Below are 57,671 nucleotides of genomic sequence, written 5' to 3' on the forward strand. Positions count from 1 at the left end.
GTTTTCTCTATGGCTTGTCTGGAATCAACCAGCAAGTATCACCACGATTGCCTTGCCTTTTGGTTTAGCCATTCCTTTGGGGTTACTGTTCTGGCCTTTAGCAGTATTTGTGCTAGTGGCGGAAAGTAATGCGACGAACCTCACGGATGGAGTCGATGGACTAGCAGCGGGAACGGGCGCGATCGCTCTTTTGGGACTCGGTGCCATTGTTGCTCCCGTGTCGCCAAGTTTAATGATTTTTTGCGCCTGCATGAGTGGCAGCTACCTAGGCTTTTTGGTTCACAACCGCAACAAAGCCTGCGTCTTTATGGGCGATACGGGTTCGATGGCGCTGGGAGGCGCACTGACAGCAGTCGGACTTCTGACGAACAATCTCTGGGCGCTATTTATCCTCAGCGGTATTTTCTTCGTGGAATCCCTCTCCGTGATGGCGCAGGTGGGCTACTATAAAGCCACCAAAGGCCCGGATGGGATCGGCAAGCGTTTATTTAAGATGGCACCGATTCACCACCATTTAGAACTGAGTGGCTGGAGTGAAACCCAAGTGGTTGCCGCCTTTTATCTGATTAACGGCATTTTAGCTTTGTTGTGTTTTGTCCTCCGTTAATTAAATAGACTTAACTCAGCTACAAGTGAGCAAGGGTTAATTTTTAATCAATCAAGGTCTGCGATCGCTTGTTTTACCGAACAGACTGAGTCGGTAGCGATCGCACCTACTCCATGCGCCGACTTTAAGGCAAACAAACCCCCATTTCTAAGGCATCTGAAATTCAGGGGTTCAAAAATCTGGCAGAAAGACGATCCTTTTTCCTCTCCCTAATTGGGTAGGCAAGGGGAAGCACTTCTGTTAAACAGAAGACAATTTGAGGGCGTTTAATTTTATTATTGATGGTTGCATTTGGATAGTCCAGAAGTCCGAACAAATAGAGGTTTAAAAAGTTCGCTACATTAATTAAAAAACCAGCAGCAAGGGAACACATCTGTTAAGAAAATACTGTTAAAAAACGTAGCGGCAAGGAAAGATAAATGACAGGAAAATTGTTACTGGTAGACGACGAACCCGGACTGCGCGAAGCAGTCAAAGAATATCTGCAAGACAGTGGTTTTACCGTTCAGGTTGCCAGTAATGCTGGTGACGCATGGCAGATGTTGCAGAAGAACCAGCCGGATTTAGTGATTTCAGATGTGATGATGCCCAAGGTGGATGGGTATCAATTTCTCAAGCAGCTGCGGGAAGATCCTCGCTTCAAAAATTTACCTGTAGTATTTTTAACGGCTAGAGGCATGACAAGCGATCGCATCCAAGGCTATCAAGCGGGTTGCGATGCGTATCTCCCGAAGCCCTTCGATCCAGAGGAATTGGAGGCAATTGTCAAAAACTTACTGGAACGTCGCACTACCCCAACGAACACCACTGGCGGTAACGATATTGAGGACATCAAGCAACAGATTGCTGCCATCCGGGGGATGTTAGAAGATACAAATCGAATCCCCCAGTCTCCTTCCCATATCCGCATAGACTTAACGCCGCGAGAGCAGAGTGTCTTAGACTTGGTAGCGGAAGGATTGATGAATAAAGAAATTGCCCGACGCTTGGAAACCAGTGTCCGCAACGTTGAGAAGTATGTCAGCCGCTTGTTTAGCAAGACAGGGACGAATAGCCGCACCGAGTTAGTGCGCTATGCCCTTGAACACGGTTTGACTCGATAACTGTCCTCGCTCTCAAAACGTTTAGGGGAACGGGCTTAGCCCGTTTCCTTACGTGTTTTTTTATCTATATCTGTGCTTGTCTTTAAGAGCGATCGCACTGGCGATTCTTAAGAACTGTTGCGTTTATTAAAGAAACTTGTGCTTTTCTCATTGATCCCTTAAGGTTGCTGGTATTCTTCATTTAATACAATTCAGAAATTAAAAGAAAACCACATGAAAGTTTCACAAGCGCCACATCTGGGTCAATCAGTTTCTCTAGCAATTCTTTTAGTATTGATGAGCGTCAGTGTTACCGTCCTGATGGTTATTCAAAGTGGAATCTAACTTTAAAAATAGCTAATTTTTGCTAATTTTACCTAAACAAAAGCCGCTCCGCAATGAGCGGCTTTTGTTTGGCTAAAAGTGACATGATATTCCTTTAGATAGAAGCGGAAAGTGATTAGATACGTAAGTACTTGTTAAATCAAAAGTTGTAGCTGCGGGTGCCACCCATTCGTTTGTAAAAATCAGCCGAATGGATTTTAAAAGGTGAAAGGGTTCACCATCGGTCGTAGCGTAGCAAAATAAATCATTGCTTCACTCACTTATGGTATGCAAGTTCTATTTGTTTGTACTGGCAACACCTGTCGCAGCCCGATGGCACAAGCGCTATTTCAGAAAAAGATTCGGGAACTGAGGCAAAGGCAGGAAATCTTAGCCCAAACTGAGGTGCGTTCAGCTGGACTTTATAAATTTAAGGGGATACCCGTTTCGCCCCATACTCTAACAGTATTGGGAGAGTACGGAATTCAATATGACTGCGAACCGCAAGGGTTAAAGCCAGAACTCATCGAATGGGCAGATTTAGTGCTGACGATGACAAAGTTTCATAAATATATTGCGATCGCGATGTATCCTGAGGCGCTCAACAAGACTTTCACGCTCAAAGAATTTGTCGGGGAACACAATTCCTTAGATATTAGCGATCCCGTTGGCAAATCTTTATCCAGATATCGCCACTGCGCCCAAGAAATCAACTTGGCACTCAATCTTTTACAGCAGAAGTTAGTCCACATCTTATCGGAAAGCAGCTTTGGTTCTTTTGCATTCCCCACGCCTCAACCCTTACCCCGCACCCTACCCCTGTTCAGGTGGCTGATGGGACTGACTCGGTTGACTCAGAAAACGCGCACTTGAGACATGACTTCATTTTTGAATATCCTTATGAAGGATTCACTGCGTTCTGGTGGCTGTTAATCTAAATAGATATAGATGTGCTGCGCCGCATTGAATTCGGGCTTCCCATGCAAAAACGATTTAGATAACAATGTTCAACTATTCCACCTTTACCGCAGCATTGGTGCGAGAGACGAAAGCCCGTGAAGATGCGCTACCGCTGATGGATGAAACCCGCGGCTCTCGGTTTTTTCTTTACTCTAATCCTACGGACAAAGTGTGTCTGTTCTTTCATGGGTTTACTGCCACTCCAGAACAGTTTGTGCCGATAGGAGAAGCTTTCTTTAAGGCAGGCTACAACGTCTTGATTCCTTTGCTCCCTGGGCATGGGATTGCAGGCAATTGGGATGGAGATAACCCTCCTCCGCTTCCCGAAGAACAAGAAGTTTATCAACAGTTTGGGATTTACTGGCTACAACAAGCTCAAGCTTTGGGAAGAAAAGTGGTGGTGGGAGGGCTTTCTGGTGGTAGCACTTTAGCAGCTTGGCTATCCCTAGAACGCGCCGTACAAATTTATCGGGCTTTGTTGTTTGCCCCTTATTTGAGTGGCAGCAATAAAGTAGTCGATTTGTTGGTGCGGGTATTTAATATCTACTTTGAGTGGAAGACTGACCCGGGAGTCGCACATTTTGGCTATGACGGCTTTCTGATGCCATCCTTGCGTCTGTTTTTAGACATGGGAAAAGATATCTTCGAGCGGGCGGAAACGAGTTACGCCGCACCCATGTTGATTGTGTCGAGTGAAAGCGATCGCGCAGTTGGCGACGAAGAACATAAAGCTCTGTTTAAAACCTTACTCCCCCAACAACCCAAGTGCTGGTATCACCGTTTTGACCAAACTCTGAATATTCAGCACAATATGATGACCAAAACAGAGGGCAATGAATACTCAGACTTAGTAATCGCAGTAGCTAAAGCCTATGTCGAGAGCGATTTAACCTGGGGTGAAGTGGAGGAGATGCGCGATCGCTTGCAGCAGGGCGGCTCCTTCCAGAGAGTCGTGAATGAACTAAATCTGAGTCAGCGGGTTTCTCCCGATCTGTCTACCGTCATGTCCTTGCTAGCCCTGGATTAAAAAAAGCCAGATCAAATCCGCCGGAGTGCGCTTTGCAAGTGGCTCCAGTTCCCTTCTAGAGCTTGTCTAGAGGGATTGGGAGCGAGGTGTTCTAATTACAGGCGTTGGAGCAAATTTAAGCCGTGGGTATCGGTGCCGCAGGTGCTAAACAAACGATAGGTGGCAGCGAGCTGTTCCACCTCTTTCGTTTCCCTCGGACTGGATTGCCAAGGGCTAGGGTTGTTGTAGGCGTAGTAGGTTTCAACGCCGTCAATGCCTGCCTCAGCGGCAGCAGGGATAAGTTTTGCAGCAGGAAGGCGGTAGCGGGCTGGATGAGCCAAGACGGCAAAACCACCCGACTGATGGACGGCGGCAATCACATTGGCAGCGTCAGCATCGCTTCCCTTGGGTGCAGAGCCTTTCAGATATTGCTTCATCGCAGAGTGTTCTGGAGCAAAAGCATAGCAAAGGATGTGGACTTCTGTGTTCAGCAGGCTAGAGGTGATTTCGGTGCCGATCCACAAGTGGGGTAAGTGGGCGGAATCAGGATTCGTGTAGGTGTTTTGCAGCCAGTATTGAGCCTCTTTGAAACCGCCAATCGTATGGTGATCGGTGATCGCCAGCCCTTTAAGACCTATCGCGATCGCCTGTTCCATCAACGCACTCGGTGACAAACGACCATCCGAGTAGACGGTGTGCATATGAAAGTTATAAGAGTGCGGACAACTATCAGCCTGAATCGTCTCAAAGACTTGCCTGAGTGCTGTTGTATTCTGGGCTGGTGGCTGGGGTGAAGCAGAAGATTGAGCAAGATTGATCGCCATAACCGCCGAGTAGCTGTGCGCGTTCGTTGACAATTGTTAACATATACCCTAACAAAACTAAAGAGGAATTGCGTTGGGACATTCGATGTGTATTCCATGCTGAAAGTCGCCTTTGGCAAAAATTTTCTGCCTAAGTCGGCGACCATTGGCGGGCAGTTTCATTTAAATATTCAGTTTGAAGTTTCTAGCGGCTTAACCGTTCTATTTGGACCGTCTGGCTGTGGCAAGAGTTCGACATTACAAGCGATCGCAGGGTTGTTGCGTCCGGACTGGGGCCGGATTGAAGTGGCGGGAACAATCTTCCTGGATACTAAAGAGCGTTTGAACTTGCCAGCGCACCGGCGAAATGTCGGTTATGTCTTCCAAAACTGCGCCTTATTTGGGCATTTGAACGTAGCGGAAAATATTGGCTTTGCTCTCAACCGCTGGCAACGGCACCGGCGGCAGCAGCGCGTTCGCGAATTGGTAAATTTGTTAGAACTTGAGGATCTGGTACATCAACCCGTGCAGAAGATTTCTGGTGGGCAAGCTCAACGAGTAGCGATTGCGCGGGCTTTAGCTCCCTACCCCAAAATTCTGCTTCTTGATGAACCTTTCAGCGCCCTCGATGATGATTTGAGAGCAACCCTCCGAACCGAGTTGAAAACCATTCAACGTCAATTTAACTTGCCGGTTGTCCTGGTGACTCATTCACGAGCCGATGCCCTGGAACTCGCCGATCGTTTAGTAATCTTGGCAGCAGGACAAGTTGTTGCAGTCGGTCAGGCGGAGCATTTGCTCGATTCCCGTTCCTATTCTATTCCGGGGAAATTCCAGTGGGGTTAGAGGAAAGTGATGAGTGATGAGTGTTGAATTAAGAGAATTATCTTAACTCAACACTCGAAACTCATTAGTCATAAATCTCCTTGGTTGCGGATTTTCCAAGCCATTTCCAGCACTTGAGTCCAGCGCTTTTGTAACTGTTTGGGCGTGCATCCGAGTGTTTGAGCAATCTCCCGCTCGTTGACTTGAGCTTGTTTTAACTGCAATAGCTGCTGCTGTTCCAGAGAAAGTTGATTCCAAAACGCTTCCCACTGCTGAGAAGAGAGTCCCAGCTTTTGGTCGAGATCGGCTCCCAACCATTGATGTACCAGCTTCCAGTTATTTTGACGAGAGAATTTTTCCACATGGTACTTAAAGCGCTGTTGCAAGTAGTCGCGCTGACGTGCGGTTAAACCCAGGATTTCGTCAATCTCTGGTGCGGAGAGGTCTTGCAGCTTTAAAACCAGGTAATTGACACAGTCCTCTTGACCTTGGGCTTGCAGGTATTCCATCAGTTCGGCAACGACGCGATCGCGCAACACTGCTTCCGCCGGATCAATCGTATCGGCAACCAATTGCGATCGCAGCTGGTGCATCGCCGCTGACCGACTTTGCGTGTCCGCATCTTCACCTCTGGGAAACTCAATCGCCTTCTCAATATCCATGCTCGTCTCAGCAGGCTGGCGGCGAGCAAACCCCTGTGCCCTCAACACAATTAGCTGCTGGCTGGTGCCATTCGGTAAATTGATGCGACGCTTGGCATACTGTTCGCTGAATGCCATATACTCCGCCAGTTCCAGTTGAGTGCGGGGAGTGTAGTCTATTGTCAGCTCATTTTCCCGCCGGAAAGCTTTGATTGACTCGGCGTAAAACTCTTGCAAGAAGTCCTCAATCAGGTTGTAGCGGGCTTGAAAACCTAACTGAGAGTTGGGCGACACTACATAGCGATAAACCATCGCGCTGAGGTTGCTGTGCAGTTCAACCCGACCCCGCTTAGAACCCAGCCGGTAGTATGACAGACACTTTTGCAACCGATGCCGTCCCAGATTTAACTGCCAAGAGCGAACCTCGCCAGAAGTCTGGATGCGCGGACTCTTGCTGCAAATCCGCTGTACCTCTAGAGCGATCCGGTTAGCGATCGCCTGAACGTGCAATGACGTCGTTTTGATTTCAGTCCGCAATTCCTCTAACAACAGGCCGGTCATCGTTTCCACGTCGATTCCCAACAGTTGCTCGGTCGAGTGGCATAGATTTTCAGAAGATTGGCTGAGAGAATTAATAGTTGTCATGGTGAAAGCCCCTGGTAGCGACAGTATTCAAAGTCAACAAGAGCCACTGAGAACGGTTCAAAAGTTTTGTCTCCCTTCAGGCAGCGCCTGCGATTGACCGTCTCAACTCTCTATATATAGACTGTAGGGGCTGATTGTTAGACACCGGACAGCGGGTGTGTTACTACTCTCAGCTCACTATGGGTCATCTCTACGCTCTCTCCCCATTCCATCTGACCTAAAAGAAGCACTAACCCTTGCTGTATCTGGGCTTGCGCCCCTCAAACTATCGACGCACAAGTGTTGTCGCAAAGCGGTAGGAGCTGGTGTTGAGTGGACAATCCAGGAAGTGGATTGCTGGTAGGGTTATCGTCCGAATTCCCTAGTGCCGAGGCTGTAGTTAATTGTCTTTAGTTCGCAAAGGGATTTTAGATTAGCGATTGGGGATTTTGGATGTAAAAGCTTTAACTCAATCTTTAATCTTTAATCTTTCATCTAAAATCAACTGACCGATGTCGCCCAAGCCGTTGCAGCCTCCCATCCCAGACCGCGCCGGACGATGACAGGTTCCTCATCTGTCAAATCTAAAATTGTGGAAACCCCATCTCCTGGTTCCGAGCCAATGTCCACAATCAGATCGACTAGCTTGTCTAGCTGGTCAAACAATTTTGCCTTCTCCAACCCTAGGGTTGGGGCGTTGCCATTCTCATCCACGAGGTGAGCTGAGGTGGAAATAATCGGATTGCCTAATGCCTGCAACAGCGACTGGCACACTGTATGCTCCGGAACCCGAATACCCGTCGTTTTGCGCTTAGGACTCATCACCAGTTTCGGCACTAATTTGGTGGCGGGTAGCAGAAACGTGTAAGTCCCAGGAATTAAATTCCTCATAATCCGATAAGCGACATCACTGACGATGGCATATTGGGCAATGTTGGACAGAGACGGACACAGGAACGTCAGGGGCTTATCATTAGATAGCTGCTTAAGGAGCCTCACACGCTCCACCGCTGACTTGACATTTAGGTCACAGCCAATCGCGTAGACAGTATCAGTGGGATATAGCATCACAGCGCCTGCTCTTAGGGCACCTACTATTTGTTCTATTCCACGAGTTTGCGGTGTATCAGGATGGATATTGTAGATTGTCGCCATAATGCAGAATCCAGAACTGAGACTACAGAATTCAGAATCCAGAATTTTTCCTGACTCCTGATTACTCCTTATGAACAAGCTAGCGTATCTAGAATGTCCAACAGGAATTGCCGGTGATATGTGCCTGGGGGCACTTGTAGATGCGGGAGTTCCCCTAGATTATTTGATAGAAAAGCTCAAGAGGCTGGGAATTTCCCAAGAATACCAGTTACGAGCCGAACACGTTCACCGGAACGGTCAGCAAGCTACTAAATTTCACGTAGATTTGAGCGATCGCGATCGCAGCGATTCAAATCACCACCCCGAACATCACCGGCAAAATGGTGGGCATCAGCATCAGCATCAGCATCCCGATGGCGATGGCGATCTCGATGGGGTTCATTCTCATTCCCCGACGCGGCATTTACCAGAAATTGTCCAGTTGATTGCAGAAGCGGAGTTTCCGTTACGAGTACAAGCGTCCAGTTTGGCAGTGTTTCAACGGCTGGCAGACGCAGAAGGAGCGGTTCACGGCATTCCCCCAGAGGAAGTTCATTTTCATGAAGTCGGGGCGACTGATGCCATTGTAGATATTGTCGGCACTTGTCTGGGCTTGGATTGGTTGGGGATTGACGAACTATACTGTTCGGCACTCCCCACTGGTGGCGGGATGGTTAGAGCAGCTCACGGTCAGCTAGCGGTGCCGGTACCGGCTGTATTAAAGCTGTGGGAATCTCGCCAGGTGCCAGTTTATAGTAATGGCATCGATCGGGAACTGGTGACACCGACTGGAGCAGCGATCGCTTGTACGCTTGCCACCGGCTTTGGATCTCCACCCCCCATGACGATCCAGCGGGTTGGAAATGGTGCCGGTTCCCGTCAGTTACCGATTCCCAATATTCTGCGCCTCTGGATTGGTGAGGGTGTGGAGACGCGATTTGCTTCTCAACAAGAGTCGGGATTCCTTCAGCCTTCCGAAAGCCCCTCTTTAGAAATAATTTCGGTGCTGGAAACCCAAATCGATGACTTGAGTCCCCAAGCCATCGGCTATGTGTTTGAGGCACTGTTTAACGCCGGTGCGGTGGATGTCTTCACGCAACCGATTGGGATGAAAAAGTCTCGTCCTGGCATTTTGCTGACGGTTATTTGCCATCCCGAACAGATATCCGCTTGCGAAGCGATCTTATTCCGAGAAACGACGACACTCGGCATCCGGCGTCAGACACAGCAACGCTCAATTTTGCAGCGAGAAATTCAACAGGTTCTGACAGAATATGGCTTCGTTCGCGTCAAGGTTGCCTGGACGGGGCATCCTGACCTGAAAGCAATCGCGAATGTGCAGCCAGAATACGAAGATTGTGCCGAATTAGCGAAGGCAAATAACCTTCCCTGGCGCGAGGTGCATCAACTGGCTCTCAATACCTGGTATCTCCAGAACAGTCGCAATACTTGAATTTGCTGCCAGCAAGATCCAGATACCTAACTAGATTTCTGGAATTGCCAAACCCATTCCTGTATTACGACTGGTTTGAAAATCACATAAGGAAAATCCTGATGTATCGAATTAAGCAAGTGCCCTTGGCGATCGCGATCGCCATTGCTAGCCTCGTGACGCTATTGACCATTAGCGGTTTCCTCGGCACTGCTGCGAACTCTCAGCCAGCTCAACCAACTTCGGAAATCACTACAACTCAAGGGATAGACCTAGGGCGTTCTTTCCGAGAACTGGGCATTGAAGGGTCAATTGTGGTTTATGACCAAAATAAAAATCAATTCTACGAACATAACGCGCCTCGAAATTCAACGGCATTCTTCCCCGCTTCAACCTTCAAGATTTTCAACGCGCTTGTGGCATTGGAAACAGGGGTGATTCGAGATGAGGTGACTGTTTTAACCTGGGACGGCATTCAACGGAACATCGCAGCTTGGAACCGAGACACTAACCTGCGCCAAGGTTTCAAAGACTCAACGGTTTGGTTCTACCAAATTTTGGCTCGGAAAATTGGGCACGAACGGATGCAGAAGTTTATCAATCAAGTCGGCTATGGAAACCGTCAAATTGGGACATCTGAGCAAATCGATCGATTTTGGTTAGATGGCCCTTTAAAAATTACGCCCAAACAAGAGATTGAGTTCCTGCAACGTCTCTATCGCAACGACTTACCCTTTTCCCAACGCAGCTTAGATTTGGTCAAAGATATTATGGTGCGCGAACAAACTCCAGACTATGTGCTGCGCGGAAAGACGGGCTGGACGGACAGTACGACTCCTGGGAATGGCTGGTTTGTGGGATATCTGGAACAGAACAAAAATGTTTATTTCTTTGCCACAAATATGGATATGCGAAATGATAATGATGGCGTCAATCGCATTGAAATTACCCGGCGCAGTCTTAAAGCCTTAGGACTACTTTAAAAACACTAGCAAGTCCTTAAGTTTCTGCTTTCAGATTTTCTTCAAAAATAGTCTCTTAGATGATTTATCGCAATTCTATTTGAGCTGTGAGGCAGCCCTTCAGATCCCGAACTTCTTTAAGAAGTCCGGGATCTCGCCTTCACGAATTATTTAAGACTGCTATATCAGTAGCGTTACTTGCACTCAGCTAACCTTTAGACTCTAAAATAGTCCTCGCTTGATCGAGCCTAGAACCAATCATGACCCTAACCTCCTCAATTAACAACACAACTCGGCTGCAACTCGCCCCTCTAGAAATCCCGACTCGTTTGCTGCTGGGTCCAGGTCCATCCAATGCCCATCCCGCTGTCCTTCAGGCGATGAATACCCCTCCCGTGGGGCACCTCGATCCAGCATTTCTGGGACTGATGGACGAAATCCAGATGTTGCTGCGCTATGTTTGGCAGACAGAAAACCCCCTCACCATTGCAGTCAGCGGTACGGGAACGGCAGCAATGGAAGCAACCCTTGCCAACGCCACCGAACCCGATGATGTGGTTCTGGTGGGCGTTAACGGGTACTTTGGCAACCGCCTCGTGGATATGGCAGGACGATATGGTGCGGATGTGCGAACGATTACTAAACCTTGGGGGCAAGTGTTTCCCATAGAGGAACTCCGAACCGCCTTAGAAACTCATCGCCCCGCTATTCTGGCTTTAGTCCATGCTGAGACATCCACAGGGGCACGCCAACCGTTAGAAGGAGTCGGCGACCTCTGTCGTGAATTTGACTGTCTGCTATTGGTAGATAGTGTTACCAGTCTGGGGGGCGTGCCCTTGTTTCTGGATGAGTGGAAGGTTGACTTAGCTTATAGTTGTAGCCAGAAAGGGTTAGGTTGTCCTCCCGGTGCTTCGCCGTTTACGATGGGTTCCCGTGCAGTAGAGAAGTTGCAACAACGGGGTACTAAGGTAGCTAACTGGTATTTAGATATGACGTTGTTGAGTAAGTATTGGGGCAAGGAACGCACCTATCACCACACTGCCCCGATTAACTTGTACTATGCTCTGCGGGAAGCGTTGCGTTTGATTGCAGAAGAAGGAATCGAAAATAGCTGGACGCGCCATCAAAAGAACGTCGAGTATCTCTGGGAAGGGTTAGAAAACTTAGGACTCGATCTGCACGTTAAACGAGAGTTTCGCCTGCCAACGCTTACAACTGTTTGTATTCCAGAGGGTGTGGATGGCAAAGCGATCGCGCGTCAGCTGCTCAACGAACACAATATCGAAATTGGGGGCGGACTAGGCGAACTCGCAGGTAAAGTCTGGCGTGTGGGTCTTATGGGATTCAACAGTCGTCCAGAGACTGTGGATCGCCTCCTGGACGCATTGAAACAGGTTTTACCTCATTAGATTGCGAATTTAGGGTGCTAAGAGAAACGCACCCTCCAAAAAGGCGATCGCGCGATCGCCTTTTGTCCCAGTTCTGTCTGTCGTGATTATGCACTTAGAGGATGTTTTAAAAGTCTCCTTGACCGACTTTGACTAGCTCAACTACTGAGGGTTTACTACGGTAGATTGAGCATTTGAGGCTACTTATTCTCCTACTAAGGTAGCTTTCAGAACTTAAGTTGACCCTTTTAAAACATCCTCTTAGGAAGCAATCTTTCAAAATCATCAAATTGACAAGGAAGCTTTGGGAACTCTGGAAGCATTGCAGGCTAGAAAGAAATAGGAGTCACCCAAATGAAAAAAACACGCAAACGTCGTCGAACAAACGCTAGAGTAGCAAGTTTAGCTGGCAGACAGCTTCGCAATCCATTTGAGACGAATAATTTTGTTGGCTCACTAATTGTTAGCAAATAATCAAAAACTGAATGACGACAATTAGCATTTCGTGGCTAGTTGCTACCAATTGACCGTATTCGCATTCGCCTACCGCCCAATTGTCAATCTCTTGAGCCAAACCATCGCGAGAACGGCTCAAGAAAATAGCAGAGTTGGTTTGACCAAATGGCGGGATGTTTCTTCACGGCACTCATGTCGCCAGCGTCATTTTTGATCAGCCGGGTAGTCCAGTCATGGGGATTGCTCCTAAATGCAAAGGGTTAAGTATGCCCATGTTTCACGACGCTCGCCTCAATCTGCCCCAACTCGATTTAGCTTATACGATGGCGCAAGCCGTCAATGCTGTGGCGTACATCATCAATTAATCTTACTTTTGGATGCTGTTGTAACATCGCAACTACACTGATATTCAGCTATTACCAATAAGTATTCATTGATACGAAGAAACGTTACAATTTCTTGATTAACCTAAATTTATCTATTTCTATAACTTATGACCAGGCAAAAATCTAGGAAACCGTATTCCCCCAACCGCACTTTCTAGCTGGCTTACTTTTCGGGTTGTAGCGCTTGCAAAATCCTCGATACTTGCGGGCGAAGTCGTCCAAGTTGTTGCCCACGCCTCAATTCACCCAAAGGAACCAAACTATGAAACTCCCCAAACAATCTCCTCCCGTCAAAGGTCCCGATTGAATTCAGACGCACGAAGCCGTTGATGTAGTTCACGGCTTCGTAGAGGAGTTGGTAAACGTGCGGATGAAATTGCAGCATGGCGCAAACTACAACGATCCAGCAGCGTTTGAGTATCGCACCTATAACCAACTTAAAACGTCTGGCTGTGGATGCTTTCACGCCTTTGGCGGGGGTGCATTTGTGTAGTTCAATTGCTTCAGTTTTCCGCTTCTATTCACCATAAAAAACTCAATTAAAACGGTTACAGCTATGGCTAAGTCATCCAAACAAAACCAGGAAGCACCCCTTAAGCCTGTTATTGAATATGTACTGACCTTTGATGGTCAAGATGATTGGGTGGAATTGCCTCCAGCAAGTATTCCCTGGGGCAAGGAAATCACTTGTAGTTTTTGGGCTTATGGCGGAGAAGCACTACCGCAAGGGAATTCAGTAATCGAGGTATGGTGTGCGAACAATCAACGAATACTGAATGTCCATTTACCCTGGAGTAACAGTGCGGTTTACTTTGATTGTGGCAATAACGATCCCCATGTTAACAATTTTGATCGGTTGGCGAAGCATATTGACGCGGCTGATTGCAAGGGCAAATGGACACATTGGGCGTTTACCAAAAACGCGACTACCGGGGCGATGAAAATTTATCTCAATGGAAAATTGTGGCATCAGGCAACAAATAGAACGATGCCTATCCCCCCAGCAGCTAAGGCGGGACTGGGTCGCTCCTTGGGTGGTTCGCAATTATTCTATCCAGGTAGACTGGCAGAGGTGCAGTTATGGAGCCGCGAGCGCACCCAGGCAGAGATTCAAGAGAGTATGCCACATCGTCTGAGGGGAGATGAAGCAGGGTTGGTGAGCTATTGGCCGTTGAACGAAGGAGAGGGTGCGATCGCCCATGACAAAACTAGCAATGCTAATCATGGCACCATTCACGGAAATCCTATTTGGGACTCCACTCTGTCGTTGGTTGATGCTACACCCAGCCCATCTGAAGACGAAGAAGCATCCACTTCACCCACCAAAGATCAGAAAATCCTGCTTGAGCCTGTTATTGAATATGTGCTGACCTTTGATGGTCAAGATGATTTCATCACCTGTCCTGAAGGGATTGTCAATAGCTCTTATACCAAGGAAGCCTGGGTGAAGCTCTCTGAACCACTGGCGCAGTACAACAACATCCTTTCTGGGCATGACCATGCCTTATTTATGCCCAATGGCGGATGTCTGGCATCTGGACATAACAAGAAGTGGTGGCTTGTGAAAGATTCTAGCGCCAGCCCAGCTAATACTTGGATTCATGCGGCTGTTACCTATGATAACCAAACACAAATCATGTGTTTGTATCGAGATGGTCATCTCATCAGCCAAGCCAGTAATGTACCACCGTTTACTCCCTCAGACCGCACCCTCACAATTGGGTCTCATTTTTCTGGCTCCTTCTTTAAAGGTCAAATCACGGCAGCCCGTGTTTGGAACAAAGTGCTATCCCAGGCAGAGATTCAAGAGAGTATGCCACGTCGTCTGAGGGGAGATGAAGCAGGGTTGGTGAGCTATTGGCCGTTGAACGAAGGAGAGGGTGCGATCGCCCATGACAAAACTAGCAATGCTAATCATGGCACCATTCACGGAAATCCTATTTGGGACTCCACTCTGTCGCTGGTTGATGCTACACCCAGTCAACCTGAAGAAGCCTCTTCACTTGAAACACCAATCCAAAAAATAGTTAATTCGTTGATTTGGATTGGGATTGTGCTGGGATTGTTTGCACTCTTTTTATCAATATTTTTCCAGAGGGCAGCGCGATGAATTTCAAATTAATAATGCTGTCGGCTTGAGATAGGCTACCGGGCGATTGTTTTCGACCCAAACTCAAACGCAACACAATGGCAGAGAGTAGAACTGCATTGGGGACAAGTTTTCATCTGAAGCGTCAAAGATAAAATTACTCAGTTGATGCCCAAAGAGGTTTTGCTCTCACGCCTATTTGTATAGTTTGTCCACATCGTTAATGTAGTAGTTACTGGTTACTGCCACTGAGAGGATGTTTTAAAAGGGTCAACTTAAGTTCTGAAAGCTACCTTAGTAGGAGATTAAGTAGCCTCAAATGCTCAATCTACCGTAGTAAACCCTCAGTAGTTGAGCTAGTCAAAGTCGGTCAAGGAGACTTTATAAAACATCCTCTAAGGACTTTTTTAGCTCCTTGACGCTCCGGAACACTACCAGATGTGACCAAGACGCGCAAAACCAACCCTAACAAATCTACCGTCAGATGTCGTTTACGCCCGTGTATCTGTTTAAGAGCGTCATAACCCACATCTATTGAAATCATTGTTGCTGTTTCTACTGATTGGCACACGAGCAGCAACTTCTGATGGACTAGGTTCCCTTCCGGCGGCGACCCGAACCCACTGATAAAGTTGATCGTGAATCTTCAACCAAGTACCATCTTGGCTCCATCTCCAGAAATAACCATAGACGGTTGACCAAGCTGGAAAATCACCTGGTAAAGCTCGCCAGGTACAACCCTGACACAGTACATAGAGAATTGCATTGACCACCGCCAACAAAGCTACACTGCGCTTCCATCCACCTGGTTTTACTGACGGAAATAGGTCTGCAATTAATTCCCACTGAACACACGTCAGATTACTAGGATATGCTTTAGTCATTTGCTCACAAGGTGCGGGTATCTACAATATTTCAGCTTAAGCCTTGTGAGCTTTCTTACCGCAGCCTCCCCTTTTAAAACATCCTTTTAGTACCCAGCGTCTAATCAGGCTGTGGCGGCATTTTTATCCCATTTCACTTTATATCTACAACAGCTCCGTCTATTGCCTCCAATTTATCGGGGGATGCAAGGGGGATCTCTGCGTAACTCCTATTATTATTAGAAAGTAGAAAGTGTTGTAGTTGTATGAATTTTCAGCTAAATGCTGATGCCAGATTCATATCCCTTTATCAACACATCTGTAATCCTATTTTGTTTTTTGTTTGCAACATATAGCACGCCGATCTCTTCGCTAGCCTCTGGGCAATTATTGTGAGATAGGATGCCAGAAAGAAGGATAAAAGAGAAAAATGTCACAGCAGCAACTTCAATGGCAAATCCAGTCAACTGTTCAACCACCGGCGGCATTTATTGAGGAAGTCAGACGCCACGCACCAGGATTACCCGGACATTATGCTGCACAGATGTTGTGGCAACGGGGGATTCGCGATATTCAGCAATTGTCGGGGTTTTTAAATTCTCAGTTGTATCACCCGGCAAGTCCCTTTGAATTTGGGCAGGAAATGCAATGGGCTGTAGAACGATTAATAAAAGCCCGTAACGCGGGGGAAAAAGTTTCCATTTGGGGAGATTTTGATGCTGATGGGATTACCGCAACATCGGTTCTCTGGGATGGACTGGGACAGTTTTTTACCCAGCAGCAGCAGCTAGTTTATTACATTCCCAATCGTTTAACCGAGTCTCATGGACTCAATGAACGGGGGATTGAAGCCCTTGCCCAGGATGGAACAAAGCTAATTGTAACTTGCGACACTGGTAGCACAAATCTGAAGGAAATTGAATATGCCCATCAACTAGGGATTGATGTAATTGTCACGGATCACCACACGCTGCCAGAGGAACGTCCAGCGTTGACAGCTATCATCAACCCCCGGTATTTATCCAATGACCATCCGATGTTTCACCTTTCCGGTGTGGCAGTTGCTTACAAGCTGGTAGAAGCGCTTTATGAAACTTTGCCGGATATTCCCCAACAGCCATTAGAAGATTTATTGGATTTAGTGGCAATTGGTTTAATTGCAGATTTAGTGCAGTTAAGCGGTGATTGTCGCTACCTGGCACAGCGAGGAATTTCAGTGCTGCAACAGCAAACTAAAAAGCGGAATCGTCCTGGGGTTGCGCGTCTATTAGAATTGTGTCAGAAAAGTGGCGATCGCCCAACGGACATTTCTTTCGGTCTTGGGCCTAGAATTAACGCAGTTAGCCGCATTCAAGGCGATGCTTCTTTCTGTGTGGAGTTACTTACCAGCCGCGATGAGAAGCGCTGTCAGCAGTTGGCATTAGAAACAGAATTAGCCAATGCCCGTCGTAAATCATTGCAAAAAGATGTCGCCGCTGAAGTTAATAAAAAATTAAGCCAGTTGGACTTATCAACCACTAGCGTGATTGTTCTTTGCGATACGCAATGGCCTGTCGGTGTCTTGGGTTTAGTGGCGGGGCAAGTGGCACAGGAAACAGGGCGTCCTACGATTTTGTTGAGTACAGAGGGCGATTTGAGTGAAAACGCTTTAGCACGCGGTTCCGCCCGGTCTGTGAATCAAGTCGATCTTTACCAGTTGGTGAAAGCGCAAGAACACCTCTTACATCGATTTGGCGGTCATCCCTTTGCTGCTGGGTTGAGTCTCCCAGTTGATAAGATTCCCCTGTTTACAGAAGCTGTTAACCAGCAATTGCGAGCTTCTGTGGGCACGCCAGATGGGACACCTTTAGCGCCGATTGTGCAGGCAGATTTGGTGTGTACGGTCAGTGAATTAGGAAGAGATTTATTTTGGGAACTGAAACTATTAGAACCCTGCGGAATGGGCAATCCAGTACCAAAACTGCTCATTCAAAATTGCTGGTTTGAAAATAGTTGGAATAGCAATACTCAGGACTTAAAAGGCGCAAAAGTTCAATATATCAAAACTACTTTTAAAATTCGGGATAACTCTTGCGAAACTGGGTTTTCCGGAATCTGGTGGGGACATTATAAGGAAGAGCTACCCCAAGGTAGATGCGATGCAATTGTCGAGCTTGATTTTAATAGCTACGAAAATCCTAATAAAGGGATTAGACCTCACTATGAAGTGCGGATAATTGCCGTGCGTTCTTTAGAACAGCCGCAGCAGTTAGGCACTCCGAACCAGATAGACTGGATTTTAGACTGTCGTGAGGAGTCCCCACTTGCTACTGCTGCGCTATCAGTTCTGCCAGTTCGAGAGTGCCCCAGTAGCTGGGATGAGCTGCAAGTGTGGTTCAGGCGGGCAATTCAGGCGAATCAAACCCTCGCGATCGCTTATCCTCCCCCAGAACCCGTTCCCCCCAGCCAAATCTGGCTGCAACTGTTAGGAATTGCCAAATATCTGAGTCGCACGGGTCAAGAGGCGACGTATACTCAACTGCACCAAAAGCTGGGAATTAGCGATCGCACTCTCCAACTCGGATTAGAAGCCATCTCTCATCTCGGCTTCCATGTTAAACAACTCGACTGGATGGTTCAAATTACTTGGCATTCCCAGGAAGATGCCGGTCATTCTGATTTAGGGAACGCACAATTACCGAAAGCAGAGACAGCCATTGAACAATTTATCGCAGCAGTTCAAGAAGAACAATTTCGCCAAAGGTACTTCTATGAAATTCCCTTGTCTACCATTCGAGCAATGGCTGCTCAAACTGCGGTTTATTAAAAAATGAGTCGGCGATCGCATTTGTTACGGCTGGGTAAGAGAATGCGATCGCGACTCGCTACTGAATATTCCCCTGGTGTTCGCACTTAAAACCCCGCCGACGCCAATCTTTTATATCTACATCCTTCAGGGGAATTAATTTTGAACATTTAGGCTGATAAACCTGACTCACCATTGCCCACAACAAACTACGAGATAAGTCCAATCCTGTCTTGAAAGAGGATTCTCGATTGCCAGGAATGCCTTGTTCGGGAACAATCTCTGGCTCTACCCAAATGCCTTGAGCGCCCATGAGAATCTGTGCTAGCCACTTAGCTCGTGGTAGATGGGTACCGGAAGTAATTAGTTTGACTTTTTTTACTCCCCATTCGCGTAGAATCGGCACACTATAGTAGAAGTTACCAAAGGTGGAGTCTGCACACTTTTCTAACCAAACTCGCTCTATGGGAGCATTTTCCCGTTGAAAAATTAGCAAAATGCACGGTTCGGGAGAACCTTGAGAAATTAATATGCGGGTTTGCGGGTATTCTTTTGCAAGCTGAGCTACGTATATTTCTCTACGAATACTACCTCCTAAAACCAAATAGGCATCTACTGGACCGGACGCCGCAGAGCGCAAAGTTAGCATAATAGTTAATAACCATGTCCCCAAGATGACGCTAAAGATAGCGATCCCTGGTGTTAGAAGTTGTCGCCATCTTCTGAAACCAGCCCGCCTAGATAAGTTGATGCGATCGCGCACAGTTGAACTACCTCTGCGTTTTCCGGGCATTTTGAGAATTTGAAGGGTATTTAGCCGATGCTTAACACTACTTTAGCTAGCCAAGCGATTTTGTTGTTCTTTTACTCTGGCGGCGATTACACTTAGGTAGACAAAAATTTGCAGGGGAGTCTAGCTAAATTAGACTGTTATCCTTGTTACAGAGACGAATAAGGAGGACACTGGGCGAACTGGCACAAAATTGATGCAGCCTGGTTAATTAACCTGAGTATCTTAGAAATAGTTCGTTTCAGGCGTCACGCGGTATCTACACATTAAACCCCACCCGTTCGAGCCACCGTTCATGAATCCATCCCCAAAAAACTTTTCCTTGCTCCATGTTGCTCTCTTTGGTGGAGCGATCGCTACGACAGCAGCTTTATCTTTCTTTGGCTCCTCCGTTCGCGCTGCTCTACAGGAAAGTCCAAAATCAGTCGTCGATGAGGCATGGCAAATTGTCAACCGCGAGTATGTTGATGGCACCTTTAATCAGGTGGATTGGCAAGCAAAGCGGCAACAGCTGTTGAACAAAAACTATAATTCCCGTGAAGATGCCTATAAGGCGATTCGGGAAGCATTGGAAACCTTAGGCGATCCCTACACCCGCTTTTTAGATCCTAAACAGTACCAAGCCCTCACCAGTCAAACTTCCGGCGAACTCTCTGGCGTCGGTTTGCGCTTGGAACTGAACGAAAAGACTCAGGTTCTTACCGTCGTAGAACCCATTGAGAATTCCCCAGCAGTGAGAGCGGGACTTCAGACTGGGGACAAGATTTTGACAATTGATGGCAAAGCCACAAAAGGGATGAGTGTGGAAGCCGCCGCTAACCTGATTCGGGGTGAGGTGGGGACGAAAGTAAAGCTTAAGCTGTCACGAGACGGAAAAGGCGACTTTGATGTGACATTGACCAGAGCGCAGATTGAAATAGCAGCCGTCCGTCAGTCGGTCAAGCAGGAAGGCAAGTTGCGCGTTGGCTATATCCGTCTGAATGAATTTAGCGCTCACTCAGCAGAGCAGATGCGCCGCGCTATCCAATCCCTGAATAACGACAAAGTAGATGCTTTTGTATTGGATTTGCGGGGAAATCCGGGTGGATTATTGCACGCGAGTGTGGAAATTGCCCGGATGTGGATGGACAAAGGTGCTATCGTCCGTACCGTAGACCGCAAGGGAGACAACGAAGAATTTGCGACAAATCGCACGGCGCTGACACAGTTGCCTTTGGCTGTACTGGTAGACGGCAACTCGGCAAGCGCCAGCGAGATTCTCTCAGGTGCGTTGAAGGATAATGGTCGAGCCACAATTATTGGCTCTCAAACCTTTGGCAAAGCGTTAGTGCAGTCGGTACATTCTCTCTCCGATGGTTCGGGTTTAGCGGTCACGATTGCCCACTACTACACGCCCCTAGGAACGGATATCAGCCACAAGGGGGTGACTCCGGATATCAAGATTGACCTGAACGACGATCAGCGAAAGCGTCTGGGGACGAATCCATCGCTGGTGGGAACTCAGCAAGATCCCCAATATGCTCGCGCGATCGCAGCTTTGGAAAACACCCGCCTTGCCCAACCCAATAAACCTCAACGGACCCGACCGATTAGCGTCCGGTAAGAGCAAAGGAAGTGAGGACTGAAGAGTGAGGACTGAGGGTTGAGGACTGAGGACTGAGGACTGAGGACTGAGGAAAAGAGGAAGAAGTAAGAAGAAACTGGAGAAAAATTGACTGCTTTTAAATACTTCTTTTCTTCTAGCCCAGTCCTCAATCCTCAGTCCTCAGTCCTTTTTTGTTGGTATTTTTGTTTCTCAACGGCAGCGCGACGACCGCCTGTAATTCGAGCAACTTCTTGTGCCTGTGTTAAAAGCTGGTTGAATTCAGTCTGCTTGAGATAACCCATATCAAAGGCGACATAGAGTTGAAAACGAAGTTCGGCACAAGAAGATTTGGCGATAGAAAGAAACTGATGAAACTCTGCCCGACCACCTCGCTCGAAGCCTTCTGCAATATTAGACATTATGGAGACTGCTGCTCGTTGAATTTGCCTAGAAAGCCCAAAGTCTTTTGCAAAATCACCCTGTTGAGTGACTTGATAAATTGATTTTGTAAGGATTCTAGCTTTTTGCCAAGCAATCAAATCTTCAAATCGCTCTACTCTATCTTTCACTCGCCTATCCCCCTCTATTTCTCACTGACTCGCCTGTAAGACGCCTTCACTCCTGACTCTTGACTCCTGATTCCTGACTCTTCACTTCTCAGTCCTCAGTCCTCAGTCCTAACTCTTCACTCCTCACTTTTCTGTAGCTGGCTAACTAAGTGAACGAGTTCTGGCAAAATTAGCTGTTGGATGGCAAGTTTAACGGCATTGGTAGAACCGGGGATAGAAAATACCAGTTTGGTTTGATAGACACCGGCAACGGCGCGAGATGCGATCGCCCGCGAGCCAATTTCTTGATAACTGAGAAACCGGAACAATTCGCCAAATCCAGGCAAGATTTTTGAGAGCAAGCTTTCTAGAGCGTCGTAGGTGGTATCTCTCGGCGCGATGCCAGTGCCTCCATTGAAGATCAAAGCATCCAGATCCGGGCGTTGGGCGAGTGCTTGCAGCTGCGCCCGAATCTCCTCCGGTTCATCTTTGAGAATGGCGTACTCTGAGACCGCATGACCGGCATCTCGGAGTAACTGTTTAATCAATTGACCGCTTTTGTCGGTTTCGGGCGATCGCGTATCGCTAACTGTGATAACAGCGCAAGTCACTGTCATCCTCTCCGGGTCTGGGTGAGGCAGATTGGTCATGGGTAAGCTATTCCCTCAAGAGTTTTGAGTTTTTAAAAACGGGCTTTTCTGGGATATCTTACTGCCACACGGCTGTCCGATTAACCGTTCCTACGAATCTTGACTCCTGATTTCGCTAGCTCTCGGTAAGGGCACGCGCATTCAAATACTGTTCGGTTAACTCAAATTTTGCATCAAGCCCTCAGAATGGAATTTTGCGGCGATTGCATTCCAAGTCCTAAAAGCGCGAACCAACCGAAAATCTAGGGTTCTGTAACCTGCTCCCGGCAGGTTTTCATGTGTGCTTGCTGTCGCTGTGCGGTTTCAACCGCTCAGTGGAGGGGTGTAGAGACGCATTAGCGAAATGGTGCATTCGTGCTGCGACACGTTAACGCAGTGCAGTGCCGCACCATTTCGCGTCTCTACCGGAGGTTACTGGTAGGCAAATGAGCTTATCCGAACCGGATTGCATGGGTATTGCCTGTGCCCCAAGCACTTAGCTCTTTATTTAGGACTGGCTAAGTTCCAAACCATGATCTTTTGCATACCGTTGCATGAAGCGCATGAAGCGATCCCATTCTTCAGGAGACTTCATCAGGTAAGTTGCTTGGAGGTCTTTTGCTTGACCGTTGACAAATACGCCCTTGACTTCTCTCGTCAACAGTTCTCCTTCCTCGTCAACCATGTACATCCCAGTGATTTCCCCTGAGGTTTCGGTGTTAAAGGCGTTGGGACTTTCAAAATAAAACGTAGCGGTGCCATGAGCGCCACTCTTAGAGCGGGTTAGCTTTACATCCGGTATGACTTCTTCGTTGATCCCTCTGGAAAATTGAATTTGAGCCATAATTCTGCCACCAAGTTTTTATGATAGATAACTTAACATTTTCTCATTATTTAGAGCGGACTGGTTCAGCTTTCACGGGTGCTTTTGGGCACTTTAGTACCTCGGATGCCACCAAGAGGCCTGAGTTAGACGAGCGATCAAGTTAGAATTAAGCATATTTCCCTAAAAATTGGCAGAAATAAGCTTTTTTAGGACGATTAGTATGGTTTAGTTTCTTAAGCTCAAAAATGCTGCTTTAAGCGCTTCTAAAAGGGAAAATTAGCTTAAAATCACGGATGCGAGCGCTTTTTTGGTGTGAGATGAATCTTGAATCTTTACTCCGACTCAATCGCCTAATTCGCGTCATCGGCTTCGATGATGCGCCGTTCGCACGCCGTAGGGGTGGTAGTGCCTCCATCGCTGGGATCGTTTGTGCAGGCACCCGCTTTGAGGGCATGGTGTGGGGAAAGGTGCGGCAAGATGGCTGGAATGCAACTGATACCGTTTGTAAGCTACTGCTCGGTAAAAAGTTCTTGCCGCAATTACACTTAGTGCTGCTCGACGGCATCGCTTTTGGCGGTTTTAACGTAATTGACCTTCCTAAGCTTGCCGAGCGATTGGAACTCCCCTGCGTTGCCGTGATGCGGCGTCAGCCTGATCTAGCCGCTGTCAAACAAGCCATTCACCACTTGCCACAGCCAGAGCGACGGCTCAAGCTTTTGCAGCGTGCTGGTGGAATTTATACCTTCCCGCCATTCTTTTTCCAAGTGTGCGGTGCTGAGCCAGACGTAACCGCTGCGGTGCTGCAACGTCTGACTGACTGCGGCAACGTTCCAGAGGCATTACGTCTGGCGCATTTAATTGGAGCAGCGGTGGTGAAGGGAGAAAGCGGACGTTCGGCGTAAGGATTTGGTAATGAGAGTTTTGAATTTTGAGTTTTGAGGCGAGCAGAAAGTCCTTTAACTCAAAACTTTTTCCCAATTATCAAAAAACAACCCTTAGGCGGGATGAAAGTAAAAAGCTGCTCCCAAGACGATGTAGGTTGCTAAGAGCAGTACGCCTTCTAACCAGTTAGAGCGTCCGTCTAGACTGATAAGATTGGCAACAGTGACAGCGATCGCTACCGCAATCACTTCAAAAGGATTGAAGTTGAGATCCATTGGTTGACCAATGACAACTCCTACCAAAACTAAAATTGGAGCCACGAGCAGGGCAACTAATAAACTAGACCCCATCGCCACAGAGACGGATAAATCCATATTGTTCTTGAGAGCGACGTTGACCGCAGTTACATATTCGGCTGCACCGCCAACGAGAGGCAACAGAACAACACCTGTAAATAAGGGAGTCAAACCCAGACCCTTTGTTGCTTCCTCCACAACTCCCACAAAAATCTCTGACTCAAAGGCAACTGCAACCGTAGAGGCTACTAACACACCAATCCAGAGCCAAAGATTCGGTTTGTGGGCAGTTGATTCAGCTTCAGAACCGATTGAATTTGGTGAGTCTAAATCGACTAATCCCACCTCGTAAAGATAGCTATGAGTTTTTAAAGAAAACAGTAACGTCAGAGCATAAACTACGATTAACACAGTGGCAACTGTGAGGGAGAGATTGCGAATTGCATCGAGTGGAACACCATTTGAGGTATTGATGACCGTCGTGGGCAAAATAAGAGCGATCGCTGCCAGCGTCATCGACGAACCATTCACCCGCGCCACAATCGGCTTGAATTCCTGTTCTTTATAGCGCAGTCCTCCTAACAGCATGGAAAGTCCCATGACCAGGAGTAAATTACTGATAATTGTTCCAGTAATACTTGCTTTAACAATGTCAACTAAACCAGCATTTAGAGCTGCTAAAGCAATAATTAGCTCGGTTGCATTTCCAAAGACTGCATTTAACAATGCACCAATCGAAGGCCCCGTAACGACGGCAACTTCTTCAGTCGCAGTGCTTAACCAAATTGCTAGGGGGACGATCGCGATCCCTGATGTAATAAAAATGGCAAGCGAACCCCATCCTAAATATTCAGCAGCAATTGAAATGGGTACAAAAATTAGCAGGACGTAAGAAATAATTTTCTTGATTGACATAGCGAATTGTGGCTGAAATTGCAGAGCATGATGAATTTTCCCACCCGATGAGACGTAGGAAAGTAGCAACGAGTTCTCCCCTGGATGGTTGAGACGAGTCATACTTTCACTGCTTGATGTCATCGAAAATTGGGCACCTCTCACCTCTGTAAGAATATCTGGAAACTTGTCAATTGCACCCTGTCGTTTCTCGTATGCTGATGTAGAAGCAGGAGGACTCGATGCCAAACGACAAACGAGAGGAAGGAAGAACCGCGCCTCGCCCCAATCGAGTGGGAGTTGCTCTGATAGCCGTCTCCGCAACGGGTTTTGCGACGCTGGCGATCTTCGCCAAGCTTGCCTATGCGGAAGGGTTAGATTTGTCCAGCACCCTGGCTTGGCGATTTACAGGCGCGGCAGTGGTACTCTGGGCGTGGCTGGTGTGGCGAGACGAGTGGCGCTTAAAACCGCAAGACGCGATCGCTTCCACCCTTTTGGGAGGCGTGGGGTATGCGATTCAAGCAACTCTGTTCTTCGGCGCTCTTGCTTACACCAGCGCTGGCGTTGCCGCTTTGTTGCTTTACACCTATCCCGCCTTTGTCACTGTCTTGACGTGGGTAATCGAAGGCGATTGCCCTGGGTTCTACCGAAAAATTGCCCTCGGTTTAGCCCTCACCGGCTGTTTGCTGACTGCCGATTTGGGTGGAACCACCGTGCAGCCTTTAGGGTTAAGCTTGGGGATCGCATCGGGAGCCTGGTACGCACTTTACCTAACCTTTGGGGCGAGATTAGTGCGATCGCTCTCTCCGGTGACAACCAGCGCCTATCTGTCTCTGGGAGCCGCCCTCTCTTTTATGGGAGCCGCTTGTTTGGGGCGGGGGCTGATTTTCCCCCAAACAACTGTCGCCCTAGGGACAATCGCCGGGTTGGCAGCGATCGCCACGGTGCTGCCCATCATTACCCTGTTCGCGGGTATTCAGCGGTTGGGAACCTCCAGAGCTGCCATTCTCTCCACCATCGAACCCGTGGTGACGGTGCTGCTGGGAATCATTTTCCTAGGAGAGCAACTCGTAGGCAGACAAATATTGGGAGGGTTACTGGTAGTCAGTTCGGTGGTGTTAATTCAGGCGTTTCCTCAAGATTAGTCGCTTGATTTACCCTCGCAGGGGTCTTGACGCAATTTGATCCCTTTGCTAAGTTCATGGATGAATGGACTTATTGCATAAAACTTAAATAAAAGAGTGATAAGTTCCATAGCGACCTAGAAAAAACTGGCTTTTGCCAAAATTCTCAGGTACGCAGTAAATTCTCAAAATTAAACCAAATTAGACGCTTCCCCCTATGTTCAGCAGCAGTTTTTACTTTTATTGGTTTAGGACGGTTCACCGGCAGTGAATCCAGTGCCCGCATTGGAACCGCCCGGTGAACCGCAGAGTAAAATCTGCGGTTTTTTTGTTTTAAGGAGCAACTTTTCATGGTGATGACCTATTTCAGTAGCTGGTTTTATGGCTTTTATTTTTGGCCCACAAGTTCCGGGTAAATAGCGTCATGCCAATGAATCGTCTATAGCCCGGAACTACAAAAGGTTCCGGGCTTTTTTATTGCCAAACTCTAACCTCCAACCTCCCCTACCCTCTCCTACAAGGAAGGGGAAGAAACAATCTTTTAACTTCAAGGAGACTCGAATCATGATTAACGCTAAACTTGCCTCGCAATCTCACGCTGACCACCAAACCATTGTCAAACTTTCCGAACAAGTTTCCATTGGTGGCACGGAACTGGTGATTATCGGTGGTCCTTGTACAGTGGAAAGCTTGGAACAGATGGAAACTGTCGCTAACCAACTCGCCGCCGCACCCGTTCAGGCGCTGCGTGGCGGTGTCTACAAACCCCGTACCTCTCCCTATGCGTTCCAGGGAATGGGAGTGGAAGGATTGCAGATTTTGGCAGATGTGCGATCGCGTTATGGCATACCCGTCGTCACAGAAGTGATGTCAATTGGGCAAATAGAAGCTGTTGCGACTCACGCGGATATGCTGCAAATTGGGAGCCGTAATATGCAAAACTTCGATTTGCTGAAAGCTTTGGGTCAAGTTGGCAAGCCAATATTGCTCAAACGCGGTCTAGCTTCTACGATTGAAGAATTTGTCATGGCGGCGGAATATATTTTAAGCCACGGCAATCCCGATGTGGTACTGTGCGAACGGGGTATTCGCAGCTTCGATAACTATACGCGCAATGTGCTGGATTTAGGCGCGGTAGCGGCTTTGAAGCAGATAACCCACTTACCAGTCATTGTCGATCCGTCTCATGCCGTCGGTAAGCGGGAATTGGTAGCACCTTTGGCAAAGGCTGCGATCGCCTGTGGCGCAGATGGCTTAATTATTGAGTGTCATCCAGAACCCGAAAAATCTGTTTCCGATGCTCGTCAGGCGCTTTCTTTAGAAGATATGGTGGATCTCGTTCATAGCTTAAGACCTGTAGCAGCAGCTGTTGGGCGAAATATATCGGAAGTAGGGGTGGGTTTCAATTTAAAACCTGCCCCTATTCATTTCTCTGCCAAAAAACCATGTGGACTTACGGCTTAATCCCATTGATTAATTCTGTCGGTATTTGCGTTCCTTCTTAGCCCCCCAATTCATGTGATTGGGGGGATCTGCTGCCATGTGTTAGATTTCTCAAGGAATTTTAGAAGAGGTGCGATCGCTAATTTCTGCTAATACCAATTCTTTATGAGCATGATTTATTTTAGTAGAGACATAGCAATGCCATGTCCTTACAGAACAATCGAATGCATTGTTATGAAGAGTTGGTATAATTCAATCCCTTCACAATTACGACGGGAAGTTTACAAGCAGACTTTAACCGAAGATGATAAATACTACTCTTATTGCCTCAACAGGTGTCGAGAAAGTTGACGCGATCGCCTGCGAAATTATCGGCAAAATCGGGGAAAGTTTTCCAGGTCGCATTCGCGGCTATTATTTGGAAGGCAGTTATGCTGATGGTACTGCGGTAGCTACCAGCGATATCGATCTGCGCGTCGTTTTTAAGGGTAGCCTGACTTCTGACGAACGACAGGAATTCGCACAGGTAAGCGACGAGTGCCAGAAAATCACCTCGATAGAACTGGGTATGACCGCAGACAGTGAAGAGGCGCTGTTTCGGATTGGTGCGGTTAGGTTCCAGAAAGGCACGCTTCTGATATATGGGGAAGACATTCGCCCTCTGGTTCCAATAAAGCCAATAGATAGCTATATCCTGGACAGTATGCACTTTCCATATCGGTTGTTGACGCGATCGCGTGGCAATCCGGAGGTGTTAACGTTTCCTCTCGACTATCCCGATCCGGACGGTGAGTTTTATGGTTGCGATCGCCGTCAGATGCGTGCGTCGGATGGAACGATTCACTACGGAACTAAAGATTTGGTGTTAAATGTCCTTTGTCCGGCGACAGCACTCATCGCTCTAGATGCCGGACAATATGTGGTAACGAAGCGCGAATGTGTTATCCAGTACCGCAAATGGATTAATGACGAGTGGACGGCGCTTGTAGAAGACATTTACGAACAATGCCGCAATTATTGGAATTATCTGGTGCCCGAAGCAGAGGCAAATCGAAAGCAACTGAGGGAATATTGTAAAAGCGCTTTAGCTTTCGAGAACTATTTTCTTTGGCGCTACAAAGCGTTTTTGCTTGCCGAGTTGCAGCATCCAGATGAATTTCGCCAGTTGTATGCTGTGAAACGGTTGGGACAAATTATCTATCCCGACCAAACGGTAAAGTTGGCTTTAGAAAATGTAAAAAAGAGCAATTCTCACGAAATTCAGCTAACAGTTGATGCCACATTGCAAAGATATCTCTCGTTCCCAGGTTGAGCCGAAAAACAAGAAAATCAACACTCAAGTTACATCTAAAAAGTAGGTTGCGATAAGATACGTTTCATGATTGCTCAAGCCACGATAAAGACAAATAGGTTAGTCTTGCGTCCACTCACCTTTGAGGATGCCCCATTTATCCAGACATTTGCTAGCGTCCGTGAACTCGCTGACGCCATGATTTCCATTCCTCATCCCTACCCTAATGGTGAAGCTGAGCGATACATCTCTAAGCAACTTGCAGAGTTTGAAGCGGGTCATTCTGTCACATTTGTGATTGAGAGCAAATCTGAGAGGGTGTTTAGCGGAATTATCGAAGTTCGAGATATTGAACGGGAGCATTCTCAGGCTGAACTGAGTTTTTGGTTAGCAGTTGAAGCATGGGGACAAGGTTACATGAGTGAAGCATTGAAACCAGTGCTTCATTCCGGTTTTGAAGATTTATCTCTCAATAGGCTCTATGGCTATCAGATGGTCAGAAATCCAGCTTCGGGAAAAGTATTTCAGAAAAACGGGTTTGTACAAGAAGGGTTGCTACGCCAGAGAGTGCGAAAGTCGGGAGTATTTGAGGATGTGGCGTTATGGGCAATTCTGCATAGAGATTGGCAAAATTCTCTAAAAATTATTGGTAAAGGATTTCACTCCACTTCACAAAAAGACTGATACAGATCCCCTTACAAAAGGGGCAAAGAGCAAATTCCAAGTGTATCGCTATTAAAGGTAATTTGTATGAGCCTATTTTAATTGGCGTAGAGACGCGATTAATCGCGTCTCTACAATGCACGTGAGAAATAAGCAGTCTTACATCACATCTCGATTTTTTGTTTTCACCCGCTCATAAAACTCCTCCATTACTTCAATAAAAGAACTATCTTTCTTCCAAAAAGGTGGAAAGTCTCCCTGCTTTTTAATCAAAATTGCTGGCAAGCTTGCCAGCGATGCCACTTCAACAGTTTGAGGCAGTCGCTTAGTCCCCAGCCAAAATTCTCTATGATTTATCTTCTCCGTAACCGGGACTTTTTCCAGAGGGGTGTAGTAAGACGCGGAGGGTTCTAAAGGGATTTCTTTTGCTGTGAGTTCAGTGGATAAAACCTCTCCTAAAGGAGATTTTGCCAGTTCCGCTTGCAGTGCTTCTTTAGATAAGCCTCTGAGTTCAAACAAGAGAAACGGATTGTGGTCTAGTTGGGACGCTACCAAGTAGTAGACACCCGCGATGTGTTTGCAGGGATTGGCGTAATCTGGACAAGAACAATTGGTTTTAAAATCTTTGCGATTGTGGGGTAGAAGATGCAATCCTAGGTCAGAAAAAGCATCTTCAATATTATCGGGAACTTCATTCATCAATAGCTTGGAGACAAAGCTAGCTTTTGATGAAAGGTGTTTAATCGCCTTCGACCAACTAGATTCATCAATCGGTGTAATTTCAATATTGATAATATAGGTTGGCTCTTTATAAACTCCAAAATAGGGATTCACTGAACCTTTTACAACAGCATTAATTTCATTCTGGTCAATTTTGTAGTGGAGGACTTTCCCCCCATTCGCATAGGAACGTCCTCGTCCTAATCTCGCAGGATCGGTAAAAGCTTCTAAGGCTTGAATGAAGCGTTTTCCCCACCAGGTACGGCTAAATTGAGCCATGATTACTCCAAGATTGCAGCTTTGTTCAGTGAAATCAGTTGTTTAAAGGCTTCGTTATCAAGTTCTGTCAGCCAAGCTTCATCGGTACCGACAACAGCAGAAGACAGCTTTTTCTTATCTTCAATCATTTTATCGATGCGTTCTTCCAAAGTCCCAATTGCAATAAATTTGTGAACAAATACATTTTTATTCTGACCAATCCGAAAAGCTCTATCTGTCGCCTGATCTTCAACGGCGGGGTTCCACCAGCGGTCAAAGTGAAAAACGTGATTTGCTTTCGTTAACGTAATGCCAACTCCGCCAGCTTTGAGAGAAAGAATAAACACCGATGGTTCAGTTTCTGGGTTTTGAAATTCGGTAATCATTTGTTCTCGCTTGTTGCGGTTGGTGCCTCCATGAATGTAATAAGTGTTGTAGTGACAAGTATGCTTGAGGTATTTTTCTAGAGAGTCGCAGATTTCCTTGAATTGGCTAAAAATTAACAAACTTTCGCCTTCAGAAATGGCTTCCTCAACCATTTCTGCAAGACGGCTAAGTTTATGCGATCGCGCGGTTGAAAATTCGCTCCCATCTTGTAAAAATTGCGCTGGATGATTGCAGATTTGTTTCAGCCTCAGCAATGTTGACAAAATTAACCCTTTGCGCTGAATGCCTTCAGAATCATTGATTTTTTCGCTCACATCTTTGACGACAGCCTCATAAAGAGAAGCTTGTTCTTTTGTCAAATTGCAATATAATTTTTGTTCAACTTTATCTGGCAGCTCGTTAATAATTGATTGGTCAGTCTTGACTCGACGTAAAATAAAAGGCTCTACCAATTTTTTCAAGGTCGCAGACTTCACCCGATTATTATCTCTCTGAATTGGAATCTCAAAACCCTTGCGAAATTGTGCTTCCTTACCCAAATAGCCAGGATTCAGAAAGTTAAATATTGACCATAAGTCCAGCAATCTATTTTCTACTGGTGTTCCGGTTAGTGCCAGCCGATGGTTAGCAGTCAACTTTAAAATTGCCTTAGTTTGAGCAGCTTTAGGATTTTTGATATTTTGCGCTTCATCCACTACCACTCGATGCCATTTCAGACTATGCAAAAGTTTTTCATCTTTTCGAGCCAAAGTAAACGATGTAATCACGACATCATGCTTAAGGCAAGCTTCTTTAAAATCAGCGACTTGTTGAATGCGGCTACTGCCATGATGCACCATTGCTTGTAGATGAGGCGCAAATTTTTCGATTTCTTTTTGCCAATTTCCAACAACTGATGTCGGTGCAATCAACAAAGTTGGTAAGATTGAATTTGTCGATTCTTTTTCATTCACCAGCCGAGCAATTACTTGAACCGACTTACCTAATCCCATATCATCAGCAAGACAACCATTTAGACCGAGCGTTTCTAAATATTGCAACCAGGACACGCCGCGTTTTTGGTATTCGCGTAAATTTCCCTGCAACTTCGGCGGATTTTGAACCGGCTCTAGTCTACTTTTATCCTCCAATTTCGCCATCATTTCTGACAATGTCTGGTCATGCTCGACTTCAATATCATCCTCCGCTGCTGCGGCTAATTTCATGAAATCTAACAAAGTCATTTCTGGCTGTTCTTTAGCCTGAGATTGCCAGAATTCCAACATCTGCTGCATCTTTTCTTGGTCTAGTTCTATCCACTGACCGCGAAATTGCACCAGCGGCGTTTTAGCTTTGACGAGTTGCTGCCATTCTTTTTGAGTAACCGGCTGACCGCCAATTGATAGCTCGTATTGATATTCAACAATCGCGTCTAAATTAAAGTATCCTTTGTTAGCAGCTTTGGATTTACCAACGTTTCGAGAAGACGTTTTTAGCCGAACTCTAGCTTTCCGACGACCATCCGGCGTCCACCAGGCGGGAACGATGACTTTGTAACCGGAATCTTCTAATACCCAGGCGCTTTCTTTGAGAAATTCAAAGGCTTCTTGCAGATTAAGTTGCAACCCGATTGGCTGGTCAGTTTCCAATCCCTGCCATAGTTTAGGGTACATCCGCGCTGCATATCCCAAATTCAAAAGCAGATTATTTTCAAAATCTTTGCCAAAGTATTTTTGAATATCTTTTTTACTTTTCTGATTCAGCCGCCAATAATCTCCTAAAGAAAGTTTTAAGGATGGATCTTGTTTGGAGTTAGCCAAGAAAACAATTTGCCAGTTATCTGTTTCAGAGTTAGCTTCTTTTAACTGAAAGCAAAGGTCAAAATTTCCCGTATTTTGGCTGCGGGTTAGTTTAGCTTTCCAGCCATACCATTGTTTGTATTCTTCTAAAGCTTTTTCGGTAGTTTGCGGATTTTTGCTGTCCGGATAGAAACAATCATAAAGGATGGTATCTGTAATCTGCTGATCGAATTTAGCAGTCGAGGGAGTATGGGTGACAATTTCATGCAACAGACATTCAGAAAAGTGACGAAGTAAGCTTTCTTTAGAAAAGAATTCTACTGCTGTCCGGGGTACGGCAGAACCGGCAACGCAGACTAAAGGCATATAGTCTACGTATCTTTGAATTAATGTTTCATATTTTTCAGAAACAATTTCCCATCCTGAATAAATTTCAAAGGAATTAGCGGTTTGCTTGCGTTTTCCTTTGGTTACAGCAGGAAGTTCTCGATATTTGAGGCTGGGAATATATTGGTCTTTGAATATAATTTGTTTAAATGCTTGGGTATAGTGATACCAAAATAGGAGGTCTGAACCGATAATAATTTCACCAAAGTTATGTAGAGCCAAGAAGTGAATATCGTTAAGCAGTTTAATAACATTATTGACCTTGGCATAGCTATAACTGCCGGTTTTTACCCTAGCGTTAACTTCATAGGTATCAATTTCCCAGTCCGTAAATTCTTCATAGTCTTCGTTAACTTCTTCTTCCAAATATTTAATTAATTCAGGAGAAGGAAGAGGCTGGTTGTTCGCGGTGGGAAGAGCAATGTATTGAGTAGAAATATTCTCGCTAATCTTATGATAGGGTGCTGTGGCGATTCCCAGTTCATTGGTTAGAAAAGCTTCCAAGTCGTCTTTGGCAAGATGGCTGGGATGGATGTTTTTTTGCGAGTTGCGGCGTTTTTTGAAAATTGGGGTTTCTACCCACAGGTAAAATGCACCTGTTTGTAGGAAATTAGCTTCTGCCTTAGGAATCCAAGTACCGTGGAGGATTTTCATAGGTAGATGCCTCAAGGAGAGTTTTCTGAAATTGTAGCGGGTTAAGGATGCGAACCTCTCGCAGAAGCCGTCCCTTGGGGACATGGCTTCTTATCTGTTGCAATATATTTAGTTGTTTGCGTCCCTACTGTCAAGTTTTCTAACTGGGTTCTGGATTAAAAAATGTAACGGTAAAAGTTAAAATCCGAGCAAAAGAGAGCTTTCTACAAAAAACAAAGATTGGTCTTAGAAAGGCAGCGAATATGCTAAACGGTTACTTTCAGTTGTGGCTGCGGCTTTTGGAGGGATTCACCCTCTTGCAAATAGGCTTGTACAGATAGCCATCGTAATTGCTGTATACACAGTTACAGCCCGTAACTTCCCCACCAGAGATAGATGTTAGCCATGCTAGTAGTTGCACCTACAGACTGACAGCGGTTCTACCGCTAGCACGACAACATTTAAATTGGCGATTGTTATTCTGATTAAGGAAAAAAACACCGGATGGGCGTTATGCCGCAGTGGCCCAGAATCGGACATCAAAGAAGAGCGACGTCAGATGTCCGAACGGTTTAAATAACAAAAGGCCTAGAAGGTGTGGAGTTTTTGTCGCTTCCTCCACTTTGTTACTACCGAGGGGAGGCGCAACCCTCCATCAGAGCGGTCTTAGGTAGTAAACGCTTGTGCTGTAACAACTCATTGTCTATGCAAAAAAGCCTTGACTCCTTTTGGAGTCAAGGCTTTTCTGTCTGATTATCTTATTTGCATCCTAAATGATTTGTGAAGGCGAGATCCGCGATTTCCAGACAGAAGTTGGGGATCTCAAGGGCTGGCTCATTACTCAAATAGAATTGCTATATCTGCGATCGCTATTGGCAATTTTCTGTATTTCTTCAGCAATTTATTTTTGCTACCCTCAGCCCCTTTTTAAAATCTGTAGGCACAGCAGGCTCCCCAAACCTCTCTCCGACCCGGTAGAGGGGTTTTGAAGAGGAAGGGACTGGGTTAGATTTGCCAGGGCTTTGAGCGAATTAGAAAAACTTGCACATGGCGTGGCTTATCTGGGAACAGGTTCATAATTGGTTCCTTGCAACAATAATGAAACCAGCGGGGATGCCATGAGGGTAGTGATAATTGCCATAATGACCATGATGGTAAATAAGGTTGGAGTAATTACACCTTCCTCTAAACCAATGTTGAGGATAATTAACTCCATCAATCCTCGTGCGTTCATTAGCGCCCCAATGGTTGCGGACTCGCGCCAACTTTCACCTGCGAGTTTTGCTGCCAACATACAAGCTAGCCCTTTCCCCGCGATCGCTATCAGGATAATCAGTAATGCGATCGCCCAGAGTTGCGGCGTGTTGACTAACCCGATTTGCGTGTTCAGTCCGGAGAAAACGAAGAAAATCGGGAGCAAAAACGAAGTCGTCAAAAACTCCGTGTGGTGGCGCACTTGGTCGGCAAATTCGCCCCGTGGCATCACTGTGCCCAGAATAAACGCCCCAAACACCGCATAGATGCCTACCAAATCGGTAAACCACGCGCATACCATCAAAACGACTAAAACTAATGTCAGGGTTTGCATCGTCACGCCCTTCTCTTGCTTCGTCCGACGTGCGAAAAAGGTAAATGCCGGTCGTCCGACGAAAATCATCAACAACACGTAGCCAAAACCCCCGCCAATCGCAAAAGCGGCAATACTGGCGCTGCCTTTAATGCTGGCAAGTACAATCGCTAGCAAACACCATGCCGTCGCATCATCGATCGAACCAGCTGCCAGTGCCAGCGTCCCGAAGCGGGTTTTGGCGATGCCGCGTTCGTATAGCATCCGGGCGAGCATCGGAAATGCTGTAATCGACATGGATGCGCCCAGATATAAGGCTGCTGCCGGACGAGTAATTCCAGGTTTGAAGAGTTCGCCATTGCCGTACAACAACAAAGCTGCGATCGCGCCTAAGATAAAAGGAGCCAAAATTCCTGCCCCAGATACCAAACCGGCACTCTTGACTCGGCGCTTGATCAAATCGGTATTAAACTCTAAGCCGATCAAGAACATATAAATGACCAACCCAATCTGGCTGATGGCAAAGAGAATCGACATCGATGGGTTGGGAATTTTCGTCGCCGCATCAATCACAATCGGGGCTTTGGGGAACAGCCATTGCTGCACATCAGGAAGCAGCAGACCAAACAGAGATGGCCCTAACATCACCCCCGCGATCATCTCGCAGACAACATCGGTTTGACCAAAATAGCGCCGCCCAATCATCGACACAATGCGACAAGTAGCGAGAATAACGGTTAGTTGCAGCAATAACTTTAGAACGAGATCAAAATTCGACATCCTATGCCTCTGGGTCGGGAGTGTTGCGATGTATCTAGGAGTAAAGTGCTGAGAGTTTATATAGAATCAGCGCTTACATCCCGATTTCCGTACCCAAACTTTTTTCAGCAAGTTTTTGCAACATAACCTAGAAAGTTGCTCTAGGAATCTAGGGAATATTATTAATGTGAGAAAATTTCACACCCCATTAGAATGAATACAGCATCAGTAAGCGGCTGTAAGACTTTAACCTGCTAAGCGTGCGGCTTTCTATTCAGAAAATACACCTTTTGGTATTAGGATTGGTTTACTGAGTTCTTCTCCTTCTGCCGTTAGATGCCTTTTCTAACACGGCTAAATTAAGGAAACTCCTCATGTCAGTCCCCAAAGATCCTCTTCAACCAATAAAAAATCGACTTCTTGCCGCTTTGCCTGACGAGGAGTACGAACGCCTGGTTCCCCATCTAGAACCCGTCTCGCTCCCACTCAATCAAGTCCTCTACGAACTTGGCGTACCAATTGAATACGTTTATTTTCCCCAACAGGGAATTGTTTCTTTACTCAGCGTGCTGGAAGATGGCTCGACTGTGGAAGCTGGAATGGTGGGTAATGACGGAATGGTAGGTCTCCCCATAATTTTGGGAGGCAACAAAACGAGCAACCGAGCGTTGGTGCAGGTCGCAGGCAATGGCATGAGAATGAAGGCAGAGCAGCTCAGATCCGAGTTTAAGCGGGGAGGGGCACTGCAAAGCCTGCTGTTGCGCTATACGCAAGCACTGCTGACTCAGGTTTCTCAAGGAGTCGCCTGCAACCGCCTGCATACGATAGAAGAGCGACTTGCCCGGTGGCTGCTAACCGTTCAGGATCGCGTGGAATCAGACCAGTTTCCCCTCACTCAGGAATTTATCGCCCAGATGTTGGGCACGCGCCGTTCTGGCGTCACGGTGGCGGCTGGCACCCTCAGCAAAGCGGGAACGATTCGCTACAGCCGTGGCAAAATCACCATTCTGAATCAAGGCGACTTGGAAGCGATCTCCTGCGAGTGTTATGGAATTATCAAAGCCGAGTTCGGTCGGTTGCTTGGCACGGAACACCGTTAGATGGCGTTGTACTAGATGGTGTTGCCCTAGATGCTGTTGCACAACTGCGGCTAGGATTAATGATTGGGCGAGCGTTGTATATAGGGTTTCTCTTTTGGATGCAATAGATTCGGAACCTCACCCCCAACCCCTCGACCTTCACGGAGAGGGGAGAATATTCAACCCTGGGTTCACGAATAGCTATCAAATTCATTCTTCAAGCGGGCGACGCTGGGTAAATGGCGGATAAATTCTTTTTAAATTGTTTGTTTTCTCGTATGTGCGAAAGCGGACAGACGGCGTTTGCGATCGCGTTTATTGTTTAAATAGTACCAAGTGTAACTTGAGCTGAAACTGTCATTCTGCGCGGTTTCCTAAGCGCTACTAAGGGGAGCCAAGCACAAAGCGCACAATCGTAGTATATGGTGAGATGCTACCGTCACCATCACAAGAGACAGTTACACATCATTAGATAGACAGCTTTGAAGCTCCGTCGTGTTGCCAAGTATGAAGGCGAAGATGGCAACTGACAAATGTGATAAGTCTCAGCAAAGCTGAGCTAAAAGGGGTTTTTGACCACAAAACATGACTAGATGCCGATAAATCTTGTAGGTTTCCCTAAATATGTGCGAAACCGGACAGACGTTACTGTTACTCGTGTTTATGCTTGAAATAGTCGAGTATTAAGTTCCTCTCGTGTCCCTTGTTGTCTCCTTTAATAGACGACTGAATTAGGGAGTTTCCATCTGTCAGGGTCAAAGGAAATAAGAGGTGTAAAATGAATAATTTAACAAGAATGCCTTTTACATATAATGATACGAACCAAGAAAAACTTTGGGGAAATGGTTGGAATAAACTAACTCCAAAGCAGAAAGAATTGGTTTCAGAAATTCTTAGGAATTTAAAACAAAGAAGCCTAGAAGCCTGGTAGTGCGACTCCCTGTTAAAAATAGGTAGATAATTATCTTTCAGAGTGCCTTGTCCTCAAGGTTGGTTGCTTGGATATTAAGGTAGGCTAAAGACCTCTTCATCCGTTGGAATATCTGTTACTGATTGCTCTACTTTGTGGGGATGAATCTAGATGCATTCACCGATAAAGTAATTACAGCGGTCGCAATTTATCTAGATGATGCTAAATATCAAAAAAATAAACATCAAAATCCCGCCTTGCCCCGCTTGCGGGGCAAGGCGGGATCGATTTAGGACAATTGCTAAAAAATATACCTCTACTTGACAGGCCGCTACACTTTTACTTGTATAACGATAAATGATGCCAATATCACAATCAACTGCCTATACGACTCCGCCCCGGACTAAAGCAGCTTATGAGTTAGAAGCTTTGCTGGACTACATAAAGCGAAGTCGTGGTTTTGATTTCACCAGCTACAAGCGTCCTAGTTTGATGCGTCTGGTAATGAGCCGGATACAGAAAGTGGGGATCGACAGCTGTACAAAGTATATTGATTACCTAAAGGCGCATCCCCAAGAATTTACTCACCTATTTAACACACTTTTAGTCAATGTTACTTCTTTCTTCCGCGATCGCTCAGTTTGGGATTATTTGTCTCACGAGCTGATCCCTCAGATCGTTGCGAAGAAGGAACCAGACGAACCGATTCGAGTTTGGAGTGCTGCATGCGCTTCTGGAGAAGAAGCTTACTCGTTAGCAATCATCCTTGCGGAGATACTGGGAATCGAACAGTTCCAGGCGCGGGTCAAAATCTACGCCACAGATATCGATGAGGAAGCTCTTAAGCAAGCTCGTCAGGGAACTTATACGGCTAAGGAAGTTGCGGGGATTCCTCCCGCTTTGTTAGAGAAATACTTTGATAGCACTCCTAACAGCTACATTGTTCATAAGGAGTTGCGTTCTGCGCTACTGTTTAGTCGCCACAACTTGATTGAAGATGCGCCCATCTCCCGTCTCGATCTGCTGATGTGCCGCAACGCCCTGATGTATTTTAATCCCGAAGCCCAACGAAAAATCCAGTCCCGCTTTCACTTTGCGCTCCGGGATAGTGGCTTTCTCGTATTAGGTCATGCGGAGGGACTGCTCAACAGCCCTCAGACTTTCAGCACCGCAGATTTGAAGCGACGTGTTTATACAAAGACGCCAAAGGTGAATGTGCATCTGAATGCATCTGAGGTGCAGGACTCCAAACGCGATCGCATCCGCCAAGGTGTCCAGACTAGCCAAGGTGTCCAGACTAAAGGTGTCCAGACTAAGGGAGAGGAGTTGCGATCGCTTACCCAGACAAGCCCTGAAAAGGCAGTGAAGCCTCTAGAAAAGCAACCCTCATACTTCCAGCAAGAGTTGCAGCAAGAGTTGCAGCAAGCGTTCCAGCAAGTGTTCCAGCCAGAGTTCCAGCAAGTGTTTCAGCCACAGGTAAAAACCAAGCAACCCTCGTCTACCCATCAAGCGTTAACAACCGAGCAGACACAACTCCTGGTGCTTCAAGAAGAGCTAAAAACCGTTCAACAAGAACGTCTGGATCTCAAAAAACAGTTGAACAGGACTCAAGAGGAACTCCAGTCCACCCACGAACAACTACAGACGATGAATCAGGAGTTGCAGTCTCTCAGTGAAGAACTGTACCAGCGCAACGAAGAACTCAATCAAGCCAAAGCTTTGTTAAAGAAGATGACTCAACCTAAATTTCATGGAGTCGCCTAGCGCGTTGTGTCCCTCTTATCGCACTTCTCGTTGGGATGCAGTGCAATTTAACCCCATCGCGGCCCCTTTCCACTTGTGGAGATCGAGTTGGGGGTAAGGTTAGGAGTGTGTATTGCAACAAAGTGGCGCAAGTCTAAACAGAGGGATTTCTCGGTGACGCTGCAAGCCCACACGATAGCGCTATTCTTTGTGTAGGTAGTTTACACCTAGCCCATCGCTACTAAATCATGTTCGAGCGGCGCACTGCGATTTCTCTATCGAATATCCTGCTAATTGTCGTCACCAGTTTGTTGGGAGTGTTGCTATGGCAGCTGCGGAGTCTCCTAGTCATCCTCATGGTTGCCGTAGTCATCGCAGCGACGATTTCCCCCCTCATCGACAAGGCTGAACGCTTGCAGCTTCCCCGGTGGTTGGCGGTCATTGTTGTTTATGTAACGCTAATTTCTGGCATCGTTGGGGCGGGATTGATTATTGGCCCTACCGTAGCCGCGCAGATTCAACTGCTTGCCGTCAATTTGCCAATATACATTGAAAATCTTCGGGCACTCATTCAGAAAATTGTAATCAGTTACAACGACGAGCGACCCGATTTAGTCAACCAACTCCTTGATACCCAAGCGCTAACTAGGTGGGTGTTTAGTTCCAGTCAACAAGTCCTGCTGCGCTCTTACGACATCACCAAAGGAATTATTGGCGGCGTTTTTAGCTTAATTTTGGCTTTATTGATTTCCGGTTATATGGTGGCGGGTAGTCAAAACCTGGTTAAAGGTTTGGTGCAGCTATTCCCGTCGCCTTGGGATGAACGTCTGGAGGCTCAAGTGGCACCGATGAGCCAGCGGATGGGGAATTATATCCAAGGTCGAGTTGCGGTTTCAGGGATTTTAGGGGTAGCGATTACCCTTGGCTTAGGTTTTTTAGGGCTATCAGAGTTTGCACTCGGACTTGGCGTGATCGCTGGTTTCACCAATTTGATCCCCTTTGTGGGGCCAGTTTTGGGAGCCATTCCCGCTCTCATCGTGGCAGTTTCTCAAGGTGGGTGGACGTTCCTGTGGGTGCTGCTGTTGTTCGTGATTATCCAGAATGTGGAAACTTATGTCCTCGATCCGCTACTGGTAGGTTCTTCTGTGAAAGTCCATCCTTTGTATCAACTGCTGGGGGTGCTAGGAGGAACGCAGGTTTTAGGCATTCTTGGCGCGTTGATTGTTCCTCCTTGGGTGGCGGGTGCCGCTGTCCTGTTGGAAAATCTTTACTTAAAACCTAAATTGATAGCCGAAAATAAAGCGGGTGTTATCGTCGAAGCCTCACCTGATTCCACCGCTATTCCCCTCAAATCTTCAACAATGAAGTAGTCAATTCTGGGTCGTTTTTTTAACTTTGCTTACCTCTGCATTCTTTGCTGAACTCGGAACCTCACCCCCAACCCCTCTCCGTGAACGGAGAGGGGAGAATATTGAACCCCTCTGGGTGAAGGTCGAGGGGCGGGGGTGGGGTTAAACTTTACTGCCTCCAATAGAGAATTGCTATTCGCTGGATCTTGCATCCCTCTTAGGTTTCGTCTTATCAAACATAAAGTTTTACGACAGGTAGTTGATTTGATCGGCAAAAATTCCGTAGCATTTGTTACAGAAATGTTTTGAAAATAGCTTATCAGTGGAGGCTCTTAACTGCGACGGAGAGCAGTCAGCCAACTCTGAGTGCTGTTATCGCTATTGGAGGGGAAACAGATATGACATTGAATTATTGCGTACTTCCTTTGCTGTCTCGGACTAGAAGCTGGGCACCTCAAACCAATCGAACCCAGTCTCAGATGGATTATCAGGATTCGACTTGGGTACAGTTGCTAGAACTTCCCAACCCTTATAGCCACGATGAAGCGTTGCTACTTTGCCAGCAGTCTGAGGACGAATGGGTAGCATGGATTCCGGATCATGGTGAAGCGGTGCTGCATACAAGCCAGTTTATTAGAGTTCGTTAGAAGGATGCGAGTAGAGCGATCGCTACGCTTTATGCAACGCAACTCGATAAGCGATCGCATCACCTCCAACTCCTCTTGTTAAGGCACGAACCGCCCTAAAATGCCTTTCGCAATCTTTCTATCCCTTGGATTGGAAGAAAGCAAGCGCAACAACAATTGACGAAAAACCCAACGCCTCAGCAACGGCAAAAATAACAGCGACAGACGCTTAAAGCCTACTTGCAAGAACCATGCCATCGCCGCCGATGCTAACAGCGTCCATAAATTCAGGCGCTGTAAGTTAGAGATAACTGTCGCCGCCGTAGTTAGCAAAGAGAGCATCCAAGATAGCCCATTCAACCATAAGGCAATCTTGAGCTGTAGCTGATTGAGCAGTTGATCGATTAGCCAATGGTGAGCAGTTGCGATCGCTAAACACCAAATAGAATCTTTAAGACAATCGTGGCGAATTTGGTGAATGATATCTCCATCGAGAGCGATCGTACTCTGCATGACAAAGTTTTCCGCTACTGACTCACTACTCTCCGCTTGCTCGTAGTGAGTGCAAAAAATCAGCCCAGACTGTAAGCAGCTTCCCGCGTCTACTAGCGCATAAGAACGCAACTCTGCTAGCAAACGCCGGGAAATGGATAAGTTTTGTCCATTGGTTCTCGCTTGCAAAATTTGATCGAGGATGTTTTCATCTAAGTTGAATCTGATGAAATGAGACACTAACTGTCCCTTTGCGTCTTTGACTTCCTCGATTTGAATGCATGAATCTAAATTAAGAGGTTGCCTAAAGGAACCTGATAGATAATTTCCCACTCCTTCTCAGCTCATCTTTCCTATTTTTTTGGCCTATTTTTTTGGATCGGTTTTTTCAGGATTAATTGCGGTTTTTGAATAAATTTTTCATTGAGGAACTACCTTGATTGACCAACGATTCTACTAAATTCACCATAAATTCTAATAACCCATGCCACTGTTTTTCACCCGCAGTAACACCCTGTCTATGGATATCTAAAATGATATCTTTATGCTCGTGTTCAAAAAGTCTCTGATGATAGCGGTTGATAATATCTCCATCTAACTGAATGATTGATTGGGCATAAATCATATCGGTTGTTACTTCTTCAACCGGGTCTAATGCTTGCGATGCTTCGCTTTTTTGCAAAGACTTATTCCGATTATCCAGGGCTGCTTTCAGCTCATCAACCTTCCGCAAGCTCCGTAAAAATCTACTGTCATCGAGTAAGTTTTGAATCTTGTTAATCTCAACAGCCGGATTCGCAGAAGGACTCAGCGGGTTAGGCAGTTTTGTTTTTTGAATATCCAGTTCTGCTGTGGGATCGCTGAGAACTCGGACATATTCTCTGAGCTGTGAAGCATCCTGTTCTAAAAGTTTCTCCTCAAGGTAATACAAGCAATACTCTGTCTCGATTTGTTTACGCAGACTCAGATACCGAGGCCTTAGAGATGGATGGATTCCTGCCCTTTCCAAATAGGTTGTGGAAATTGGGTAAATATCTCGATACGCTTCCCAAGGAATAAACTTAGTCCCGCTAATATGATCCACGACCATTGTATTTACTTCGAGAGCCGTGATGTCGATTAGCACATCGGTCAGAGACTGCAAAAAGTTGTTAAAATTTTTCCGCAGGTTGGGATTAATCTCGTTGCTATTGGTATCTGGTGTATTGACCATCGTTGTACGAATCCAGTTTGGTTTTAATGATTATTTGGAGGGTGGTGGAGGCGATGGGTTGTCAAATTCATCATCTTCTTCAAATTCATCAAACTCATCAAACGGCTTTGGCGGTGTTTGTGAAGGCGGTGTTTGTGAAAATAAAGCCTCTTCAATGTTGACGGGCGATCGCGTATCCTCTGACATCGGTGGAGAAGGCTGGGAAGGCTCCACGGGAGTCTCTCCAAACAAAACCGCTATGGGATCTGAAATGCCGCTAGGATTGCTGCTGATATCGGGCGTCGTTGACGGCTCCTCATCTTCTTCCCAGCCATCGTCATTGTCATTCCAGTCCTCATCTTCAACAGGCGCAAACCTCGCTGAGAAGCGGGGTGTCGGTTCCTCCTCAACTTCCACTTCTTCCCACTCCTCCTCGGTTCCCCAGTTCACCCCCGAGCCGAATTCCGGCGTCCACCCTGGCTGAAACGGTGGTTCCTGGATGACGGCTTCTTCCCATTCCTGGGCACTCACGGCTGGCTCTACAGAGGTTTCTGGGGTCGCTGGGGGCAGGAAATCCGGAGGAAGCGCCGAGCCGAATTCCGGCGTCCACCCTGGCTGAAACGGTGGTTCCTGGATGACGGCTTCTTCCCATTCCTGGGCACTCACGGCTGGCTCTACAGCGGTTTCTGGGGTCGCTGGGGGCAGGAAATCCGGAGGAAGCGCCGAGCCGAATTCCGGCGTCCACCCTGGCTGAAACGGTGGTTCCTGGATGACGGCTTCTTCCCATTCGGCACTCACGGCTGGCTCTACAGGGGTTTCTGGGGTCGCTGGGGGCAGGAAATCGGGTGTGACGGATGGAGTGGGTGCAATGGCAGGAACGGTGTCAATCTCTACTCGGGGGTCAAATGCGATCGCATCTGTTGGCGACCCCTCAACAAGCAAAACTTCAGGCTCAATTGTCACGATAGAAGCTGCGGTTTCGTCTGGCGGTAGGCGAGGATCAACTCTAGACTTGTCTGGAGGAATCGGGGCAGCTTTAGGATTCTGGTACCCGACTCTTAGCAACATCCCAAATAACTTTTGCAAACTCTTGAGATTGTCGTTGATAATCACGCGGCTTTGCTGAACTTGCTCTAGATGGAATTGTCGCAGTTCGCTATAGGGGCCACTGTTGAGAAAGCGATCGCCAATCTCGTTGGTGATGTCGCCCTCAACGATATTAATCCGGGTCTGCATCCGCGAACCTGGTTGAGGCTGTTCTTCGCTTGTCCTGTCATCTATGTCGGTAGAGCTAACCCAGGTGGTGATTTCTAACTCAATCGCTTCACTGAGTGCCGTAGAAAGTGCCTCAACAATTTTGCCAGCTTTGAGTTGTTGTTTGAATTTATCGCTTGCCGCCATAACCAAATTTCCAGCCAATTGTGAGTTGTCAATAGAAAGAGGACTGAGGACTGAGGTTTGAGGACTGAGGTTTGAGGACTGAGGTTTGAGGACTGAGGTTTGAGGACTGAGGTTTGAGGACTGAGGACTGAGGACTGAGGTTTGAGGACTGAGGACTGAGGACTGAGGTTTGAGGACTGAGGTTTAAAGCAACTAGGGTACAAGCCTTTTCAAAACGGAAATTAGAGGCGCAGTTTGTTTCAAGTTGATGTAGCCCCAAGGAATAAAGCGTCCTGATTTCAAGCCCCTATTTTTAAGTTTGAGGTATCCTCAACACTCAAAACTCTAGTCCTGAAGAGAAGCTTGACCTTTGACTTGCATTTATTTTGGCTCTCCAGTGTTCTGAGTCTCAAGGATTTTCGGGATTGATGGAAGGTAACACTTGTTGTGGATTTGAACGCGATCGCGATCCTGGTATCTCAGACAGCGTGTTCGTTAAAACTGTAAACAGCTGTTGCAAGTTTGCCAGGTTTTCCTGAATAATTTCCCGACCTTCGTGAACTTGCTGGAGGTGAAATTCCCGCAGTTCGTTGTAGGGGCCGCTATTCAGAAATTCGCTGCCGACTTCATTTTCTATATCACCATCCACAATATTGATGCGGGTTCGCATACAGTGACCGGGTAAAGGTTGACCGGATAAAGATTGGTCTGTCCTCACCCCAGGCGAGGCGTCTGAGTCAGCCGATGAAACCCAGGTGGTGATTTCTAACTCGATGGCTTCGCTGAGTGCCAAGGTGAGCGCCTCAAAAATTTTGCCAGCCTTGAGTTGTGCTTTAAACTCGTTACTTACTCCCATGAACAAAAGCCCTCCAAAAGCTTTGCCTTAGCCAATATTAGACACGCAGATCCTTTGCCTTTATCAAAAATCTAGGAACGTTAACAAATTCCGGAGCAATTCAAGAAAAAGGCACAAATCAATTATCAGTTGTTATTTGCTAGTAGCAATGGACAACAAACTTCTTTCATTTTTTATCCTGCCAAAAGTCGGTGACATCATATCCCAGTTCACCGAACATCTGGCGAAGTAGTGGCAAGCTCAGACCAATGACATTCGTATGGCAACCTTCCAGTTTGTCTACAAATAGTCCCCCTCTGCCTTCCAAGGCAAAGCAGCCAGCACATTTGAGGGGTTCGCCAGTGGCGACGTAGGCTTCAATCTGGCGATCGCTAGCATCGGCAAAATAAACTTTTGTGATGCCGCAGCGTACCACGGTTTTGTCTTGCTGCTGGTCAATTAAAGCATGACCCGTATAGAGTTCGCCGATTTGGGAGCGCATTTTTTGCCAACGGGCGATCGCTTGTGCTGCATCTGCTGGTTTCCCATGAATTTCACCGTTAACCAGCAACACCGAATCGCATCCCAATATCAAACCATCTGGAAATTGACTCGCAACCGTTTCCGCTTTCCGCAACGCCAGAGTTTGCACCAATTCGGATGCAACGCTAGTTGAGACTTGGGATTCATCAAAATCACTAGGGCAAACCACCGGCTCGATTCCGGCACTTTGCAACAGGCGACGGCGGGCTGGAGAAGCGGAGGCTAAGACTAAAGTGGGAAGGGTCATCGTTCTGTTGTCAGTGGCGAGTTGCTAATTGTCAAAAGTTTTAAGTGTTGAGTTTTGAATTAAATAATTCTCTTTTCGCCTCAACTCTTATCACTCTCATCACTTTTATGAGCCATTAGCCATCAGCCGATCGCTATTAATAGACAGAAAATGAACTAACGACTTGCTCTAACAATGGCTTCAACTTTTCCCAGCGTTTTTCTGTGGTAGAAGCGTTGAAGGTGACAAGTTTACCGCGACTGACGGCGATAGAGGCAAGATTATGGCGTTGCTGATTGGGGAGTTTGACGGTGTATTCCAGTATGTAATAAGTCTTAGAGTTAGATTCCAGCTTTTCAGCGTTCACTAATTCTGCCTCGCGTCCCGATCCTGGGGGTGCGATCGCGCTTTTTGATAATTTGTATCCCACTTCCGTCGGTGTCCCCAACTCAGCGAGGCTTTTCTCTGCCCCAACCGGGTTAATGACGACTGACACATTTTCAGAAGGCTCAATGATATCGTGGAACACTACATCGGCTCCACCTTTCACCTCGACTGGAAGCCAGCCGTTGGGATATAGGAACTGATAACCGTCGGTGCTATCTACATAGCTTTTTAAGCCACTGGTGGCACTAGCGACAGTGCAACTTTGCAAGCTTACGCTTAATACCACCAGTAGTAGTGCGGCAATCCGTTTTAGCATTTCCCTCTTTCCTTGCAATTTTGTCACTAAGCGCCATTTGTCTCATTTTCCCACTTCCGGGGAACTTCAGAGGAAACAACGCTACAGAGGAAATAACCTGGTTTGCCGTCTCAAATAGCCGCAATTCTCTATTGGATGCAGTCCCGAACCTCACCCCTAACCCCTCTCCGTTCACGGAGAGGGGAAATATTGAACCCCTCCCCGTTCACGGGGAGGGGCAGGGGTGGGGTTCCGAGTGTCTATCGCCCAAGATTTTTTGTCCGAATGCGTCGCCCCTACTCGCACGGATTATTCAGGCAATTTCACCATCTCTCGCACGTTACCGCACACGCCACCCACTCCCTGGCTAAACTGACGATCTTGCTGATGGACGATCGTTGGCATCCCATATTTCGGTGCCATGACAATCACCCCAAAACGGTCTACCTTCAGATGGGGAATGCATTGCAGGCGGTAGCGTTGTAAAAGCATTGCCAGCACTATTTTGATTTCCATCATGGCAAAGGCTGCACCGATGCACATCCGAGGCCCAGCGCTGAAGGGATTGTATTCAAAAATAGTGGGTTCAAATCCTTCCCAACGGTGCGGATTAAAAACCGCCGGTTCTGGATAGAGTTCGGGCATCTGGTGAGTCTGGTAAATACTGACAAATACCTCCGTTCCCGAAGGCAAGGCATAACCACCGAGTTCAGTCGGTTGCGCGGTGACGCGCCCATTCCAGGGGACTGGCGGCAATACACGCATACTCTCTTTGATAACTCGCTCTAATAACGGCAACTGTTGCAATTGCTCGACTGTCGGCGCTTCACCATGCAGCACGCTTTCGAGTTCGTCGAGGAGATCGGCAAAAATTTGCGGATGCTGCGAGAGGAGGAACAGCGTCCAGGTAAGTGCATTGGAACTGGTTTCGTGTCCGGCTAAAAAGAATACCCCAGTATGTCCCAGCAATTCATCATCGCTCAGAGCGAGGCCAGTTTCGGCGTCACGAGCTTGGATCAGCATCGACAGCACATCCCCATCGTCAGTGCCCTTTGCCCTTTTAGTTGCAATCAGCGATCGCATCTCGTCGTCAAGTTGGGCGATTAGATTCAGAAAGCGATGGTAGGGCAGTCCTGGTAAGTCCACAGGGAATAGTGCCATCATTGGCGTTCCCAGCAAACCGACAGCATCCTGAAAAATTCTCCCGGTAGTGCCGCCCATCTCACCAACATCAGCACCAAACAGCGTCTTTGTCGCCACTCGCATTGTCAGCAGCCGCATAATCTGGTCAATGTCACTTTTTTCCCCAACCCGGATTTGATCGAGTACCGATTGGGTGATGGTAACGATATCGTTGCGGTAGGACTCGATGCGCTGTTTGTGAAAGGCGGGCATGAGGAGTTGACGAGCTTGCCGATGGCGATCGCTATTGATGCCAAAGAGTCCCACGGCAAAGTGCTTCAGGGGTTCTGTCCGCGCCGAGGCTTCCCGCCTGCGGTACAATTTTCCGGATAAGGGATGCTTATAATAAATCTCGTGCTGGGTCGTTACTTGGCGCACGAGTTCCGGGCCATAGACAAATACAGTACCGGAACAATTGGGGAGCGGTGAATAAAGATTTGTGCCCCCACCATAAGTCAGGGAGACAACTGAGCCATAGGTTTGGAAAAGGTCGCGGGTATAGCCGATCGAGTCGGATGCGAAGCGATAAATATGGGTAGCACGTCCGAGAATGGGTCCTGGACGGGGGCCGGGAACGGTTAAATTAGGCTTTAGGGTGGTCGAAGTCATCGTAGTCTCCTTCAGTGATGACATCAAATCAAGCAAATGCGCGAACAGTCTGTAACTGTATGCGCTTAACCTTAACTGCCTCTTGAGTTTACTTGCTCCGTTGGGTTAACTATCTTCATCAACCGGAAGTTATTGCGATCGCGTTTTTGGTCGGGTGCCAGATAACTACGAGATAGACGGTTTTATCGAGTTAAGTAACGGTTGAATAAATAGTTATGCCGCTCGTCTGGGGAGCCGTTGGAGAAGTTCCAGAAAGAATCGGTGTTGGTGGTTTCTAGAGCGGTCGGTGCAGCAATTTTGCAGAGGCGATCGGTTTTGCAGAGGCAATGTAATTGGGGCAGAAAGAATTAGATTTTCTCCTATCTTCGACAGACTATATTTTCTGTTATTCCCCGATTGGTAAATCGAACCTGTGAAACCGAAGTCACGATATGAAAGCTAAAGTTAGCGACGCCTACACCTTTTTCACCGACTACTTCTAAAGTCAATTCTCCCTGATGACCCGAACTACCTAGATCGGAGATAATATAGTTTTTGCCCTGGGTCGGTGCAACAACTTTCACGCTGCCTACTCGCTCTAGAATGGGCTGACACCTTTTGATTGAGTCCACCACTTCGTTGTAATCACTAAATTGTGTGTATGCCCATTGCTGCCGAACTTCAGCAGCAGCCTTTACACCGGGGAAGCTGCCGTTGCGAAGCGAGAGCAAAGTTAAGACGATCGCGCACGGAATTAAGGCTCTAAACAAGAAAACTATTAGAGTGTAATTAGATTTAATTGGTTTGAATTTACAAGCAATCCAAATTCCTAAGAAAGATAGCAAAAATGAAATAAACAAACTAAGAATTGGTGAAGAGTATGACACCGGGGTTAGTAAGCTGAGAGAAAAGGGTAAGGTACCAACCAGCAAACTGATAATGCAACCTAACACCAGAAATGACGGCTCAATTGCTAATTTTTGGGTTGAAATTTGCTGAAACACCAGAGCCGTGGTGTAGACACCAAGAAGATATAGCGTAAAAGCGATAATTGCCCCTAAGTTAAACCACCCAGTAATGCTCATTGCACGATAGTTGAGGAAATAAAAGTTCATAGGCGTCAGGGTGCCGATATATGCAGATAAAAGCCCCACCAACACAGCCACTACCGCTACTAGATTTTTTCTCACGAGAAGATTGCTCCTCAAAGCACATAGCTCCTCTGAATACATCTGTATCTTGAGGTATTACAGAATTCAACTTCTTATATAGCGCCAGACGATACGTGGTTACAGCTGATTGGCGATCGCCCTGAATTGTTTCAATTCACAACCCAAACCGGAGTAAGACTGCGCTAGCTTGTATCTCCTGACGGCACTTATTTTGTTCAATGCCCGACAGGAGAGGACAAGCATGGGAACTGAGAAAGATTCCAGAAAATCGGGACGGCGATATACCTCATTTGAACTTCAGGGGGTTTCTGCACACAAGCAAAAATCATTCTGGTTAACAATTCTAGGGACTGTCCTTGTTGTCCGGGGTGGAATGTTTTTGCTGAATCCCCAACTGGCAACCTTAGAATGCGATCGCCTTCAGTCTTTGGGTATGTGTAAACTCGTGGTGTCTAGTTTGCGAGGGGAAACCGTGACTCCCTTCCCACTCGATCGATTAGAGAAAGCAGACGTTCAGAAACATGGAAAATCAAGTCAGCTTGTCCTGCTAACCTCTGACGGGAAACTCTACTTTCCAATTAATAATGGTTTTAGCTTTACAGATGACAAAGCCTCTCAGATTAATGCATTTGTGCAAGATTCAGAAGCCAAGTCTTTAAAACTGGAGCAGGATAATCGTTGGTTCGTCTATCCGCTCGGAGCTAGTTTGATAGTGTTAGGAATTTTCTCTCTGGGGCTTAACTTAAAAGGCTTACTAAATCGCTCTGCACGTCGAACTAAACTTTAATACTCTTTGCCAGCGCGATCGCGTGTTTGGTCGGATGCCGTATATCTAAAGCATAGACGCTGTTAGACCGCTCTAATTCGGTATAAATCGCCACTCTTGAGCAGTTAAACCGCACAAATGCAGGATAATCCTCGGTATAAAGGTGTTAGACCGCTAATTAGCGTTTGAATAAATAGGTAAGCCGCTTGAGTCCTCGGTAAAGGCGGTACTTCAAGATCATATATAAAAATTTAGGTTTGCATACAGTTTTTATTCTTGGTAAGTAGATGGCAAAGGTTGCCATTTGACCAAATCGAATATAATTAGCTAATACAACTATAGTCTGTTATAGTCTGTCCAAATTTAACTCCCCCTGCAAATCACAGTTATGCCTAAACTAGAACTTTTGGAAGAAAAAGAAGAAGTAAAGTTTTTTGAGGAAGATGAAGACCAAGAACATGGGCTTGAGTCTAATGTTAGGCGGAGATCAGAATTAGAGGAAATTTCAGGAATTGTTGTAGCTGGAACTGACTGGACAACAGCTACTATAGTCGATCAGCTTGTCCGTGAAAACATCCAACTTAATCCAAGATTCCAAAGGCGGGATGCTTGGAATATAATTCGTAAAAGTAGGTTTATAGAATCAATTATTCTGGGGTTTCCTATTCCACAAATAGTGTTAGCTTCTAATGAAAAACAACGGGGTAAGTTTATAGTTCTTGATGGTAAGCAACGCTTACTTACTATTCTTCAGTTTTATGGGAAAAGTGAAACCCAAAATAATAGGTTTGCTTTGAAAGGGTTAGAGTTTAGACCCGATCTAAATGGTTGCAAACATGAAGACATAAAAAATAATCCTAACTTTAAATCAGAACTTGATGCTCTCGATAACCAAACCATTCGTACTACATTGATTCGGAATTGGCATACTGAAAATTTTCTCTACAAGATTTTCCTCCGCCTTAATGTAGAGAGTACCCCCCTATCTCCACAAGAGCTGAGGCAAGCGTTACATCCAGGAGATTTTATCAACTTTTTAGATGACCAATCACTTAAAAGTGAGGCTTTGAGAAAAATCTTCAAATCAAAAGATTCTGATTTTCGGATGCGTGATGTCGAATTACTTTTACGATACGTAGCATTCCATTATTTCCTCTCCGAATATCGTGGTAATCTTAAAGCATTTCTTGATATGACTTGCAAAGAACTCAATAAAAATTGGAAAAAGAGAGAGTCTGATATTCAAGATACAGTTAGTCAATTTGAGAAGGCAGTGCAAACAAATATTAATATATTCGGAGAAAAATATATCTCTCGTCTGTGGTTGAGCAGCTCTAATACTTATCGAAGCCAATTTAATCGAGCTATTTTAGATGTAATGGTTTTTTATTTCTCGGACGAGATAATAAGACAAGCGGCTGAAAGAAATAAGGCAGCAGTGGAAGATGCTTTTAAGAAGTTATGCTCATCACCTAATAGCGAATTCCGAGAATCTGTTGAGGGGAATACAAAAAACGTTCGTGAAACTCACACTCGTCTTTCACTGTGGGGCAGAGCTTTGTTAGAGGTTTTAGATGTAGAGTTTAATGTACCTGAACTCGTTGATAATCGTATTATCTTCAAGGGTTTGAGGTAATTTTTTGTATAGGTATGCCAAGATCCGTTAGATATCGTACTCTGACCAAGGAGCTAAATAGGTTAAAAAAGCAATTTCTTCCTAAGATTAGCCCTACAGGTTTATATTCTGACAGACAGTTAGCCCTAACTCTTGCCTACAGAGTTTTAGCTCATGCTGAAATTGAGGCTTATCTTGAGGATAGAGTTTGGGAAGTAGTCATTGATGCCAAAAATGATTGGAATAATACAGGTAAGACTCGTCGTCCTTTGATTTGCCTGCTTGCCTTCTCTGGTCAAATGATGGATACCCCGCCGGACACGCTTACTCCAACCAATTCCAGCCAAGACGCTTGGAAAAAGAAATTAAAGATCAGTAAAAAAATTGACTCAGCTATCACCTGTTTTAATGGGGTTATTAGGCAGAATCATGGAGTAAAAGAAGCTAACCTATTGGCATTGCTTTTGCCAATAGGAATAGATAGTGATGATTTAGATCCTGTTTTGCTTGCTACGATGAATACATTTGGGGAGCAACGAGGTCTTGTAGCGCATTCCTCAGCTACGTCCTATAGAACTGTTCAACCACCAGATCCTGCAACTGAACTGAGTAGGGTACAGCAAATTGCTCAAGGACTTTTGCAAGTGGATAAGTTAATGAATAATCTGATGAGGTAGATGAAATTCAAGTATCAGTCGCAGCCTAACAAACCGCTGTACCGGAACGACTAATAAACGTGTCGGTTGAGATGCAGAGGGTATATGCCCCCCGATGAGTTTGGTCATTAGCCTCTTTTTCAATTGACATAGCAATAAGACAGCTAGAGGATGGACGGGCTATCTTAACCGTTGAGTAAACTGAGTTTAACCTTCAGTTGTGTCAGCTCTCTTGTCACCTAAGTCAATGCAATCTCTTATCCTTTAAGTTTTGATCGATGTGCTGCATTTCCTCAATCGCCTCTCCAGTAACGATCACGTAAATTTCGGTGTAGATTTCTGTATTTAGCCAACTCTTGAGCCGACAGGATTGTAAAGTCTGGTAATCGAATAAGTCTGAATCTTTCCAAAGAGTTAGGCAGGAAATCGTTAAGCATCCTAGCGTGAAGGTATGGCTCATACTCATGACTAGCGAGCTGGGGACGCTATAGCGATCGCTATGAGGCAATACAACGGCATTCCTCCTCATTGGACACGACGCGAACTACTTCAGCTTGGGGTAGCAGGCACGATCTTACCGTTCGCGGTCTCTCAACTCTCTAGTTGTTTGCAACAGAATTTATTGACAATGGAAAGTTCAAAGCAAGCTGATTCTTCCGCCACAGAAGGACGATTATTATCCCGCCCAACTCGCCCGACAGCAACCGCAACTACCGGATTGCACCCGCTAGGGCTGGACGGACAGCGGGATGGTTTTATCTATGTACCCAAAACTTATCGGGCAGAACAACCCGCGCCACTGGTGTTGATGTTGCATGGAGCCGGAGGCGATTCAGAAGGGGCGCTGAACATCGTCCGCCATCTGGCAGATCCCTTCCAGACGATTCTGTTGGCAGTAGACTCGCGCCGACAAACTTGGGACGTGATTCGGAGTGGCTACGGTGCCGATATTACTTTTATCGATCGGGCGCTGGCACAAACCTTCAGTCGTTACGCGATCGCTCCAAATCAGGTAGCGATCGCAGGTTTCTCGGATGGGGCTTCCTACGCCCTTTCAGTGGGCATTACCAATGGCGACCTATTTAGTCATGTCATTGCCTTCTCACCGGGATTCATGGCTCCTGCGGGACAGGAAGGGAAGCCGCAGGCATTTATTTCTCACGGGAAGGGGGACACGGTGTTGCCGATTGAGCGATGCAGCCGCCGGATTGTGCCGCAGTTACAACGGGCAAGCTATGACGTGCAGTATCACGAGTTCAACGGCCCCCATACGGTTCCAGGCGCGATCGCTCAGCAAGCAATGGAGTGGTTTACCCAAACAGCACCGAAGGAGAATTGAGCATCCCTGCCTCTTGAATGGCGGCAAAGGCAGTTTCCCCTAAAATGCGATGAGTCGCTGTTGTAGGATGAATGCCATCCCAGAACAAAAACTGGTCTGGACTGCCAGAAGTCCCAGCACCAGCCAAACACGCATTGAGGACATTGGTAAAGCCAAACGCCGCCGGATTCGCGATCGCTTCTCGATACAGCCGATTGGCATCGAGAGTGGCAATCTGAAGGTCAGAATGCTGCTGAGCTACCTTAAGCGATCGCCTTAAACCTTGATTATGGGCTTGGGTTAATGCACTGAGTCTGGCAGCATTTGCACTGGTTCGGGTAGTCGGCAACCGTCCCAAATCGGGTAAGTTTACCACCAGGATCTTTTTAGCGCCCTTATCAGATAGAGAAGCGATCGCTTTAGTGATATTTTCAACAGGAATTGTGGCTAGCTCGACTCCCTGTAAATAATCATTTCCTCCCGCCCATAACACATACAGCGCTTCTGAATTCAGCGGTTGATGTGTTTGGATAAATGATTGCACCTGGGCTAGCAAACCAGGGACAAAACTATTGCGATCGTTTCCAGAAGTTGCTCCTCCGTAAGCAAAATTTTTGGTTTGATTAGAGTCGAGATGCAGGCGAAGGGCAAGATACTCAACCCAAACCCGACCATTTGAGTAACGTCCCTGAAAGTAGGGTGGATTGGGTGGATACATTCCTCCCGTCGCTCGGAACACCGTCCCCGCATCCGAAAGGCTGTCGCCAAACACATAGAGTTCTGTAATCGGATGAGTGTTCTGAATAGATGTTGTGAGTACAGCCATGACAAAAATCAGGTCTCAAATCCTGTTGATAAAATTCTGTTCTTTCTTGGTTCTTTCTTGAAAGATCCGAAGAGTGCTATTTTTACCTGATTAAAACCAACTTCAACAATTATTGGTTCTAGTTTTCAGTAAAGATGCTGGCGATTTGTCGCTTCTCTAGGCTAACAAGCTGACTTCAGCAGCGGAGGACGCAACCGAATACTTTCTAGTGTGGATTTTGCCAATAGCCTAAAATGCGATCGCTGCTCAACGCCAGAGAATTAGCCCAGCTTGTATACCAAAAAACAATCGTCAATCCTCTAGGAGTTAGATGTAATTTCTGAGAGGAAGCGAAACAATTGAAGCAGCCTAATCCCGAAGATAGGTCTGTTTCCGCTTCCGTTTATTTTCTGGGAGTCAAATTCTTCTCCCCATCGTCAATAACGAACCGCACTCAAGAATTCGTTTTCGTTGCGAGTGCTGTACGCGCTGAGGTTGTTACAGAGGTATTGCCATGACTTCAAACCAAACTACATCCCAGGCGAGTAGCCAAGGAAATTCTTCCGTCCATCAGCGCGATCGCCGCCCTCTGATTGTGGCTGGTCTTGTGTTAGGAATGAGTCAGGCTGGATTTTTTGATGGGATTGTCATTCATCAATTATTACAATGGCATCATATGTTTTCCAGTGTTAAAACTGATGCTACCGTTGCCGGTTTGGAACTAAATACTCTTGGCGATGGGTTGTTTCATCTGTTTGATTGGCTATTAACATTAATTGGGCTTTTTCTGTTTTGGCGAGCCGCAAAACAAAGTCATTCTTTGTCAGCACCAACCTTTATTGGTTCACTATTACTAGGATTTGGAGCGTTCAATCTTATTGAAGGAGTTATCGATCATCAGATTTTAGGCATTCATCATGTCAGACCGGGTTCGCATACGTTAGCTTATGATATTGGCTTTTTAGTGATTAGTGCCTTAATCGCTAGTGCTGGTTGGATAGTATTGCAATCAGCAAAATCGAATAAAAATGAAGCTGAAACGTAGAAGTTTGAGCGAGTCAGTATTGAGAACAGTCATTATTGCTACTAGGCAGACCTTATATATGAAGCAGTCCTACTGATTCGTGAACGTCAGAACCCCGACTTCTCTAAGAAGTCGGGGTTCTGAATACATAGAGTATAACTATTGACAAAGATTCAACAGTTAATACCCGGTATTTAAATCAGCTCTCCAGTAACCTCTAACTGAGTATGTGTAATCCTTTGTGTTGTAAACTCTGCTCGATCTGTTGCATTTCTTCGGTCGTTTCTCCAGCAACAATTCCGTAAATTTCGGTGTAGATTTTCCCGTATTTAACCTTCTCCAAAGCTGACAATATCGTAAAATCTTTACGCTCCAATTCTGGTTTCAACGTGGCAAGAATGGACTCTAATGTCCCATCCATCCGATAATCGCTAGAATACTTAGCGACTTCTTTTCTCAGTCCCAGCAAAGTATGACGCTGTAAGCAGAGTGGAGTCGAGCCATTCACTCGAAAATTGGCATCGATTGCATAGAGTTGTCCGTCTTTATCTTCCAATACATCAAAGCCAATCACGCCGAAATACCCTTGTTGATGAGCATACTTACCAACCGCAGCAATCATCTCAAAGAACTTGCTCATGTCGGTTTCTCGGTAGTGAATGAGTCCTCCTAAATAATTGCCTTCTGGAGTGACAAGTTGGGTTGTAGTGCCAATCAGCGTAATCTCTCCTGTCTTGCTGACATAGAACTGCACGCAGTAGTTCTGCACTTCATTCTTGACAAATTCCGAAACAATAATCGTATCCACGAACTTAATCTCTAGGTATTTCCTTAATTCATGCAAGCAGTAGTTTAACTCGCTGGCGCTTTTGATAATATAAGTACCTTCGCCTGAGAGTCCGTGGGAGGTTTTGATCAAGTATGGGAATTGTGGTAGCTGAATGTCTTCCAGGCTAATTTGGTGCAGATTGTAGGTTTTATATTTTGGACATTGTATCCCCAGATCGGCTAGCGCTACTTTGCTAAGCAAGCGGTAGTGAGTATCCGGATGAACAGCGTGTTTTTCTGGTTTGAGATGATCGAAGGGAAATAGAGTGATGAGTTTGTCAAAGCGATCGCTTTGAGATTCTTCCGGAGTATGTATCTGGCTGAGTTCATCCAGATAAGTTGAGCAGTCTATCCTCTCTATGTTTTTGTAGCTGAAACCAAAATGTTCCCGCCAATAGTTAATCAGCGCGTCTTCTGGCGAACTGATGATAACTCCTGGAAGGAGATCGCCTAACACCGCTAGATTTTTCCAAGGTTCCTTCTGGCAAATTTTATCGAAGGAAGTTTTGGTGGCTTCACTACTACCGTCTTGAATATAGTATTTTTTATTGTTAGGGTAAGCAGCCCAAGTCGCAGTCGCCGGGTAATTTAGGATAAATGCATACCGCCCATCTGTGATGTCTTGAGCAAACAGATCGGAAAGAGAATTCCCCTGAAAGTATTGAAAGTCGTATGTTGAGTTCATAAAAAATTACCCCTATGAAGCAAAAGCAGGCTGCACAGCAAACAATCAGTATTCTCTCAAAAAACCAATTTTTCTATCATCTTCCTAGGGAGTATTCACTTCAGGAGAAATGGGAAGATAAGCAAAGCTGATAAAATGCCCACACAAC

At 46.4% G+C, this 57,671-nt stretch carries 53 protein-coding genes and 1 pseudogene (1 of these 54 only partly in view); 29 read left to right on the forward strand and 25 right to left on the reverse strand.

From position 1 onward, the window contains the following. The 4 genes from mraY to NDA03_RS14065 form a co-directional block, all read left to right on the forward strand. Positions 1–607, forward strand: the 3' portion of a protein-coding gene (gene mraY, locus NDA03_RS14050; protein ID WP_348238393.1) for a phospho-N-acetylmuramoyl-pentapeptide-transferase. It extends 506 nt beyond the left edge of the window; the window shows 607 of its 1,113 coding nt (coding positions 507–1,113); its start codon lies beyond the left edge, outside the window; its stop codon occupies positions 605–607. 419 nt (positions 608–1,026) lie between these two features. Beyond that, positions 1,027–1,710 carry a response regulator transcription factor gene (locus tag NDA03_RS14055; protein ID WP_190438287.1) on the forward strand — a complete coding sequence of 228 codons (684 nt, stop codon included), beginning with the start codon at positions 1,027–1,029 and terminating at the stop codon, positions 1,708–1,710. Between the two features lie 591 nt (positions 1,711–2,301). Continuing rightward, a complete protein-coding gene (locus NDA03_RS14060) occupies positions 2,302–2,886 on the forward strand; it encodes a low molecular weight protein arginine phosphatase (RefSeq protein ID WP_348238321.1) in 585 nt (194 codons plus the stop codon). A gap of 130 nt (positions 2,887–3,016) precedes the next feature. Continuing rightward, positions 3,017–4,000, forward strand: a complete 984-nt coding sequence (locus NDA03_RS14065) for an alpha/beta fold hydrolase (RefSeq protein WP_348238322.1) — start codon at positions 3,017–3,019, stop codon at positions 3,998–4,000. Positions 4,001–4,095: 95 nt separating this feature from the next. Here NDA03_RS14065 and NDA03_RS14070 read toward each other — a convergent pair whose 3' ends face one another. Next, positions 4,096–4,803: a PHP domain-containing protein gene (locus NDA03_RS14070; protein ID WP_348238323.1), complete on the reverse strand. Its 708-nt coding sequence runs from the start codon at positions 4,801–4,803 to the stop codon at positions 4,096–4,098. Between the two features lie 96 nt (positions 4,804–4,899). On the opposite strand from NDA03_RS14070, the gene NDA03_RS14075 reads away from it, so the two are divergent. Further along, positions 4,900–5,628 carry an ATP-binding cassette domain-containing protein gene (locus tag NDA03_RS14075; RefSeq protein WP_190414849.1) on the forward strand — a complete coding sequence of 243 codons (729 nt, stop codon included), beginning with the start codon at positions 4,900–4,902 and terminating at the stop codon, positions 5,626–5,628. Positions 5,629–5,696: 68 nt separating this feature from the next. Here the strand turns inward: NDA03_RS14075 and NDA03_RS14080 are convergent, their stop codons facing one another. Together NDA03_RS14080 and NDA03_RS14085 are read right to left on the reverse strand one after the other, a co-directional pair. Then, a complete protein-coding gene (locus NDA03_RS14080; protein WP_190426837.1) occupies positions 5,697–6,893 on the reverse strand; it encodes a HetZ-related protein in 1,197 nt (398 codons plus the stop codon). Positions 6,894–7,373: 480 nt separating this feature from the next. Next, positions 7,374–8,027, reverse strand: a complete 654-nt coding sequence (locus NDA03_RS14085; protein ID WP_190414847.1) for an L-threonylcarbamoyladenylate synthase — start codon at positions 8,025–8,027, stop codon at positions 7,374–7,376. A 70-nt stretch (positions 8,028–8,097) separates the two neighbouring features. Here NDA03_RS14085 and larC point away from each other — a divergent pair, with 70 nt between their 5' ends. From larC to NDA03_RS14100, 3 genes are all read left to right on the forward strand, one after another. Continuing rightward, positions 8,098–9,459 (forward strand): nickel pincer cofactor biosynthesis protein LarC, encoded by a 1,362-nt coding sequence (larC, locus tag NDA03_RS14090; protein ID WP_348238324.1) that lies wholly within the window; start codon positions 8,098–8,100, stop codon positions 9,457–9,459. Between the two features lie 101 nt (positions 9,460–9,560). Continuing rightward, the gene (gene blaOXA, locus NDA03_RS14095; protein ID WP_348238325.1) at positions 9,561–10,421 is read left to right on the forward strand and encodes a class D beta-lactamase; all 861 of its coding nucleotides are present in this window, start codon (positions 9,561–9,563) and stop codon (positions 10,419–10,421) included. Positions 10,422–10,660: 239 nt separating this feature from the next. After that, entirely contained in the window at positions 10,661–11,809 is a 1,149-nt protein-coding gene (locus NDA03_RS14100; RefSeq protein WP_348238326.1) for an alanine--glyoxylate aminotransferase family protein, read from the forward strand. A 442-nt stretch (positions 11,810–12,251) separates the two neighbouring features. On the opposite strand, the gene NDA03_RS14105 is transcribed toward NDA03_RS14100, so the two are convergent. Then, positions 12,252–12,383: a hypothetical protein gene (locus NDA03_RS14105; RefSeq protein ID WP_277877651.1), complete on the reverse strand. Its 132-nt coding sequence runs from the start codon at positions 12,381–12,383 to the stop codon at positions 12,252–12,254. A gap of 34 nt (positions 12,384–12,417) precedes the next feature. On the opposite strand from NDA03_RS14105, the gene NDA03_RS14110 reads away from it, so the two are divergent. From NDA03_RS14110 to NDA03_RS14120, 3 genes are all read left to right on the forward strand, one after another. Beyond that, positions 12,418–12,609 (forward strand): hypothetical protein, encoded by a 192-nt coding sequence (locus tag NDA03_RS14110; RefSeq protein ID WP_190414843.1) that lies wholly within the window; start codon positions 12,418–12,420, stop codon positions 12,607–12,609. 328 nt (positions 12,610–12,937) lie between these two features. Further along, complete coding sequence (locus NDA03_RS14115) at positions 12,938–13,123, forward strand: cyanobactin biosynthesis system PatB/AcyB/McaB family protein (RefSeq protein WP_339380792.1); 186 nt, start codon at positions 12,938–12,940, stop codon at positions 13,121–13,123. 63 nt (positions 13,124–13,186) lie between these two features. Next, on the forward strand, positions 13,187–14,740 hold the full coding sequence (locus NDA03_RS14120; RefSeq protein WP_190430426.1) for a LamG domain-containing protein: 1,554 nt from the start codon (positions 13,187–13,189) through the stop codon (positions 14,738–14,740). A gap of 376 nt (positions 14,741–15,116) precedes the next feature. On the opposite strand, the pseudogene NDA03_RS14125 reads toward NDA03_RS14120, so the two are convergent. Next, positions 15,117–15,603: pseudogene (locus tag NDA03_RS14125) on the reverse strand (IS5 family transposase); the annotation flags it as partial. A 409-nt stretch (positions 15,604–16,012) separates the two neighbouring features. Here NDA03_RS14125 and recJ point away from each other — a divergent pair. Continuing rightward, a complete protein-coding gene (gene recJ / locus NDA03_RS14130) occupies positions 16,013–18,388 on the forward strand; it encodes a single-stranded-DNA-specific exonuclease RecJ (protein WP_348238327.1) in 2,376 nt (791 codons plus the stop codon). A gap of 58 nt (positions 18,389–18,446) precedes the next feature. Here recJ and NDA03_RS14135 read toward each other — a convergent pair whose 3' ends face one another. After that, the gene (locus tag NDA03_RS14135) at positions 18,447–19,160 is read right to left on the reverse strand and encodes a YdcF family protein (protein ID WP_190689164.1); all 714 of its coding nucleotides are present in this window, start codon (positions 19,158–19,160) and stop codon (positions 18,447–18,449) included. Between the two features lie 292 nt (positions 19,161–19,452). On the opposite strand from NDA03_RS14135, the gene ctpB reads away from it, so the two are divergent. Next, positions 19,453–20,760 carry a carboxyl-terminal processing protease CtpB gene (gene ctpB / locus NDA03_RS14140; RefSeq protein ID WP_190414839.1) on the forward strand — a complete coding sequence of 436 codons (1,308 nt, stop codon included), beginning with the start codon at positions 19,453–19,455 and terminating at the stop codon, positions 20,758–20,760. A 155-nt stretch (positions 20,761–20,915) separates the two neighbouring features. On the opposite strand, the gene NDA03_RS14145 is transcribed toward ctpB, so the two are convergent. The 3 genes from NDA03_RS14145 to psb28 form a co-directional block, all read right to left on the reverse strand. Further along, a complete protein-coding gene (locus NDA03_RS14145) occupies positions 20,916–21,281 on the reverse strand; it encodes a four helix bundle protein (protein WP_348238328.1) in 366 nt (121 codons plus the stop codon). A 146-nt stretch (positions 21,282–21,427) separates the two neighbouring features. After that, entirely contained in the window at positions 21,428–21,940 is a 513-nt protein-coding gene (locus NDA03_RS14150) for a MogA/MoaB family molybdenum cofactor biosynthesis protein (RefSeq protein WP_190414837.1), read from the reverse strand. Between the two features lie 487 nt (positions 21,941–22,427). Further along, the gene (gene psb28, locus NDA03_RS14155; protein ID WP_190414836.1) at positions 22,428–22,763 is read right to left on the reverse strand and encodes a photosystem II reaction center protein Psb28; all 336 of its coding nucleotides are present in this window, start codon (positions 22,761–22,763) and stop codon (positions 22,428–22,430) included. 299 nt (positions 22,764–23,062) lie between these two features. Here psb28 and NDA03_RS14160 point away from each other — a divergent pair, with 299 nt between their 5' ends. Continuing rightward, positions 23,063–23,647 carry a DUF99 family protein gene (locus NDA03_RS14160; RefSeq protein WP_190525116.1) on the forward strand — a complete coding sequence of 195 codons (585 nt, stop codon included), beginning with the start codon at positions 23,063–23,065 and terminating at the stop codon, positions 23,645–23,647. Positions 23,648–23,740: 93 nt separating this feature from the next. On the opposite strand, the gene cax is transcribed toward NDA03_RS14160, so the two are convergent. After that, entirely contained in the window at positions 23,741–24,838 is a 1,098-nt protein-coding gene (cax, locus tag NDA03_RS14165) for a calcium/proton exchanger (protein WP_190415026.1), read from the reverse strand. 221 nt (positions 24,839–25,059) lie between these two features. Here cax and NDA03_RS14170 point away from each other — a divergent pair, with 221 nt between their 5' ends. From NDA03_RS14170 to NDA03_RS14185, 4 genes are all read left to right on the forward strand, one after another. Then, positions 25,060–25,962 carry an EamA family transporter gene (locus tag NDA03_RS14170; RefSeq protein ID WP_348238329.1) on the forward strand — a complete coding sequence of 301 codons (903 nt, stop codon included), beginning with the start codon at positions 25,060–25,062 and terminating at the stop codon, positions 25,960–25,962. 543 nt (positions 25,963–26,505) lie between these two features. Further along, on the forward strand, positions 26,506–27,405 hold the full coding sequence (gene aroF, locus NDA03_RS14175) for a 3-deoxy-7-phosphoheptulonate synthase (RefSeq protein ID WP_348238330.1): 900 nt from the start codon (positions 26,506–26,508) through the stop codon (positions 27,403–27,405). A gap of 283 nt (positions 27,406–27,688) precedes the next feature. Continuing rightward, positions 27,689–28,696, forward strand: a complete 1,008-nt coding sequence (locus tag NDA03_RS14180; RefSeq protein WP_348238331.1) for a nucleotidyltransferase domain-containing protein — start codon at positions 27,689–27,691, stop codon at positions 28,694–28,696. 66 nt (positions 28,697–28,762) lie between these two features. Continuing rightward, a complete protein-coding gene (locus NDA03_RS14185) occupies positions 28,763–29,359 on the forward strand; it encodes a GNAT family N-acetyltransferase (RefSeq protein ID WP_348238332.1) in 597 nt (198 codons plus the stop codon). A gap of 138 nt (positions 29,360–29,497) precedes the next feature. Here NDA03_RS14185 and NDA03_RS14190 read toward each other — a convergent pair whose 3' ends face one another. Further along, positions 29,498–30,337, reverse strand: a complete 840-nt coding sequence (locus NDA03_RS14190) for an SWIM zinc finger family protein (RefSeq protein WP_348238333.1) — start codon at positions 30,335–30,337, stop codon at positions 29,498–29,500. Between the two features lie 2 nt (positions 30,338–30,339). Next, complete coding sequence (locus NDA03_RS14195) at positions 30,340–33,522, reverse strand: DEAD/DEAH box helicase (RefSeq protein WP_348238334.1); 3,183 nt, start codon at positions 33,520–33,522, stop codon at positions 30,340–30,342. Between the two features lie 394 nt (positions 33,523–33,916). Between NDA03_RS14195 and NDA03_RS14200 the strand changes: the two genes are divergently transcribed. Then, the gene (locus tag NDA03_RS14200) at positions 33,917–34,081 is read left to right on the forward strand and encodes a hypothetical protein (RefSeq protein ID WP_190430771.1); all 165 of its coding nucleotides are present in this window, start codon (positions 33,917–33,919) and stop codon (positions 34,079–34,081) included. Between the two features lie 477 nt (positions 34,082–34,558). Here the strand turns inward: NDA03_RS14200 and NDA03_RS14205 are convergent, their stop codons facing one another. Then, positions 34,559–35,848 carry a cation:proton antiporter gene (locus NDA03_RS14205; protein WP_348238335.1) on the reverse strand — a complete coding sequence of 430 codons (1,290 nt, stop codon included), beginning with the start codon at positions 35,846–35,848 and terminating at the stop codon, positions 34,559–34,561. Positions 35,849–36,201: 353 nt separating this feature from the next. Between NDA03_RS14205 and NDA03_RS14210 the strand changes: the two genes are divergently transcribed. The 5 genes from NDA03_RS14210 (at position 36,202) to NDA03_RS14230 (ending at position 41,555) form a co-directional block, all read left to right on the forward strand. Next, entirely contained in the window at positions 36,202–36,927 is a 726-nt protein-coding gene (locus NDA03_RS14210; RefSeq protein WP_190414826.1) for a Crp/Fnr family transcriptional regulator, read from the forward strand. A gap of 757 nt (positions 36,928–37,684) precedes the next feature. Further along, positions 37,685–37,837 (forward strand): hypothetical protein, encoded by a 153-nt coding sequence (locus tag NDA03_RS14215; protein ID WP_190430722.1) that lies wholly within the window; start codon positions 37,685–37,687, stop codon positions 37,835–37,837. Positions 37,838–38,173: 336 nt separating this feature from the next. After that, the gene (locus NDA03_RS14220) at positions 38,174–39,580 is read left to right on the forward strand and encodes a CheR family methyltransferase (protein ID WP_348238336.1); all 1,407 of its coding nucleotides are present in this window, start codon (positions 38,174–38,176) and stop codon (positions 39,578–39,580) included. A 227-nt stretch (positions 39,581–39,807) separates the two neighbouring features. Further along, positions 39,808–40,929, forward strand: coding sequence for an AI-2E family transporter (locus NDA03_RS14225; protein WP_190430723.1), 1,122 nt, complete (start codon positions 39,808–39,810; stop codon positions 40,927–40,929). 377 nt (positions 40,930–41,306) lie between these two features. Beyond that, on the forward strand, positions 41,307–41,555 hold the full coding sequence (locus NDA03_RS14230; protein WP_190430724.1) for a hypothetical protein: 249 nt from the start codon (positions 41,307–41,309) through the stop codon (positions 41,553–41,555). 78 nt (positions 41,556–41,633) lie between these two features. Here the strand turns inward: NDA03_RS14230 and NDA03_RS14235 are convergent, their stop codons facing one another. The 9 genes from NDA03_RS14235 to NDA03_RS14275 form a co-directional block, all read right to left on the reverse strand. After that, the gene (locus tag NDA03_RS14235; protein ID WP_190430725.1) at positions 41,634–42,266 is read right to left on the reverse strand and encodes a hypothetical protein; all 633 of its coding nucleotides are present in this window, start codon (positions 42,264–42,266) and stop codon (positions 41,634–41,636) included. 154 nt (positions 42,267–42,420) lie between these two features. Then, complete coding sequence (locus NDA03_RS14240; RefSeq protein WP_190536737.1) at positions 42,421–43,239, reverse strand: hypothetical protein; 819 nt, start codon at positions 43,237–43,239, stop codon at positions 42,421–42,423. Between the two features lie 30 nt (positions 43,240–43,269). After that, entirely contained in the window at positions 43,270–44,619 is a 1,350-nt protein-coding gene (locus tag NDA03_RS14245; RefSeq protein WP_348238338.1) for a hypothetical protein, read from the reverse strand. A gap of 28 nt (positions 44,620–44,647) precedes the next feature. Continuing rightward, positions 44,648–44,878: a hypothetical protein gene (locus NDA03_RS14250; RefSeq protein WP_348238340.1), complete on the reverse strand. Its 231-nt coding sequence runs from the start codon at positions 44,876–44,878 to the stop codon at positions 44,648–44,650. A 129-nt stretch (positions 44,879–45,007) separates the two neighbouring features. Then, complete coding sequence (locus NDA03_RS14255) at positions 45,008–45,454, reverse strand: hypothetical protein (protein WP_348238341.1); 447 nt, start codon at positions 45,452–45,454, stop codon at positions 45,008–45,010. 166 nt (positions 45,455–45,620) lie between these two features. Next, a complete protein-coding gene (locus tag NDA03_RS14260; RefSeq protein ID WP_190430729.1) occupies positions 45,621–46,223 on the reverse strand; it encodes a nucleoside triphosphate pyrophosphatase in 603 nt (200 codons plus the stop codon). Between the two features lie 136 nt (positions 46,224–46,359). Continuing rightward, on the reverse strand, positions 46,360–46,905 hold the full coding sequence (gene psbP / locus NDA03_RS14265) for a photosystem II reaction center PsbP (RefSeq protein ID WP_190430730.1): 546 nt from the start codon (positions 46,903–46,905) through the stop codon (positions 46,360–46,362). Between the two features lie 288 nt (positions 46,906–47,193). Continuing rightward, positions 47,194–48,675 carry a cytochrome P450 gene (locus NDA03_RS14270; RefSeq protein ID WP_348238343.1) on the reverse strand — a complete coding sequence of 494 codons (1,482 nt, stop codon included), beginning with the start codon at positions 48,673–48,675 and terminating at the stop codon, positions 47,194–47,196. Positions 48,676–49,034: 359 nt separating this feature from the next. Further along, positions 49,035–49,844, reverse strand: a complete 810-nt coding sequence (locus NDA03_RS14275; RefSeq protein WP_348238344.1) for a hypothetical protein — start codon at positions 49,842–49,844, stop codon at positions 49,035–49,037. Between the two features lie 223 nt (positions 49,845–50,067). On the opposite strand from NDA03_RS14275, the gene NDA03_RS14280 reads away from it, so the two are divergent. The 3 genes from NDA03_RS14280 to NDA03_RS14290 all read left to right on the forward strand — a co-directional run bounded on the left by NDA03_RS14280 (position 50,068) and on the right by NDA03_RS14290 (position 52,884). Then, the gene (locus tag NDA03_RS14280; RefSeq protein WP_348238346.1) at positions 50,068–50,613 is read left to right on the forward strand and encodes a hypothetical protein; all 546 of its coding nucleotides are present in this window, start codon (positions 50,068–50,070) and stop codon (positions 50,611–50,613) included. Between the two features lie 367 nt (positions 50,614–50,980). Further along, entirely contained in the window at positions 50,981–52,228 is a 1,248-nt protein-coding gene (locus tag NDA03_RS14285; protein ID WP_348238348.1) for a DUF262 domain-containing protein, read from the forward strand. Positions 52,229–52,242: 14 nt separating this feature from the next. Further along, positions 52,243–52,884, forward strand: a complete 642-nt coding sequence (locus tag NDA03_RS14290; protein ID WP_348238350.1) for a HEPN domain-containing protein — start codon at positions 52,243–52,245, stop codon at positions 52,882–52,884. A gap of 223 nt (positions 52,885–53,107) precedes the next feature. Here NDA03_RS14290 and NDA03_RS14295 read toward each other — a convergent pair whose 3' ends face one another. Beyond that, a complete protein-coding gene (locus NDA03_RS14295) occupies positions 53,108–53,392 on the reverse strand; it encodes a hypothetical protein (RefSeq protein WP_348238352.1) in 285 nt (94 codons plus the stop codon). Positions 53,393–53,491: 99 nt separating this feature from the next. Between NDA03_RS14295 and NDA03_RS14300 the strand changes: the two genes are divergently transcribed. After that, positions 53,492–54,202 carry an alpha/beta hydrolase-fold protein gene (locus tag NDA03_RS14300; RefSeq protein ID WP_348238354.1) on the forward strand — a complete coding sequence of 237 codons (711 nt, stop codon included), beginning with the start codon at positions 53,492–53,494 and terminating at the stop codon, positions 54,200–54,202. Here the strand turns inward: NDA03_RS14300 and NDA03_RS14305 are convergent. Then, a complete protein-coding gene (locus NDA03_RS14305; RefSeq protein WP_348238356.1) occupies positions 54,174–55,007 on the reverse strand; it encodes an SGNH/GDSL hydrolase family protein in 834 nt (277 codons plus the stop codon). The two genes, NDA03_RS14300 and NDA03_RS14305, sit on opposite strands and share 29 nt — an antisense overlap. Positions 55,008–55,500: 493 nt before the next feature. Between NDA03_RS14305 and NDA03_RS14310 the strand changes: the two genes are divergently transcribed. Next, complete coding sequence (locus NDA03_RS14310; RefSeq protein ID WP_348238358.1) at positions 55,501–56,031, forward strand: DUF2243 domain-containing protein; 531 nt, start codon at positions 55,501–55,503, stop codon at positions 56,029–56,031. A 196-nt stretch (positions 56,032–56,227) separates the two neighbouring features. Here the strand turns inward: NDA03_RS14310 and NDA03_RS14315 are convergent, their stop codons facing one another. Further along, the gene (locus NDA03_RS14315; RefSeq protein ID WP_348238360.1) at positions 56,228–57,523 is read right to left on the reverse strand and encodes a carbamoylphosphate synthase large subunit; all 1,296 of its coding nucleotides are present in this window, start codon (positions 57,521–57,523) and stop codon (positions 56,228–56,230) included. Positions 57,524–57,671: the final 148 nt, after the last annotated feature.

The sequence above is a fragment of the Trichocoleus sp. Lan genome (assembly GCF_039961855.1).
In the GTDB taxonomy this organism is placed as follows: Bacteria; Cyanobacteriota; Cyanobacteriia; order Cyanobacteriales; family FACHB-T130; genus FACHB-T130.

Excerpts from the sequence above, each read along its gene's own strand:
- NDA03_RS14055 (WP_190438287.1), top strand. The coding sequence starts at position 1,027 with ATGACAGGAAAATTGTTACTGGTAGACGACGAACCCGGACTGCGCGAA.
- NDA03_RS14060 (WP_348238321.1), top strand. The coding sequence starts at position 2,302 with ATGCAAGTTCTATTTGTTTGTACTGGCAACACCTGTCGCAGCCCGATG.
- NDA03_RS14065 (WP_348238322.1), top strand. The coding sequence starts at position 3,017 with ATGTTCAACTATTCCACCTTTACCGCAGCATTGGTGCGAGAGACGAAA.
- NDA03_RS14070 (WP_348238323.1), bottom strand. The coding sequence starts at position 4,803 with ATGGCGATCAATCTTGCTCAATCTTCTGCTTCACCCCAGCCACCAGCC.
- NDA03_RS14075 (WP_190414849.1), top strand. The coding sequence starts at position 4,900 with ATGCTGAAAGTCGCCTTTGGCAAAAATTTTCTGCCTAAGTCGGCGACC.
- NDA03_RS14080 (WP_190426837.1), bottom strand. The coding sequence starts at position 6,893 with ATGACAACTATTAATTCTCTCAGCCAATCTTCTGAAAATCTATGCCAC.
- NDA03_RS14085 (WP_190414847.1), bottom strand. The coding sequence starts at position 8,027 with ATGGCGACAATCTACAATATCCATCCTGATACACCGCAAACTCGTGGA.
- larC (WP_348238324.1), top strand. The coding sequence starts at position 8,098 with ATGAACAAGCTAGCGTATCTAGAATGTCCAACAGGAATTGCCGGTGAT.
- blaOXA (WP_348238325.1), top strand. The coding sequence starts at position 9,561 with ATGTATCGAATTAAGCAAGTGCCCTTGGCGATCGCGATCGCCATTGCT.
- NDA03_RS14100 (WP_348238326.1), top strand. The coding sequence starts at position 10,661 with ATGACCCTAACCTCCTCAATTAACAACACAACTCGGCTGCAACTCGCC.
- NDA03_RS14110 (WP_190414843.1), top strand. The coding sequence starts at position 12,418 with ATGTTTCTTCACGGCACTCATGTCGCCAGCGTCATTTTTGATCAGCCG.
- NDA03_RS14120 (WP_190430426.1), top strand. The coding sequence starts at position 13,187 with ATGGCTAAGTCATCCAAACAAAACCAGGAAGCACCCCTTAAGCCTGTT.
- recJ (WP_348238327.1), top strand. The coding sequence starts at position 16,013 with ATGTCACAGCAGCAACTTCAATGGCAAATCCAGTCAACTGTTCAACCA.
- NDA03_RS14135 (WP_190689164.1), bottom strand. The coding sequence starts at position 19,160 with ATGCCCGGAAAACGCAGAGGTAGTTCAACTGTGCGCGATCGCATCAAC.
- ctpB (WP_190414839.1), top strand. The coding sequence starts at position 19,453 with ATGAATCCATCCCCAAAAAACTTTTCCTTGCTCCATGTTGCTCTCTTT.
- NDA03_RS14150 (WP_190414837.1), bottom strand. The coding sequence starts at position 21,940 with ATGACCAATCTGCCTCACCCAGACCCGGAGAGGATGACAGTGACTTGC.
- psb28 (WP_190414836.1), bottom strand. The coding sequence starts at position 22,763 with ATGGCTCAAATTCAATTTTCCAGAGGGATCAACGAAGAAGTCATACCG.
- NDA03_RS14160 (WP_190525116.1), top strand. The coding sequence starts at position 23,063 with ATGAATCTTGAATCTTTACTCCGACTCAATCGCCTAATTCGCGTCATC.
- cax (WP_190415026.1), bottom strand. The coding sequence starts at position 24,838 with ATGTCAATCAAGAAAATTATTTCTTACGTCCTGCTAATTTTTGTACCC.
- NDA03_RS14170 (WP_348238329.1), top strand. The coding sequence starts at position 25,060 with ATGCCAAACGACAAACGAGAGGAAGGAAGAACCGCGCCTCGCCCCAAT.
- aroF (WP_348238330.1), top strand. The coding sequence starts at position 26,506 with ATGATTAACGCTAAACTTGCCTCGCAATCTCACGCTGACCACCAAACC.
- NDA03_RS14180 (WP_348238331.1), top strand. The coding sequence starts at position 27,689 with ATGATAAATACTACTCTTATTGCCTCAACAGGTGTCGAGAAAGTTGAC.
- NDA03_RS14185 (WP_348238332.1), top strand. The coding sequence starts at position 28,763 with ATGATTGCTCAAGCCACGATAAAGACAAATAGGTTAGTCTTGCGTCCA.
- NDA03_RS14190 (WP_348238333.1), bottom strand. The coding sequence starts at position 30,337 with ATGGCTCAATTTAGCCGTACCTGGTGGGGAAAACGCTTCATTCAAGCC.
- NDA03_RS14195 (WP_348238334.1), bottom strand. The coding sequence starts at position 33,522 with ATGAAAATCCTCCACGGTACTTGGATTCCTAAGGCAGAAGCTAATTTC.
- NDA03_RS14205 (WP_348238335.1), bottom strand. The coding sequence starts at position 35,848 with ATGTCGAATTTTGATCTCGTTCTAAAGTTATTGCTGCAACTAACCGTT.
- NDA03_RS14210 (WP_190414826.1), top strand. The coding sequence starts at position 36,202 with ATGTCAGTCCCCAAAGATCCTCTTCAACCAATAAAAAATCGACTTCTT.
- NDA03_RS14215 (WP_190430722.1), top strand. The coding sequence starts at position 37,685 with ATGAATAATTTAACAAGAATGCCTTTTACATATAATGATACGAACCAA.
- NDA03_RS14220 (WP_348238336.1), top strand. The coding sequence starts at position 38,174 with ATGATGCCAATATCACAATCAACTGCCTATACGACTCCGCCCCGGACT.
- NDA03_RS14225 (WP_190430723.1), top strand. The coding sequence starts at position 39,808 with ATGTTCGAGCGGCGCACTGCGATTTCTCTATCGAATATCCTGCTAATT.
- NDA03_RS14230 (WP_190430724.1), top strand. The coding sequence starts at position 41,307 with ATGACATTGAATTATTGCGTACTTCCTTTGCTGTCTCGGACTAGAAGC.
- NDA03_RS14240 (WP_190536737.1), bottom strand. The coding sequence starts at position 43,239 with ATGGTCAATACACCAGATACCAATAGCAACGAGATTAATCCCAACCTG.
- NDA03_RS14245 (WP_348238338.1), bottom strand. The coding sequence starts at position 44,619 with ATGGCGGCAAGCGATAAATTCAAACAACAACTCAAAGCTGGCAAAATT.
- NDA03_RS14255 (WP_348238341.1), bottom strand. The coding sequence starts at position 45,454 with ATGGGAGTAAGTAACGAGTTTAAAGCACAACTCAAGGCTGGCAAAATT.
- NDA03_RS14260 (WP_190430729.1), bottom strand. The coding sequence starts at position 46,223 with ATGACCCTTCCCACTTTAGTCTTAGCCTCCGCTTCTCCAGCCCGCCGT.
- psbP (WP_190430730.1), bottom strand. The coding sequence starts at position 46,905 with ATGCTAAAACGGATTGCCGCACTACTACTGGTGGTATTAAGCGTAAGC.
- NDA03_RS14270 (WP_348238343.1), bottom strand. The coding sequence starts at position 48,675 with ATGACTTCGACCACCCTAAAGCCTAATTTAACCGTTCCCGGCCCCCGT.
- NDA03_RS14280 (WP_348238346.1), top strand. The coding sequence starts at position 50,068 with ATGGGAACTGAGAAAGATTCCAGAAAATCGGGACGGCGATATACCTCA.
- NDA03_RS14285 (WP_348238348.1), top strand. The coding sequence starts at position 50,981 with ATGCCTAAACTAGAACTTTTGGAAGAAAAAGAAGAAGTAAAGTTTTTT.
- NDA03_RS14290 (WP_348238350.1), top strand. The coding sequence starts at position 52,243 with ATGCCAAGATCCGTTAGATATCGTACTCTGACCAAGGAGCTAAATAGG.
- NDA03_RS14295 (WP_348238352.1), bottom strand. The coding sequence starts at position 53,392 with ATGAGGAGGAATGCCGTTGTATTGCCTCATAGCGATCGCTATAGCGTC.
- NDA03_RS14300 (WP_348238354.1), top strand. The coding sequence starts at position 53,492 with ATGGAAAGTTCAAAGCAAGCTGATTCTTCCGCCACAGAAGGACGATTA.
- NDA03_RS14305 (WP_348238356.1), bottom strand. The coding sequence starts at position 55,007 with ATGGCTGTACTCACAACATCTATTCAGAACACTCATCCGATTACAGAA.
- NDA03_RS14310 (WP_348238358.1), top strand. The coding sequence starts at position 55,501 with ATGACTTCAAACCAAACTACATCCCAGGCGAGTAGCCAAGGAAATTCT.
- NDA03_RS14315 (WP_348238360.1), bottom strand. The coding sequence starts at position 57,523 with ATGAACTCAACATACGACTTTCAATACTTTCAGGGGAATTCTCTTTCC.